This window comes from Mesorhizobium sp. M1329, assembly GCF_040318035.1.
Classification (GTDB): Bacteria; Pseudomonadota; Alphaproteobacteria; order Rhizobiales; family Rhizobiaceae; genus Mesorhizobium.
The window spans coordinates 1-57,101 of sequence record NZ_JAMYLN010000019.1 but is presented as its reverse complement, the minus strand read 5'-3'; the positions used below and the strand labels follow the sequence as shown (position 1 = coordinate 57,101).

The following is a 57,101-nucleotide window of genomic DNA, read 5'->3' as shown; positions in this document are numbered from 1 at the left end:
TCTGAGGTCGCCCGACGCGCTTGTCGGCGAACTGTCGGGCGGCCAGCGCCAAGGCGTGGCGATCGCCAGGGCCATGCACTTCAAGTCGAAAGTCATGATCCTCGACGAGCCGACCAATCATCTCTCGGTGAAGGAGACGCGAAAGGTGATCGGCTTCGTTCGCGCCCTCAAGGCCCAGAACATCACCAGCGTCTTCATCAGCCACAACATGCATCATGTTTTCGAATGCTGTGACCGGGTCGTGGCCATGGCGCGCGGAGAGATCGTTCTCGACAAGCGGATCGGCGAGACTTCGATCGAGGAAATCCACGAGGTTCTGTGACGTGGAGAAGCGATCACTCGCGAGCCAACTCTGCTGGTAGAGGTCAGTCTGCGCTACGGCTTTTCCGCAAGGATTGCCTCAGCGGTTTTCTCGTCGGTGATCAGCACATCGACGACTCCCAGACGCAACACCGCGCGCAGCACCGGAACCTTGTCGAGGCCGCCGGAGGGCAGGATCACAGTGTCGACGTCGCGCAGATGTTCGGGGGCGAGGCCGATGACGCGACTGTTTAGCGGGTGATCGACGAGATGTCCGTCGGCGCCGATCCAGTGGCCGCAAATATCGCCGACCGCTCCGGCTTCGCGGAGCGATCTGAGATCATCGTCTCCTACCAGTCCGATCCGAAAGATGGTGGCGTCCTTGTGCACCGCGCCCACCGAAACGAAAGCGGCGTCAACGTCGCGGGCATGAGTGAAGGCGTCTTCCAGAATAGACTGGCGCATAAGCAGGTCGCGCGTGGCTTCGGTGTCCGTGAACACCGGTGCCGCGATGTAGAAGCATTCCGCATCGAAAAGCGCCGCGAGCCGCGAAGCGATCTCGTAGATGTTGATCGCCGATCCACGCGTGAGCCCGCCAAGCAGGGAAACGACCGACATCCCTCTGACCGGGCGTACGGTCACTGAGCGCAGACTAAGCTGGAGCGTCCGTCCCCATCCCACGCCCACCGATATCCCATCACGGATTCTATGCGACAGGGCTTCACCGGCAGCGGCTGCAATGACCTGTGGCACCAGGGCAGGATCGGGCGGTGTCGGAACCACGATTGGGTCGGAGACACCATAGGCGTCCCGCAGCCGGTGCTCCAGCTCGATGCAGTTCGCCACCTTGGAATTGATGCGAATCTGGACGATCCCCCGCTGGCGGGCATGCGCCAGCATCCGGTTGACGCGAAGGCGTGTCAGGCCAAGAGACTTGGCGATTTGCGCTTGCGTCAGGTCACCGACATAAGCAAGCCAGGCGGCGCGCACGAGCAGCCCTTCCTCGCGATCGGCCGTGACGGAACTCGTTACGGCTTGGCGGCCGTCGCGCTTCTTTCGTGCGGGTTTCTCCATCAGATCATCCTGTCCACTCCGCGGCAGCGGGTCCAGAGCGGGCTCGGTGGAGCCTTGCGCTCATCGATATGAGGCATCAATCGAGTTTCCCGGCTCCGCTAGCCTCGATGATAGCGGTCGAAGGACAAAACCAGCGGAGCATCATGGCAAATTGCGTCGATGATGGCTCTCGTCAGCGGCAGGCGATCGTGCGGAAGTACACCCCCGGCCATCATATTCTTCAAAGTCGGACCAAGGTCCAGCGCCAGTTGCGCGCCCTCGACCGTGTCCGAACTCATATGTTCGCGCTTCGCCACGGAATAGGGCAGGCCGCGGCCGAGCAGGCGCCCCATGCGACCATTACGGCCCGCCTGGCAGGTCACATAAAGATCGCCGGAGCCGGCCAGCCCCAGCACCGTTTCGATTTTTCCACCCAGAGCTTCGACCAGAATCGCCATCTCGGCGAGGGACTGCGAGAATAACGACGAGGCAAGATTGTGCATGAGCGCGCCGTTGGGCGCCTTGCCGTCGCGCTCGAGCAGCCCAACCGGAGCCCCAACGGCGAGCGTGTAGAAATTCTTGAAAGCAGCGCAGATCTCGACGCCGACGAGATCGGATGACGATCGCGCATGATAGAAGGGCGCGCGCAGAATGCGGGACGCCGCGGCCACCTGGTCGGGATCATGCCCGGCCACGATCACAGAGGTGTCGCGCTGTGCGGCCAGTTCGCCGGCAATGCACGGTCCGCCGACGGCCATCACCGGGACAGACAAGCCAGTGCGTTGCTCGATCTCGCGGGCAAGCAGATGTGGCAGGATTTCGATGCCTTCGTCGCTTGCCGCAAGTCCTTTCGTAATCATCAGGATCGGCACGGGCGACTTGATGCTTTCTGCAATGCGCTCGATCGCCCAGGGAATGCCGGCCGACGAGACGCCGAGTACAAGCAGATCGGGTCCATCGTTCATCGCCGCCCCGAATTCGGTCCAGGAACAGGCGGTCACCGCGTCAGGCAGAGTGATGTTGAGGCGAGGGTGACGACCTGTATCGGCCACAGAGCCGACGATCTCCTCGTCGAGATGGGTGCCGACAAGAGTGATGTGGTTACCGGCATGAGCGGCCGGAAGCGTCATGGCAGAGCCCATGACGCCGGCGCCGAGGATGATGATCCGCGCCATTCAGCTTTTTCCCTTGTCCAGCCGCTCGCCGCTATCTTCGTCGAACAGGTGGATTCGCTCAGGCGTCGGCTCCAGATGGATCACAGCTCCAGGAGAGGGCTCCATGCGGTCATGTAGCACCGAGCAGATCGGGGTGTTGCCCATGCTGGCAAAGATGTGGATTTCGGGGCCGGTCGGCTCGACAACCGTAATCCTTGCCGGGATGCCGCGCCCGTCTGCCACTGGTCGAAGATGTTCGGGGCGAATGCCGTAGATCACCTTTTGGCCGGGCCGGACCGCAGCTCCTGGCGGGAGCGGGAGGGATAGCTCGTCGGTCCGCACCACCCAGGCATCGCGCTCGGAAGCCACCTCGCCATGGAACATGTTCATTGCGGGCGAGCCGATGAAAGAGGCGACAAACAGGTTTGACGGGCGATCGTAGACATCGAGCGGGCGCCCGATCTGCTCGATATGGCCGTCGCGCATGATGACGATGACATCGGCCATGGTCATTGCCTCGATCTGGTCATGCGTGACATAGACAGTGGTGGTCTTCAGCCGCTGATGGAGCTCCTTGATTTCGGTGCGCATCTGCACGCGCAGCTTGGCGTCGAGATTGGACAGCGGCTCGTCGAACAGGAACACAGTTGGGTCCCGCACGATGGCGCGGCCCATGGCAACGCGCTGCCGCTGGCCGCCCGAAAGCTGGCGCGGATACCGTTCCAGATAGGGTGTCAGGTTGAGGATCGAGGCCGCCCACCCGACCTTCTGTTTGATTTCTTCGGTTGGGCGCTTCTTCAACTGCATGGAAAAGGCCATGTTGTCGAAGACGGTCATGTGCGCATAAAGCGCGTAATTCTGGAAGACCATCGCGATGTTGCGGTCTTTGGGATGGAGCGTGTTGACGACCCTGTCGCCTATGGCGATCTCACCGGACGTGATCGGCTCGAGACCGGCTATCATGCGCAACAGCGTGGACTTGCCGCAGCCTGACGGCCCCAACAGAACGACGAACTGGCCATCCTCGATCGAGAGATCGAGTCCATCGATAATCGAGAGGGCGCCATAGTCCTTCTTTATGTTACTGATGGTGACAGACGCCATTAATTACTACCCTTCGATTGCCCTTGCCTGTGGATTCCACTTTCGCCGTGCTAGCCATTGGCGATCGGATGCGGTCTCACCATTCGTTCTCCAGAAACTCTTCTAGCAACCCCGCATCGGCGGCCAGATTGACAAAGGACCATCGGCCGCGGATTTCCCGCGAATAGCGGATGGCATCGTGCCAAAGCGCGCGTGGCAGGCCCAGGTCCGCGCCGGTGACCGGCCCCCCGGCAGCCTTGAGCGCCGCCTCCATGCGGGCGACCGGCATAGCCATCGGCCGAACCTCCTGGCGCAGGGCCGGCCAGATTTCCGCAAGCCTGCGGTTGAAGCTTTCCGTCTGGCTGGCGTCGAGTGCCGTCTTCCTCATCTCGGCAATGCAAAGTGGTCCGAGCTGCGCCCCATAGCGGGCCAGCATCGCCGCCTCGTCGATGACGGTCGGCTTTGCCTGCGGCGGTTCATCCATGTCGAGCAGCCGCGCTTGCAGACGCGCCATGACCAGCGAGGCAACCCCGACCTGCTGGCCGTGCGTGGTGCCGGGATGATGGTCTTGCGCGAACATGTCGACCCAATGGGAAATCTGGTGCTCTCCCATCGACCCGGGATGGGAAACGCCGGCAAAGCACACACCCATCGAGCACAGCGTCAAGACGCGCTGGAGATGCCCGACGGCGGTGATGTCATGCCTGGCAAGGCCAGGCGCGTGGGCCAGCATCGGCCCCTCGTCGCCCGCCTGCAGCAGGTAAGGCACCTCGGAATAGTAGGTGTCGAACAGCCGATGTGAAGTCCACCAGTCGATCTGGGCCGTGGAGCGGCAGAGGCTATCGCCAAGGCCGGCGGCGCTGAGCCAGGCGGGTGCTGCGGCCGACACGCCAAGGTCCAGGAATATGCCCCGCGGAGCATGCGAGGGCAGCGAGATCTTGAGCCCGGAGGCCAAGGTCACCGATGCTGTCGAGGCGCCGTAGCCATTCATTGAGGCGGCCGTACCGAAGACGGCATAGGGCCGCTCATCGAGGAAGGTTGCATGCTTGCAACTGTCATTGAGGACACCGGATCCGACGGCCACGACACCGTCGGCATGACGCGTCCTCTGCCTGACCATCTGGATCGTTGCCTCATCGCAGTCGAGGCCGTCAGGCAACACGATTTCGTCGATGCCGGCGATGGCACGCAGCGCCCTCGCGACGCGCCCGCCCATTACATCGACGGTGTTGACATCGGAGACCACGGCGATGCGGCCGCCTAGCTTCAGCGGCGCAACGAGATCCGCCTCGCGGCCCGCCGTCGTCTCCAGCAATTCGATTGTCTGGAACGGCAGGACCGCAGCTGCGCCTGTCTTGGGATCTGTCCAGCGTCCTGCGACGACGTCCTCGATCAACGCGTTCCAGTTGGTCGCTTTAGCCATGATCGGCCTGCATGAAGGCCGCGAGGCGCTGGTTCCAGGCTGAAAGCGTAGGCCAAAGATCGGCATGGATCGCACGAAGCTCGGCGTAGAGCGCGGCCCGTTTCGTGTCCGGTTCGAAGGCTCTGGCCGGCTCGCTGGCCATTGCCAGCGACGCTTCGGCGATGGCGGAAAACCAGCCCACGCCCTTTGCCGCCGCCATCGCCGCGCCAAGCGAGGAGGCTTCCACCGTCGTCGAACGTTTTACGGGACGATCGAGCGCATCCGCCAGAATCTGCATCCACAGGTCGGACTTCGCTCCTCCGCCGATCGCTATGAACTGGTCGATAGTCTGGGCGGCAGCCGCAGCGGCCCGCTGACTTGTCGCGGCCTGATGCAGCGCTATGCCTTCCAGCACGGCGCGATAGATGTCGCCGCGGCGGCTCGAGCCCGAAAGCCCGGCAATCACACCACGGGCCGCACTATCCCAGTGTGGGTCCATGACACCCTGCCAGTAGGGCAGGAGCATTATGCCGCCTGCGCCGATCGGGCTGGCAGCGGCTTCGGCCTCGAGCGCCTCCAGGGCATCATTTGCGCCATGCAGATCGACGCCAAGCATTTCGCGCGCCATCCAGTCGACAAGAAAAGTGCCGGCGCGAAGGCACGTCTCGTAGATATAGCCGTCATCGGCGACCGCCGTCTCGGTGCGGAAGGCCTGGTCGTGGACGTAGGCCGTGCCGAAGCTGCCGGAGACGACCGCCGTGCCGAGGTTGATGTAGGCGCATCGCGGCTGCAACACACCAGCGCCCGTGCCGGCGCATTGACCATCGCCGCCGCCTGCGACGATCGGCGTGCCCTCGCGCAGGCCCGTCGAAATGGCCGCTTCCGAAGTCAGTTGACCCAGAACGGTGCCGGGCCGCGCCAGGTCCGGCATCATGCGCCGGGGGACGCCTGCCGCGTTCAGTATTTCGTTCGACCAGTCCATGGCTCGCATATCGAGTATGCCCATCGGGTCGGCGGATGCGGTGGATGTCACCCACCGGCCGCTCAAGCGAAAGACCAGATAGCCATGGACTTCGGCCATCCGCTCCACGCGGGCAAAAATCTCGGGCTCTTCCTCGCGAAACCAGATCATGCGGTAAAGGCAAGGAATGACGTCCAGCGGCTTGCCGGATATTGCGTGGACGCGTGCCGCGCCGAAACTCTCGCCGAAGCGCCGTGCTTTCCCCCGGGCGCGCTCATCGAGCCAGAGCGTTGCAGGCCCGACCGCCTGGCCCTGCTCGTCGAAAAGGCCGAAGCTCTCGCGTTGGTTGGCAATCGCAAGGGCGGCAATGCGTGCCGGCGAAACTGTTGCCGCGACAGCACGAAGCGCCGTGACCGTCGAGGCCCACCATTCGGCCGGATCCTGCTCGAAATAGCCCGAACGCGGATTGGACATTGCAAGCGGTGCACGACCTTCGGCCACGGCCAGACCATTGCGGTCCCAGGCGATCGCCTTGGTTGCCGAGGTCGAGGAATCAATGCCGATGACGAGATCAGGAACCATTGCCGCCACGTTGCCAACGGGCGAGGGCGGTCGAAACCGCCTTCGCCCAAATCACCGATTACCCGCTAAAGACCGGCATCCTTGACTTTGCCGTCGACAATGCCGGCAATGGCATCCAGGCATGCCTTGGCGTCGCCGCCATAGTCTTGGCCCGTAAGCAATTTGCCGAGCTCAACCGGAATGTCGTTGTTCGACAGATCCGCCCAGATCGGCATGTCCGGCTCCGATCCCATCTGATTGTCGATCGTGTATTTGATCGCGTCGAAATGACGTGTCGTTCCGGGGCCGACAACGGCCTTCGCCTTGACCCGAGGATCTGTAAAAGAGGAATTGCGCATCGGCGAGGCGCCGCCGCCGAGCGTCGATACCCGCGCCATCACATCCTTCGAGCAGACCCACTGCATGAACAGCCATGCTGCTTCCTTGTTCTTGGAATATTGCGACAGCGAGATCGTCGAGCCACCCTGGTGACCGACGGCCGGGATTTCGTTGAAGCCGCAATCTGCGGCGGCGCGACGGCCAGGAACTTCCTTGGGCGCGGGCAGGGCCTCGAACAGGCCCTTGACCTTGGAATCATTGGCGTCGAAGCCGGGGAAATCTTCGCCCCAGGTGATTGCCATGGCGGCCTGACCCTGTGTCAGTGCCTGTCCCTGGCCGTCCCAGGTCCAAGTCGTCGCGGAGGGCGGCGAGTTCTTGACCAGCTCCTGATAGAATTTGAGCCCGGCCACCCCGCGCTCGTCATTGCCGACAAACTTCTTGTCTTTGTTGAAGATGGAACCGCCATGGCCCCACAATGCGAAGGTCCAGTCGCATTCCAGCGAATAATGGCCTGACTTCGCCTGGCATGCTGTGCCGAAGATGCCGTTGCTTTTTTCTGCCTCTGTGAGCGCCTGCACGGCCTTGAGATAGGCGTCGAGGTCTGTCGGCAGCGCAATGTTGTGTTTGTCGAAAAGATCCTTGCGGTACATCAGGATGAAGATCGGAATATCGAATGGAATTCCGCACTGTTTGCCGTTGTACATGGCGATGCCGTCGACTAGCGGCTTGGAGAAATCGTCCCAGTCGAAGTTGGGCATCGCCAGTTCTTTGTTCTGGTCGTAATACTCGCGCGGATCGACGACATCCTGTGCAAATGTCGCCATCCAGGACTGATCGAGATAGTAGACGTCGTACGTACCAAGCTGGCCCTGTACGTCTTGCGTCGCCTTGGCGAGAACCTGCTCCAGCGGCACGATCTCGACTTCCACCTCAATGCCGGTTGCCTTGGTGAATTCACCCGCGACAAGCTGGTTGGCCACGATCGTTGGCGGCGTCGCTTCCGAAGTGTAGCGGATTTTGGTGCCGGCATAAGGCTTGCCGACGTCGGCCAGCCACTTCAGCATATCGGCGTCCTGGGCGCGGGCTTCCTCAACCCCGAGCCCCAGCATCCCCCGATTGGTACGGCCGCCTCCTAGCATGGCCGACCCGAAGGCCGAAAAGCCGACACCGGCGAGCGCCATCTTCCTCATGAAGTCGCGTTTGGTTATTCGGCGCGCCGTAAAGTCGTTGCAGGTATCGGCGACGAATGTCTTCTTGTCGTGTTCACTGAAGCTCATGATCGTTCCTCCATTGCGTTTTTGTCGTCGTTCTTCTCGTCTGTGCCTCACTCCTTCAGGGATCCGAGGGTGAGGCCGCGGACCAGATGCCGTTGAACCAGCAGGATAAAGATGAAGCTGGGTATGATCGCGGACGTGCCGAGCGCTGTGATGTAGCCCCACTCGGTCGCGGTCGAGGTGACAAAGGTCGAGATCTTCACCGGCACCGTGCGGATCGACGTTGTCAGGAACAGTGAGAGCAGGAACTCGGTCCACGAAAAGATGAAACACAGCACGGCAGTCGCAGCGATGCCGCCCTTGACCATGGGAAGGACGACGCGTCGGAACGTCTGCCAACGCGTCGCGCCGTCAATCAGCGCCGCCTCATCAACCTCGCGCGGAACATCGTCGAAGAACGACTTCAAAAGCAAAACCGCCAGCGGCAGGTTGATCAAGCTGTGAACGAGAATGAGCCCCGTATAGGTATCGCGCAACCCGAGATCGCGGAACATGAAAACGATTGGAATGACGATCGCGATTGGCGGCATGAAGCGCTGCGAGAGTATCCAGAACAGGAAGGACTGCTGGCCGCTGAACTGCATTCGCGACAGGCAATAGGCGGCCAGGGTGGCCAGCAGCAGCGTCAGCGCCGTCGATCCGACGGCTATGATGGCGCTGTCGAGCAACGACTGGCGGGAATCGTAGGAGCTGGCGCCACCCTTGATGACCCCGGCCGCCTCGCCGCCCTGTTCCATGCCGATGTCGACGCGCGAAACGCCAAGCAGCGTCACGCGGTAATTGTCCGGCGTTGGCGTGAAACCGGTGTAAACCGGTCCGCTGCGGTCGAAAATCGCCGAATAGGGTTTGATGGACGACAGCGCCCACCACGCGATCGGGAACATGAAGATCGCCACCACCAGGACGGCGAGCACGTCACGGGCGATCGCTTGGGCGCGCGACGACTCCATCAGAACCTCACCTTGAACAGCCTGACGAACAGGTTCGACACGACGATCAAGACGACGAGCACGATCAGCGACAGGGTCGCGGCATAGGGAAAATCTCCGGTGAAGTAGATTCGACCCGCGTAGAATGAAAGTGTCTCGGTGGCCGTGCCCGGCCCGCCGGCGGTGATGATGTAAACGTAGTCGTAGATGCGAAAGAGATCGACGCCGCGGATCAGCACCGCGACCGCTATCACCTTGCGCAGCATCGGCAATGTGAGCCGCAAGAACGTCTGGATGCCGTTGGCGCCGTCGATTGCGGCGGCTTCGAAAGGTTCCTTCGGCAGCGCCCTGAGCCCTGCCAGGATGATGAGCACCATGAACGGCGTCCATTGCCATATGTCTGCCAGCAGGATCGCCGCCAATGCGGTTCCGGGCTGCGTCAGGATCGGCTGTGCCGGCGAGATCAGGTCGAGGGCATAGAGGTAGAACGACAGGACGCCGAAAGAGCCGTCCTGCATCAGCAGGAACATCATTCCGGTCACCGCAGGCGGCACCACCAGCGGCAGTGTCATCAGCGCCCGCAGCACACCGTAACCTTTGCGATCGGTGTCAAGCAGAAGGGCAACGAGGATGCCGAGCGCAAGCTGAACCGCAAGCGCGACGAAGGTGTAGATCAGCGTGGTTTCCAGCGAATGCCACATACGTGCATCCGAGAAGGCCCGCGTCCATTGGTGGAGCCCGGCGAAGTCAAGCTGCCGGGAGACGACATTGCGTTTGTGAAACGACAGCCAGACCGAATAGGCGAGGGGGTAGATCCCGAAAACGAGAAGCATAACCGTGATCGGCGCGAGCCAGGGGAATGGATGCTCGGCCGTCATGAACCGGGGCAGGGCCCATCTGGGCGTTTCGCGGGTCACGGTCACCGTGCTCACGCGCAAATCTCCGCTCGGTCACAGAGACGCATCGGCCTTCTCCCTATCGGCCAGATTGTGCCAACTTGAACTTTTGTAAGTTTGTTGTGCCTTTTGTTAAGAACGTGTCGGACGGCCGCCGATTTGTCAAGTGTCGGTTCCGTCAGGCTCAGGGGATTTGCTCGTGGTCCCAGAGGATGCCGTGATCGCCGGGTACGGGGTTGTTTTTGGAGGGAGGGCCGCCGGCAAATGCCGTGTACCAGCATCAAAAGCGCTCGGGGCCGCCAACTTTGGCACCCCAAGGAAGCTACGGAACGCATTGAGGAGATCGGGAGGACAGCCCGGGGGCTTTGGAACTCGCCTTAATCCGGCAATCGGATCTGAAGCTTTACGTCCGCCGGCCGTGCTTCGACTGCGCGGTCGAAGGCGGTGATGGAATCTTCGAAGGGGAAGGTCGCCGAAATGAGTGGCTTTAGGTCGACCCGGCCCGACCCCATCATCGCGATTGCCCGCTCATATTGGTGGGCATAGCGGAACACCGTTTCGATGCGGACTTCCTTGGTCGAGGCGGTGGCGACATCGAATGCGATCGGCGCCACCGGCAGGCCGACCACCACCACCACGCCACCGGGCCGCGGCAGATCGAGCAGGGTCTCCCATGCCTTGGACGAGCCCGAGCATTCAAACACGACGTCGGCGCCCCAGCCATCGGTCAGGCGCTTTACCTCCGCCGCCAGGTTCTTGTCGCGGACGTTGACCGGGATCACGCCTTGATAGCCGCCGGCAATGTCGAGCTTGGGTTGGGCGAGATCTGCAACAACGGCGCGGGCGCAGCCGCCGGCGAGCGCCGCGATCGCCACCATCGTGCCGATCGGCCCTGCGCCAATCACCACCGCCGTGTCGCCCGGCGCGATCTTTGCTTTGGCAGCCGCCTGCATTCCGACAGCGAAGGGCTCCACCATGGCGCCTTCGGCGAAGCTGACATTGTCGGGCAGTTTGAAAGTGTAGTTGGCGGGGTGGACGACATAGGGCGTCAGCACACCGTGGATCGGCGGCGTTGCCCAGAACCTGACCGCCGGATCGATGTTGTAGAGGCCGAGCCGGCTCGCCCGCGAATTGGGATCGGGGATACCCGGCTCCATGCAGACGCGGTCGCCGACCTTTAGATGCTCGACGCCTTCCCCTGTTTCGACGACGGTGCCGGCGGCTTCGTGGCCCAAGACCATCGGCGCTTCGACCACGAACGGGCCGATGCGGCCATGCGTGTAGTAATGCACGTCAGAGCCGCAGACGCCCACCGTATGGATCTTGATGCGAACTTCGCCCGGGCCCACGGTCTGTGGCAGATCGATGTCACGCAGCTTGAGTTCGTGCTGGCGTTCAAGGACAAGGGCGCGAACGTTCGTCATCGACGTAGTCTCCTTTAATGCCGATTGTTCGAGGCCTCCTCAACCTTACCTGCATTCGGCACGCTCATCATAGCCGCTTATCCGCGGCTTCAAAATCCAGTTCAGAAACGGGTGTTGCCTGATTCCAACTAGCGGTACCAACTTCCCGGCCAAGGGCCTTGAAGGCCGACCATGCCGCTGCCGAATTAGGGTGTGATCATCGGGGTGCTCTGGGGTCGGTAGTAGCCGGCGGCAGTTCGAACAGACTCTTACCATTGTCTTGGCCTCGAGGATCTCCTGTCAGATTGCAGCCAGCCACCCCTCGATGCTCAGGCAGGCAGACTCTTTGACAGCCCGCTTCTTCTGTCTCTGTTGTGGTTTACGCTCGGCCAGCAAGAGTGTTCAATGCGTAACGTGTGTATCGTCGTTCGCCGGTTCTAATCAGTGCACCCTTGGCAACGAGGTCCTGCAAATCTCTTGTCGCTGTCGCGCGGGATGCCTGAGTGATGGCGATGTAATTCTCGGCGCTGAGACCGCCCTTGAAACCATCTATACCTTCGCGGAACATCCGGGTGATGACCTTTTCCTGGCGCTCATTGAAGTGACCGCGGTAGCGTTCGTAAAACTTGGCCTTGGCGATCGAGAATTCGACACGGGCAAGCGTTACGCGTTGCGCTTCAAGGATCGTGTTAGCGAAATAGAGTAGCCAAGCCGTAATCGCTTTGTTTTTGTTGCTGGCCTCCAGATTGCCGTAGTAGGGCTTGCGGTGGCGTTCAATCGTGTACGCCAAAGCGATGAGACTGGGCTCACCCAGGCTTTGCGCCAGTGCCTTTTCGCAGAGGGCACGCCCTATGCGCCCGTTGCCATCCTCGAACGGGTGAATGCTCTCGAAATAAAGGTGCGCGATTCCGGCACGCGTCAACGCCGGAATCGGTATCTTGCCTTTGGGCGCAGTTTCGTTGAACCAAGCCACGTAGGCGTCCATTTCGGTCTTCACCCGGGCCGACGGTGGCGCTTCGAAATGGAGTTTGGGCTTATCCAGCCGATTGGAAACGATTTGCATGGCATCGGCGTGCAGGCGGTAGCTGCCGATGGTCCCGATGCGCCGCTCACCCGACATCACCATCTTGTGCCAGGCGTAGAGGGTGGGATGCGAGAGTGCATCGGAAAAATGCAAATAAACATCGGCCATCATTTCAGCGATACCGCGCTCGGCCGGCGGAATGTGCCTGGTCTCGCTCCCCCAGCCAAGTTGCTGGCGTAAGGATGATTGCAGACTCTCGCGGTTGAGGTATTCCCCTTCAATCGCGGATGTCTTCAAGGCTTCTTCGCTGATAAGGTCGATGCGAATCTGGTCGCGATCGTCGGCACCGACATGACGAAAGACGCCCCGCAACTCGCCCGACCGCAACAGGAACTCGCTTTCCAGCGGTTCCAATACCTTCTTATCGTAGGTAAAATGCGGCCAGTCAGTCTGCTCCCAATTCCATACCATGAGTTATAGAGCGCCTTTCTATAACTCATGATGCCATGAAAAATGAGCTATAGCAATCCTCGCTATGCCTCAGAGTCCTGTCGGATACGTCAACAATTTGCAGACATGTTCGGGGTTCGAGTCGGCGGTGCGCTGCATGGCAAGGCCCACTATTGAGGAGGCGTTCTTTTGCTATGGTCGAAAAGCGGCCTGACAACAAATCGAGATCGAGCATCACGAACTCGAAATTGCGATGGATGAGGTGTTGCGAACTGCGGCCCCCTCAGCCGATCGACTTCTTGAAGTTGGCGAGCGCCTTGTCCCAGTTCACCACGCTCCACCATTCCTTGAGGTAGTCGGCGCAGCGGTTCTGGTACTTGAGATAATAGGCGTGCTCCCAGACGTCGAGGCCAATCACTGGATGAGCCCCAAGCTCGAGCGGCGTGTCCTGGTTATGCTGACGATCTCAAGCTTCTTGTCCTTGTCCACGACAAGCCATACCCAGCCGGAGCCAAAGCGGTCAAGGCCAACCGCCATGAGCTTTTCGGTCAGGCCCGCATAGCTGCTGAAGGTGCTGCTTATGGCGGCATTGAGGTCGCCACCGGGCTGGTTGGGTCCCCCCGGCGTCATCAGCTCCCAGAAGTGAGTGTGATTCCAATGTCCCCCAAGATTGTTGCGCACGCCGCTGCGCACGCCTTCCGGGACCTTGCCCAAATCTGCCAGAATGGCCTCCATCGGCGTGCTGGCGAGCTCAGGCCAAAGTGGCACGAGTTGATTGCAGGCATTCACGTAAGCGGCGTGATGACGATCGTGATGGATCATCATCGTAGTCGCGTCGATGTGCGGCTCCAATGCGTTGTTCGAGTAGCCGAGCGGCGGAAGCTTGAAGGGTTCGGCCGCCTGCGCCCAGGCTGCGGCGCCTAACAAGCTTGTGTTGGCTGCGGCGGCCGATGCTCCGGCGAGAAACAACGCTTGTGCTGCATGCAATCGTTTCGACCCCAAGCATCGCTTCGCGAAATTCCCTTAGGCAGTCAGACATTGTTCAGTGTTGAACGAGATAGGTTTCAATCCTGCCGACACCTGCCAGTTCTACATTGCAGCGCGGTTCGAGCTTCCAGGAGGTACGCAGGGCCTGCTTGGTTGCCTCCGAAATCTGCATGCGGTCGGCCACGCCCTGAGACTCGAGCCGGCTTGCAATATTCACGGTCTCGCCCCAGACGTCGTAGACGAATCGATGCCGGCCGATCAGGCCCGCGATCACCGGTCCCGTGTGCACGCCAATGCGGATCCGAAAACTATCGTTGCCCCACGCTAAGGGCTTCAACGCGTCCAGCATGGATTTCCCCAGTGCCACGATCCTGTCGGCATGGTCATCTGCCGGTTCCGGAACACCGCCTGCAGCCATATAGGCGTCTCCGATGGTCTTGATTTTCTCCACGGAATGTTTCTCCGCCAAGACATCGAACGTGCTGAATAGCCCATCGAGGCGCTTGATCAGGTCCGCCGGCGGCAACCTTGCCGCTATGCTCGAGAAACCGACAATATCGGCAAAAAGGATGGTCACTTCATCGAATCGGTCGGCAATGAACTCTTCGCCCCGTTGCAGCCGTGCCACGATCTGACCGGGCAGGATCGCATGGAGGAGCGAGTCGGCCCGCCGCTTCTCCGCCTCGATCCGCTGAAGATACTGGTGCTCGCGGTCGAGCCAACGTTTCTTTTCCAAACTCGAGTTGATCCGGGCGCGCAGCAGGACCGGATTGAAAGGTTTAGGCAAGTAGTCGTCCGCCCCCGCCTCGATGCAGCGGACCACCGCGTCCACTTCGTCCAACCCCGATATCATGATGACAGGGATATGCCGCCATCGGCGCTCCGCTTTCAATCGCGAGAGCACCTCGATGCCGTTCATGTCCGGCATCAGGAGGTCAAGAAGAACCAGGTCGAACTCGTGTTCCGCCAGGTGAGCCAGCGCTGATGGACCGGACTCGGCAGTGACTACCTGATGACCGTCACGTTGCAAGCGGCGCGAGAGGAGACCGCGGTTGCTGCTGATGTCGTCGACGACAAGTATGCGCCCCCCGTGGCCTGGGCTTGCGTCGTGCTCTGCCTTGATCAGTGCCCGTTCGAGCCCTGCCGCATCGATCTCAGCCTGATCCGTGGTCCGCGGATCCTCGCTGTCGGGTGCGCGCGAGAGGCCGGCAATTGCATCGACATGCGCCAACAACTCGGCCGCCGCGGCGAGCATCACCGTGACATCCTCTTCCAGCGCGTATTCGCGCAATTCTTCGGCTTCTTCACGAATCATTTCGGAATAGCCGATGATCGCGTTGAGCGGCGTTCGCAAGTCGTGGCGCAGTTTCGCCTCGATCTCGACCCCTGCCCGGTTCTCATTATCGGCTTTGCCGTGGATCAGGCTGTCGATCAGGCCATTCAGTTCGCAAGCAGCGGCGCCGACCTTCTGTAGGTCGGGTGTCATGTGGACCAGACCGAGGTCCTGCACCTGTTCGGTCAGCAACTCCTGAAGTCCTGAGATTGCCCGCGCCGGTCCGGCGAGCTGCTGTGCCAGATGGACGGCGATCGCATGCCGTTGGAACTTGTTCTTGGCAGTCATATTTTCATACCGTCCGCCCGAGCCTCATCCATTCGCGGCGAGCAATTGTTCAATTTTCTGGACAAGTCGCGACAGTTCCACCGGCTTACTATCGTAGTCATCGCAGCCCGCCTCGAGCGCCATTTCGCGATCGCTGGCCATCGCGTGTGCAGAAAGCGCAATGATCGGGATCCCGGAGGTGGCCGGATCGGCCTTGATCCGCCGCGTCGCCTCCCACCCGTCCATGACCGGCAAGCTCATATCCATGAGGATGAGATCGGGCCTTTCCGAAACGGTGAGTTCCACCCCCGATTGTCCGTTTTCCGCAATGAGGACTTCGAACCCACGCCGCGACAACCGTCGCGAGAGCATGTCGCGGTTCAATTCGTTGTCTTCTACGAGAAGGATCCTCGTCATCTTTGGCTTCCTTCAACTATAGGGGCGCTTCCGCGATCGGCGTTGCCGGCACCCGTCGACTCAAGTGGGAAGATCTGGCGCTCGAGGGCCTCGACCAACTGGGACCGACTGTTTGCGCCCTTGGTCACAACCGAGACCGCCCTGTCGCGAAGCCATTTGAGTTCGTCCGCCGACAAATCCTTCGAAGTTACGACGACGACCGGAATGTTTTGCAGTTCGGGCACCTGCTGCATCTCGTTCAGCGTCTGGAACCCGTCCATTTCGGGCATCAGCAGGTCAAGCAGGACCAAACGCGGCAGCAATCGCTTCATCAGCTTGAGGCCCCGCAAGCCATCGCTTGCCTCGTGAACCCGCCAACCCTTCTTGATCAGGATACGCCGAAGGAAGTCGCGCGAGGCTTGATCGTCGTCAATAACAAGCACATCGCGGTTGCCGCCGCCGCAAGCCTCTATCGTTCGAATAAGCCTTCGGGTGTCGATCGGCTTGGTGAGGTATTCGACCGCACCGAGTGAGAGGCCGAGTTCGCGATCTGCAAGTATCGTCGCAAGGATTACCGGAATCTCGCAGAGCTCCTTATCGCCTTTCAGTGAGCGCAGCACTGACCAGCCGTCCTGATGCGGCATGATGATGTCGAGAATGATTGCGGCCGGGCGATGCGCTCGCGCTGCGGCTATGCCTTCCTCGCCGCTTGCTGCTTCGATCGATGCCAGTCCCGCCTCTGCCAAGGCCTTGGCGATGAGAGTTCGGGCGGCTGGCTCGTCATCTATGATCAGAACCGCCCGTTCCGACGGCCTCGACGACAGCGGCTCGGCGGGTTTCTGCTCGCCAGGTTCTTCGTTGCACTCGGCTGGAATCTCCATTGTGAAGGTCGAGCCTTTTCCGAACTCGCTCTTGACGGTTACAACGCCTCCGATCATGCGGCAGAAACTCCGGGTTATGCTGAGGCCCAATCCCGTCCCGCCATAGTTGCGAGTGGTGGAGGCGTCTGCCTGCGTAAAAGCGTCAAAGAGCCGTTCTTGCTGCTTTGGCGTCATCCCGATCCCGGTGTCGGATACTCTGAATATCAGCCAGTCGCCGTCCGATCTCCTCTCGCGTCGAATCGCCAGCGTTACGCGGCCCCCCTCGGTGAACTTGGCTGCGTTACTGAGCAGATTGAAGAGGTTCTGACGCAACTTCGTCTGGTCCGAATGCATCTTCCCGAGGTCGCCCGCGGGGTCCAGAACGAAACTGTTTCGGTTTTTCGCCATCAGTGGCGCGACTGTGGCCTGGACATCGCGCAACAAGTCGGCGACGTCGAAAGTCTCCAGGAAATTTGCCATCTTGTTTGCCTCGATCTTCGACAGATCGAGGATGTCGTTGATGAGCGCGAGGAGATGGCGACCGGCCCCGGCGATCTTTTCCAAATCTGGCACGAACTCGTTCATTTGCTGGCCGCTCGCCTCTTCGATCAGCATCTCGCTGTAGCCAATGATCGCATTCAGTGGAGTGCGTAGCTCGTGGCTCATGGACGCGAGAAAGCTGCTCTTGGCCTCATTTGCCGCTTCAGCATGACTCTTGGCCCGCTCGAGTTCGACCTCTCTCTGCTTCAGTTCCGTGATGTCGGTGTAAATGGCGACGGTCCCGCCGTCAGGGGTCTTTCGTTTGCTGACGCGGACCCAGCGTTCTCCGAAGCGACCCTCGTGGACGAAGCCTGCCGGATCCTTCTGGATGCGCAGCCTCTTCGCAATCCACTCCTCCGGCGACGCGCCCTCAAGGTCGACGTGTCCGCTCGCCAAGCGACTTTTCAGAATATCCTGAAGGCTTTTCCCAGGCAGAGTAGCTCGCTCATTGTCGGGAAAGATTTCGCAGTATTTGCTGTTGGCAAGAAGGACCTTGTCCTCCGAGTCGAACAGGACAAATCCGTCAGAAATCGCCTCGAGTGCCGCTCCGATCGTCCGTCTTTGCCGCTCCGCCTCATCCTCCAGTCTTTGCTTTTCAATTGCGCTCGCCCGGAAAAGCCGAAGCGTCCGCGCCATCGCGCCGAGCTCGTCCCCTCCCTCTGCCTGTATTTCGACGTCGTAACGTCCTTCCGTCAGATTTCCGATCACCCGGTTTAGCCGCCGCAACGGGCCGACGATCGAGCGAAGGACAAGGATGGTGAGAAGCGACCCGATCATCACCACGATGGCCACCAGAACAGCAGCAGTAGTCGCCGTTTTCTGGGTTTCCGTTACGACCTCGTTCCGGGCGGCTTCTGCCTCGGCGCTCGCTCGTTCAACGAGTTTGTTAAGCGCAGCATCCACATTTGCGCTGTGGGTGCGCGCTTGCGCGAGGAGAGTGTTGCCGATGATGCGGTTGTCTTGAGTATAGCTGTCTGCCGCCTCTAACGCTGTTTTGACATAGGCATCGATCTCAACGCGGATTTCCCTGACCGCATCCGGTGATGATTTTGAAAGGCGGTCCAGGTGTGCCAGGAGTCGCTCGCGCGCCTGCTCGGCATTACGCTGCGAATTCATCAACAAGCTAACCGACAGGTCGGTCAGCCAGTATCGCAATTCGCCGAATGTTACGTGCGCCGCAGCCGCAGTGGACGCGGCGTCGAAAAATGCCTTGGTCTCCGCGGTTCGATCTGCACTGCGATAAAGTGCCTGTGTGAGAAAAATGGAGGATACGATGAGGCTGATAAGGCCGGCCGCTGTCAGCGCAGCTATGCGGGCCGAAATCGGTAGATTCGCAAAGCGACGTGTAAGCGGCCTCGCCGGCGCCGAAACCGCTTTCACTCGGTGCGGTGATTGTTCCAAAGCGCTCATTTGAACAAGACGATGCTGATCGCGCCTCCCAGATCGCCCGCTTTGCCGCCCTCCTTTGGATATCCTGTCACGTCGATCTCGCCCTTCGGCTCGCCGTGACAGGAAAGGCACGAGCCAGTATAGTATTCGGGCAGCAGCATTCGAAATGCCCGGCGTCCATCCACCGCTGTGACTTCCGTATAGGCTTCTCCCTTCGCTCTCTGCTGATCTAGCAAGACGCTTTTGATGATCTGTGCTTCCCAGGCGTCCGGAAGCGATTTGCGGTTGCGCACGAGTTGCTCTGGCGCAGTCACCCGCACCCGAGCTTCGTTGCCGGCCTTGGCGGCGAACTTGTCATTCATCAGACGCGCAAACACGGCTGGCACGAACCCTTTGAAAGCGGTTCCCGCGCGGTTGATGTTATCTTGCTGTTCGTTCACCACCTCTCGCATCGCCTCAATCTGGGCCTCAAGCAGACGACGGTCGCGCTCAGTCAATTCGCCGGAAAGCGGGTCGTGACCGGTGTGTTTTGAGTAAGCGGCGATGGCCTCTCTCGCAATGCGCTCACCGTCGAGGTGCTTGTCGCCAAGAGCAGGGTCATTGATGAGCGTCTGATAGTTCGAGATGATGCTTCGCCCCGCCCGGAGCAATTCCGCGAGTCGCGTTGCCGTCACGACATCCTCGGTAACTCCCGCTCCGATGGCCGACGACATGACAAGCGCGCCGCCGACAAGAACAGCGGCAATGAAAGTCCGCGTCAACGCTGACATGGCGGACATTTCCGTTTCCCTTCAAGGAAGGTCTTTTGGGTCTATTAGCATAACACGATAAAAGGCCGGGACCCAGCGACAAACTTCGAAGCTCAGGAAGGAGGGACGAAATACTCGGCGGCCGTTCGAAGCGTCACTGGCTTGTAAACCATCTCCGCCCAACGTTACCACCCCATCGCCAACCCACAGCTTCGACGACTTCAGCCACTGGGGTGCTGCAAGCATGGCGACCACGGGCATGGCGCCGAACGGGCGCCTCATGCGTCAACCAGGTTCCTCCCACCTAAGATTGTGACAATGAGGTCTTATTCAACGCTGTTGGCTATCGCCGAAGACCAGCGAATGAAGAGCCCGGTGTCGAGGCCAAGCCAGATCATTGCGGCGCCTAGCCCCACAGCTGGGCCAGAATACAGAATTCTATTCCAGGCGTTGCGCTGACAGCGCTACAATTGGCCATTTTCGAGAGGTTAGAAACGGCCCCTCATCATTGCGCCATTTGACAATCACCTAGAACTGCCGCTGATCTCGTTTTTCGGCATATTGAGCATCGAAACGATTGCGCAAACGTTTCGATTGCGATATCGTTTCGCTCAATCCGCCAATCAGAACAAGAGCGGACGGAAACGCAGTTAGGGAGGAGCGCTTGCGAGCACCCCATTTGAGCCGCCATGCCGACAATGGCTGAAGTGGCGCGCCGCGCGGGCGTGTCGGTTTCGACCGTGTCGCATGTAGTCAACCGTACCCGTTTTGTATCGCCCGAGAAGGCGAAGCTCATCAACGACGTGATTGCCTCGATGGGCTATCAGCCCAATGAGCTGGCGCGGTCTCTCAAAGCCTCGACGACCAACAGCGTCGGCCTGGCAATCTCGGCAATTTCCAATCCCTATTTCACCGACATCATCTGCGCAGTGGAGGCCGAGTGCGCGCGTCTCGGTCTTATGGTTTTCCTGTCCGACACCCAGGACGACCCGGATCGCGAACTTTCGGTGGTCCGTGCTTTCCATCAGCGGCGGGTCGACGGCGTCATTCTGGCGCCATCGGGCGCGCCGCAGCGGGCGATCGACTATCTTGCCGAGAAGAAGTTGCCCTGCGTCTTGATCGACCGCTTGGCCGACGAGCGCTTCGACCAGATCGGCGTCGAAAACCATTCGGCAATGCGAGCCCTTATCGATCACGTCGCCTCCTTCGGCCACAAGCGGATCGGCTTCGTCGCTGGCCAGCCGGGCTTGGCGACGACCCGTGAACGCGTCGAGGCGTTCCGGTCGGCCCTGGCCGCCAACGGACTTGACTGCCTGCCGGACTATTTGTCGGTCGGGAACGTCGACACCGCGTCCGCGACAGCATCTACCCGCGTCATACTGTCTTTGCCGTCGCCACCCACGGCCTTGGTCACCGGCAACAACATGACGACGATCGGGGCAGTCCGCGCGATCCGCGAAATGGGCCTGGCGATACCGGGCGATCTTTCGCTTGCCGGCTTCGACGACTTCGAATGGGCCGATTGTTTCGAGCCGCGGCTGACGCTGGTGGCGCAGCCTTGCGCCGAGATCGGCCGGCAGGCGGCCGCTTTGCTCAGCGCTCGCATCGCATCCTCCGCGACGGAGCCGCGCACCGTCCGACTCCAGGCCACGCTTCATGCCCGCCAATCCTGTGCGAGGCCGACATGAACGCGCCGCTGCTTTCGGTCACCGGCGCGGTCAAGCGCTTCGGTGGTGTCCAGGCTCTGCGCGGCGTCGATTTCGACCTCAGGGCCGGTGAAATCCACGCCCTTCTCGGTGAGAACGGGGCCGGCAAATCGACGTTGATGAACCTGCTGTCGGGCGTCTACGCGGCGGACGAAGGCACGATTGAGATCGACGGCAAGCCAGTGCGCTTCAGCAATCCACGCGAAGCGCAGGGCGCCGGCATAGCCACTATCTTCCAGGAGCTCGATCTCGTACCGACGCTCGATGTGGCGTCGAACCTCTTCCTAGGCCGCGAGTTAATGCGCCCGGGCGGCTTGCTCGATGTGGCCGCGATGCGCCGTGAGGCCCGCAGACGGCTGGAAGCGATCGAACTCGCCATTGACCCGGCACGACTGGTCGCCGATCTCTCGATCGGCCAGCGCCAGGTGGTGGCGATCGTCAAGGCGCTGTCCTACGCATCGCGCGTACTGATCATGGACGAGCCGACGGCGGCCCTGACGGTGGGTGAGGTCGAAAGGCTGTTCGACATCATGCGCAAGCTCGCCGCCAGCGGCATCGGCATCGTCTATATCTCGCATCGGCTGGAGGAAGTGCCCGAGATTGCAGACCGGGTAACGGTGATGCGCGACGGGCGCGTCGCCGGCGTCACCGAGCCGCACGCGCCGCAAGCCGAGTTGGTGCGGCTGCTGGTGGGGCGTCCGCTCGACGAGCTTTATCCCCAGCGCGCTAAAGCGGTCGGCCGGGCACTGCTCAGCTTGCGCGATGCAAGCTTCCGGCTGGTGCGCGACAGTGCCGGCTGGCAGGCCCCGACAGGGCTTTCGCTCGATGTGCATGAAGGGGAGATCGTCGGACTGGCCGGCATCATGGGGGCAGGGCGGACCGAACTTCTCAGCGCGCTTTATGGCACCGGCCTCTCCGGCCACTGGGAGGGCGATGTCGCCCTCGATGGCCGTCAGGTGAAGCTCAATTCAATCAGGGCGGCGCGAGCGGCCGGCATCGCCTTCGTCACGGACGACCGTCGCGGCAGCGGACTAATGCTGAGGATGGCGGTCGGCCTCAACCTGGTCATGTCGGTGATCCGCCGCCTCTCGCCGGCCGGACTGATGTCGCCGGGCCGGCAGGCGGAGGCGGTGAAACAATCCTTCGGTCAGTTCGACATCCGGCCAAAGAACCCCGACATCGCCGTCGGCGCGCTTTCAGGTGGCAACCAGCAGAAGGTGGTACTGGCCAAGGAAATCTTAGGCAATCCGCGTCTTCTGCTGCTCGACGAGCCGACGCGCGGCGTCGATGTCGGTGCCAAAGGCGAGATCTATGCGCGGCTGAGGCAACTGGCCGCTCAAGGGTTGGGCATTCTGGTCGCCTCCAGCGAAATGCCTGAGCTGATCGGCCTATGCGATCGCATCGTAGTACTGCGCCAGGGGCGCAACGTAGCGGAATTCATCGGCGGCGTCGACGAGCACACGGTGCTGGCCGCAGCAAACGGCAAGGAGACCTGATGTCTGACGAGACGACTTCGGCTGCAGGCGTGCCGTTGGCGGCAGCACCGGTGCATCGCGATCCGCTCGCTTTGGTCGTGCGCTTCCAGAGCTTGATCGGCCTGGTGCTGGTCGCGATGGGCGGCGTCATCTTCTCGCCGAGGCGCCATGGCGAGATCCTGTTCCTTGCGCCCGACAACATGGCCAACATAGTGCGTGCGGTGTCTGAAACAGGCATCATTGCCATCGGCATGACCTTCGTCATCATCACCGCCGGCATCGACCTTTCAGTGGGCGCCGTGCTCGGTCTCTCCAGCGTGGTTACCGCAACGATGATGATCTCCGGCGGCTTCGGGCTTATCCCGACCGTCCTTGCTGTGCTGGCAATGGGCACCGTCTTCGGCATGATCCAGGGCATGATTTCCAGCCGCTTTCGCCTCGAGCCGTTCATTGTCACGCTCGCCGGCCTGCAGGCGGCGCGGGGGCTCGCGCTGGTCGTATCGGGCAACCAGTACATCAACATTTCCTATGGCGATGGTCCCGGCCTGGCGCCACCTGTTTTCGCGGTGCTGGGCGAGCGTCTGTTCAACAACACCGTGCCGGTGGCGACCATTGTCTTCATCGTCTTCGCCGCCATTGCCACCTTGGTATTGAACACCACGCGCTTCGGCCGCTATGTCTTTGCCGTCGGCGGCAACGAGCGGGCCGCGCGCATTTCCGGCGTGCCGGTCTCGATGGTCAAGATCTCGGTTTACGCTATCACCGGCTTTGCCGCCGCCCTTGCCGGCATCGTGCACGCCGGTCAATTCAACTTCGGCAGCGCCAATGACGGTATGGGCTATGAGCTCACCGCAATCGCGGCCGTGGTCATCGGCGGCACCAGCCTGTTCGGCGGCGCCGGCTCGATGGTCGGCACCGTCGCCGGCACCATCATGCTCGGCGCGCTCGCCAACATCCTTCAGCTTAACAACATTACCCCCGCCATGCAGCTGCTCGCGACGGCCGCGATCATCGTCCTGGCGGCCGTGCTTCAATCTCTCGTGCGCCGCCGCGAGGGTTTGGGCAGATAGCAGGCAGACGGCGGGCAGATGGAAGGCGTTAGAAACCAAGGTGTGGCCGCAGCGGCCCTAAAAAGGAGGAGAGAGAGCATGAGAACCACAGAACGAGGATCGTGGCGTGCCTGGCGGCTTGGACTGCTCGCCGGCACGTGCCTGTGCATGGCGGGCACCGCAGAGGCCGCTGACCCAATGGTCAAGGCCTGCGCCAAGGACGGCCAGTTCATCATCGGCTTTTCGCAGGCAAACAACGCCGAGCCCTACCGCCAGCATGTCAATGACGAACTGAGCGCGGCGGTCAAGGAAGTGTCGCAGTTCACGCTGCAGATCGCCGATGGCGCCGGCAACGTCAACACGCAGACATCGCAGGTCGACAACTTCATCACTCAAAAAGTCGATCTGCTCTTGATCTCGCCCTTCGAGGCAGCGCCCCTGACCCCGGCGGTGAAGCGCGCCATGGATGCCGGCATTCCCGTGATCGAGCTCGACCGCAAGACGGTAGGCGACCCAGGTAAAGACTACACCGCCTTCATCGGCGGCGACAATTACAAGATCGCGCTCGAAGCGGGCAAGTACACCGCAAAGACGCTGCTCCCCGAAGGGGGCGAGGCAGCGGTGCTTGAAGGCCTGCCAAGTTCGACGCCGGCAGTGGAGCGGCTCAACGGATTCAAGGATGGTGTGAAGGAAAATGGCAAGATCCAGGTGGTGGCCGAGCAGGCCGCCGACTGGGTGCCCGACAAAGCTCAGACCGCTTTTTCTGCCATGCTGCAAGCGCACCCCGACATCAAGGTGCTCTACGCCTCGAACGACATGATGGCAGCCGGCGCGCTGCTTGCAGCCAAGGGCGCGGGCAAGCAGGTCAAGATTATCGGCACCGACGGCCTGCCGGGCCCGGCCGGCGGCATCGAGGCCGTGGCCAAGGGCGACTGGGCGGCAACCTTCACCTACCCGACCGGCGCCAAGGAGGCGATCGAGATGTCGAAGAAGATTCTGCTTGATTGTGCTTCGTCGGTTGAGCCGACGGTGACGGTGGCTACGACCGCGATTACGCCAGAGAATGCCAAGCAGATGATGGGGAAATGAGTTCAGGGCAAAATTAATAGGACAAGGCCCCGCGCGGGGCCTTGTTGCGTATTGGGAGACGCCACGCGGGCACGCACCGTGCAGGGGAGAATCTTCTGTCACGCTTGCGGACATGGGCAGCGCGTGGGCCACGGCTCTCAGCGACGGAGAGAGACCTGCATCCTGGCCCATATATGACCGAATGCGGCCTGAAGGCATCGCTGGAATTCTGGTGCCGAGTTTTGCTCCGGGCGCGGAGACGGAAGACCGCAATCTGGTGCTACGGGACTGGGCCCCGATCTTCCGCACAAAGTGAACGTGTTCGATCCGAGCGGTCGGCTGCCGAAAGACCAACTGTCCTGGCGATGAAACAGGCCCGGAGGCTCCGGGGCTGTCCGAATGACAGAAAATCAGTCTGCTGGCCCTCAGGATGAAAGCGTTCGCGTGAACCTGAGCGGCGGAACGACGGCAGAGGAGGGGGGTGCCTCCTTAGAGGCCGGAGGCTCTGGTCACGTTGATGCGGAAGCGATGTCTGCGGCGCCGATGGAGGCGGGCAATCTCGGAGGAGGTATGGCAGAACTGTTTTTGCACATAGCGTTCGTCGACCTCGGCCGACGAGGCGAGGCCAGCACGCAGCGACTGGCCGGCGAATTTGACATGCGGGCCATTGTCGAGAAGCAGCGGACAAGACGCAGTAATGACGATGATCGAATTTTCTCTTCAAAGGCTGGGTTGTCGAACAGGACAATGGGACTGGCAGCCCGCCAGCGCGAGTTCCTGCTGGCGGCTGTCCGAGCGTCAGCGAGGGCCCGGCTCCCACGCCCTGCATTGCCAGCGACCGATCGGGAGACCTGCTGCTCCGCAGACTCGACTTCATATAAGCTGGCACTAATTATTGCCCCTTGGGTGAAAAAACCTTGGAGGCGACATGCTGAAACCATCAGGGAAGAACAATGCTCGGGGAAGCCGACTTCTATCTCTTTTTCGCAGCTATGGTGATCGTATCACGGTGCGGCGAGTCACACGCAAACTTCGTTCATACCGAGATTGGCTCAGAGCCTTTGCCCTGACGGTCCTCCCGACGAGCAAGGCTCATCACTGCAATGCCTGCGATCGCGATATAGCGGCTTTTTACCGTTTCGGAGCGTACACTCTTGTCTGCCCGCTTTGTCATGCGGTGGATCGCGAGCGGTTTTTGATTTGTGCTCTAGACCGTAGGCTTATCAAGTTGCCGGCGGGGCAGCTTCAAATTCTCCAGATTGCGCCTAGCGAGAAAGGTCTTTCAAAGAGACTCTCTCAAGCAGGCAACCTAATCAAAGGCGATTTCGAGCCGGGACGGTACGGGCCGGATACCGTGAAAATTGACCTGATGGACATGCGACGCACCAGCGATCTCGATATCGTCGTATTAAGTCATGTCATGGAACACGTGCCTGATGATCGGCATGTGTTTCGGCAACTTTGGTCATCTCTTAAGCCCCGAGGGCAGGTCTGGATCCAGGTACCGCTTATTTATCGCCAAACGATCGAAGCGACGCCATCTATGTCACTGAGGGAGCGCGACGAGCGCTTTGGTGGATCGGATCACGTGCGAGCCTACGGACCGGATATCAAGGAGCGTATCGAGGACGCCGGCTTTGCTGTCACCCGAATAAATTCAGATCGTATACCCGCCGCGGATCGCGAACGGCTTGGGCTTCTCTCCGATACTCTCTTTGTCGCAGAACGGCCCGAGTAACCCAATTTGGAATGAAAGCATTGTTGCAGCGCCGGGATCGGCTGAATTCAGCGCGAAGGCAGCTCGGTCGAAGAAGTGCGGCCCGGCCACGTGGGTTAGAACGCTCCCGGCGTCTCGCGCATGGCCATGGCCTTCTTGCGTCTGTAATCGGCGGGGTTTGCGATGCTAAACCGGTCGATCACACACAGCCGCAACCCGATAGCGCTTTCACGGCGATGCGCCTCCTTCACTGGTCCGATAATCACGGCGCACTCGGGGCCAATCGCCTGATCGACAGCCCATACGCGGCGCTAAGACGATAAGGCAATCCGACTCGGCACCGATCACGGCTGCACCTGCTCCTGTGCCGGCCCGCTCAAATGCGATCAGCCCGCTGGCCGACAAGGCGAACCTGCGCTGCGATACGTGAATCTGGTTGGCATCGATCCACGGAATGAATGCTTGACCTCAAGTTAACTTGAGCTTGTACCATTCGGCCATACGGTTTGAAGGAGCATCGGCAATGCTGACCAACATCGATCTTCAGGGACTTCGTGTAGCAGTCACGGGAGGCACCTCCGGCCTAGGACTGGCGCTTGTGCGGCAGCTTGCCAAAGACGGAGCCTCGGTCGCCTTCGTTGCACGCACTGCCGCGGACGTCGAACGCATCGCTGACGAGACGGGCGCACATGGCATTGTCGGCGACGTCGGCAAAAAGGACGACATCTACCCGATCGCGTTGCAGGCCACAGCGAGCCTGGGCGGGCTCGACGTTCTGATCAACAATGCCTCGAGCCTCGGGCCCGTTCCACTGGCGCTCCTTGCCGATACCGAGTGCGAGGAGCTGGAAAAAGCGCTCGCGGTCAACCTCGTCGGCGCGTTCCGGCTGACGAAAGCACTGTTCGGTGCACTTGCCGCGTCCGCGCGCGAGGGCCGTGGCGCGCTGGTGGTCAACATCTCCAGCGACGCGGCGGTGAACGCCTATCCCGGCTGGGGTGCGTATGGCGCGAGCAAGGCCGCTCTTGCTCACCTGACCGCGATTTGGGACGAGGAGGGGAAGGCCGACGGCATCCGGCTCCTCGCGCTAGACCCTGGCGATATGGACACCCCACTGCACGCGCTGGCGCTTCCTGACGCCGATCCGTCGACATTGAAGCGTCCCGACTTGGCTGCTGCCGAGATCATCGAACAGATGCTCGACACGTTGCCGGCCGGCGCAACACTTCTCGCCGAGGCACGTGGATGATTGCCGCCGACCGTCCGGATCGGCGCGCCGCCCGGCTGCTCGTTGTCGAGGCGGACGGGGCGACGCGCGACCTGCCGCGCACTGAACTCGCGACACTGTTCGATGGCGGCGATCTGGTCGTAGCCAATGACGCCGCGACCTTGCCTGCCAGCTTCCACGGCACGCATATTCGAAGCGACGAGGCGATCGAGATCCGCCTGGCAGGCTGGCTGACATTTCCCGACCCAACCGACTTCCTGGCGATTGCCTTCGGCGCGGGCGATCACCGCACGCGCACCGAAAATCGGCTGTCTCCGCCCCCGCTGTCACCAGGCGATCGCCTCCGGCTCGGTCGGCTTGAAGCCGTTATAGAGCGCCTTCTCGACCATCCTCGCCTTCTCGAGTTGCGCTTCCCAGGCAACCGCGCAGCGGTGCTTGCAGGACTGGCGCAGCACGGCCGGCCGATCCAATATGCTCATGTTCGCGAACCGTTGGCACTTTGGAATGTTTGGACGAAGATTGCCGCCGGGCCGGTGGCGTTCGAGGCGCCATCGGCAGGCTTCGCACTCGACTGGCGCACGCTCCAGGCCTGGCGTCGGCGCGACGTGGGCTTCGCAACACTCACGCATGCCGCGGGCGTGTCTTCCACCGGGGACCCCGCGCTCGACTTGCGCCTCCCTTTCGACGAGCCGTACCGCATCCCCGGACGCACGACGGCGCAGGTCGCGCGGGCGAAGCTCCGCGGAAGCCGCATCATCGCAATCGGCACGAGCGTGGTGCGCGCGCTTGAGGCAGCTGCCAACCCCGACGGCAATGTGCGTGCCGGAAATGGCGTTGCGAGGGGGCGCATCGCGCTGGGCACGCCACTTCGCGTAGTCGATGCGATTCTAACAGGCGTCCACCAGCCCGGCGAAAGCCATTTCGAGCTCCTGCGCGCCTTTGCCGACGATGCTCTGCTCGCCAAGGCTTCCGCATCCTTCGCCGAGCACCGATATCGCACGCATGAATTCGGCGATTCCATGCTGCTCAGTCGCCCAACGGTTAGATCGATCGCGCGAACAGAAGCGACTGAAGTGAAAGGAAGCCTCAACTCTAGGCGATCCGATGATCTTGGTTTCCAGGGCTTTCGAAAACGACGTTTTGATTAAGTAATTCATCTAAAACAACTATTTTGACACTGGTAACTTCGACTCTAGGGTCCGGAGTTCGAATTTCGTCGCCGGGAGGTCACGCGCGAGCTGCGACATCCACTCGACGTTGGGAAGTCAACAAATTTTGCCGAACGACGGTGGCGAGAGCGAATCTACGTGCCTGACGGCTTCCTCAGAGGCAAGACGAACCGCCGGGTGCTCAGCATCGAGGAGATCAACGAGGCGATAGCGGAGGCGGGCGCCGCGGCCGGATCGGGCAAGGAATGAGGATTACGGCCGACACCAATGTGCTGCTGCGCGCCTATGTCGCCGACGATGAGAGGCAGGCGGCCATTGCCGTCGACCTGCTGGCCAAAGCGGACATCGTGGCCGTGAGCTTGCAGGCCTTGTGCGAATTCGTTTGGGTTCTGGCCCGGCAATACCAGACAGAGCCCGAAAATATTGCCGCGGCGATCCGGGCGTTGCTGAACACCGCGAATGTTGTCGTCAACCGGCCGGCCGTTGAGGCAGGGCTGTCAGTCCTCGATGCCGGCGGCGATTTCGCGGACGGCGTGCTCGCTTTTGACGGCGGCTGGCTTGGCGGGGAGACTTTCGTCTCGTTTGACCGGAAGGCCGTCAAACTGCTTTCGGCGCAGGGACAATCCGTACAGCTTCTTTTCTAAGTCTCTCCGCGGTGGTCTTTCACCCTGAGCTGTCGTGTCTGGGCTGTTGCGAGCAAATCGTTAGAAATTCCCCAACTACGAGGCCGACTTGGTCGCGCAGATCGCGTAGCGATGCTGCGTCGAGCGTTCCAGCGCCCTGAGGAAGTTTATGTGCCGTGCCTGCGCGCGATGAATCGCGCCGAACCGGGTGTCGACCACAGGTATCTCGAAGCCAGCCTCCACGAGAAGCGCGCAGACCTCGTCCGCTTTGGCGCCGTGCGAAAAGTGCAGCCGCGACAGGATGCTGCGATGGCGGTCCGCCATCGCCTGATCCAGTCCGTGGACCGGCCCGCCTGTCAGGCCAATGGCCCTTTCCAGGACTTGTCGCAGATGGGTTACCCAGGTCCCACTGACGAAATCACCATCAATGATCAGCAGCCGTCCGCCAGGCTTGAGCAGCGAGAACCATTCGGCGAATGCCGCTCGCGGATCCACCAACGTCCAGATGAGATGACGGGTGACGAGGACGTCGTAGCTTTCTCCTTTTTCAAGGGTGCGCTCGGCGTCGCCGATCAGAAACCGGATGCCGGTTTCGCTCTGCGTCGCCTTTGCACGCGCGCGGGCAAGCATGGCCTCTGACCAATCGAGCCCGGTCACGGCATAACCCAGGTCGTGCATGAGATGGGATACGACGCCGGTGCCGCAAGCGAGGTCGAGCGCGCGACGCCCATCCCCAGGCCCCAAGTGCTTGAGCATCAGCCTGTGCCAGGCCAGGCGTTCCCGCTGTGAGAAGATTTCATGCCCCACCGAAAGGTCGAATGTTCCGGCGCGCGCCGACCAATAGTCGCGTATCTCGTCCCGCAGCGAATAATTGGGCTCGCCCGCCATTCCAGACCCCTTCTCGTCGCACCAGTCTGGAATGGCTCTAAAAGATATTTCTTGAGACTGAAGTCATCTTTTAAGCCACCTCTGGTTAATCCACTTCAAGAGAGGGCGCGATGAATTTCGGAAGGATCCGAGCAGGGACGATGGCGGCAGCTATCGCCGCCCTGTCGATGACGCTGGCCGCCAGGGCCGAAATGGTTGCAGTGACTGACATCACGGGCCGCCAGGTCGAGGTGAACGTCCCGGTTGAGAAGGTAATCCTGGGTGAGGGCCGGCAGGTCTATCTCGTCGCGGCACTCGACACCGAGGATCCGTTCAAGCGCATCGCTGGCTGGCGCGAGGATTTCAGCCAGGCGGATCCGGACAATTACGCCGCCTATCTGGAAAAATTCCCCAGGATGGGGGAGATCCCGACTTTTGGCGGCTTCAAGGACGGTACTTTCGACGTCGAGCAGGCCGTCTCGCTCAGGCCCGACGTCATCCTGATGAATATCGAATCGAAGCAGGCTACGGAAGACGGCAAGTATATCGAGAAGCTCGCCGCCGCCGGCATTCCGTTGGTCTATGTCGATTTCCGCGAGCGCCCCTTCACCAACACCGAACCCAGCATGCGCCTGTTTGGCAAGCTGTTCGGCAAGGAGGAGCGCGCTGAGGAATTCATCACCTGGCGCGCCGCCGAGATCGCGCTCGTTACCGACGTCATCGAGCGGGCCAAGCCGGAACGGCCCAAGGTCTTCATCGAACGCGCCGGCGGCTATTCCGACGACTGCTGCATGAGCTTCGGCGACGACAATTTCGGCAAATTCGTCGAGATGGCAGGCGGCGACAACATCGCCAAGGGCATCATCCCCGGCACGTTCGGCACACTCAATCCCGAACAGATCATCGCATCCGACCCGGATCAGATCATCGTCACCGGCGGATGGTGGGACGCCTATGTGCCGGGCGGTGCCTGGGTCGGCGTCGGGCCCGGCCGTGATCAGGCAGAGGCGCTGCGCAAGCTGAAGGCGCTGACCGAGCGGCCGGCGCTGACCGGCGTGAAGGCCGTCGAGGATGGCGCGGTGCATGCCATCTGGCATCAGTTCTACAACAGCCCCTATCAGTTCGTGGCTATCCAGCAGATGGCCAAGTGGCTGCATCCGGATCTCTTCGCCGATCTCGATCCCGAGGCGACCTTCAGAGAGTTGCACGAGAAATTCTTGCCCGTAGCATACCGGCCCGGCCACTGGGTTTCGCTGACCGATGTCGATTGAATCGACGGCCGTCAGCACCGCGCTCGACAGCACCGATGGACGAGGGCGTTACCGCGCTCTCGTCTGGCGGCGGCAGTTGATCCTTGCCGGCCTCGGCGCTGCCCTGCTCTTCAGCCTGTGCGTCGACCTTGCGGTCGGTCCCGCCCGCTACGGACTTGGCGAGGTCATGCGGGCGCTTGTGTTTCCCGACACGGTGCCGCAGCAGGTGCGCGTGGTGCTCTGGGACATCCGCATGCCGGTCGCCCTGATGGCCATTGTCGTCGGGGCAGCGCTCGCCGTGGCCGGCGCGCAGTTGCAGACCATCCTCAACAACCCGCTGGCGAGCCCCTTCACGCCCGGCATATCCGCCGCCGCGAGCTTCGGCGCCGCGCTTGCACTTGCCTTCGGGGTGAGGCTTGTCCCCGCCGCAGTCGAATATGTGGTGCCGATCAACGCCTTCGTGATGGCGATGCTGGGGCCCTTGCTCATTCACGTACTAAGCGTAAAGCGCGGCGTCAGCGCGGAGACCATCGTGCTGCTCGGCATCGCTCTGGTTTTCACCTTCAACGCGCTGCTGGCGCTGGTCCAGTTTTTCGCCTCGGCGGAAGCGCTGGCGGCGGTCGTCTTCTGGACAATGGGCAGCCTCAGCAAGGCCACCTGGCCGAAGCTTGCAGTCACCACATTCATTCTCCTGGCAGTCTTACCCATTTTCGCCCGGCGCGTTTGGGCGCTGACGGCGTTGAGGCTCGGTGAGGACAAGGCGGCCAGCTTCGGCGTCAAGGTCGGTCGCCTGCGGCTCGAGACGCTCATTCTGGTGAGCCTCCTCGCCGCCATTCCCGTCGCCTTCGTCGGCACCATAGGTTTTATCGGTCTGGTAGGTCCGCACATCGCGCGCATGGTCATCGGCGAGGACCAACGCTTCTTCCTGCCCGCCTCGGCCCTTGCGGGCGCGCTCATCCTGTCGGCCAGCTCGGTCGTCAGTAAGTCGCTTATCCCGGGGACGGTCTTCCCGATCGGCATCGTCAGCTCGCTGATCGGCATCCCGTTCTTCATCTCGCTCATCCTGTCCAGCACGAGGCGCTCATGGTGACGATCCGGCTCGAGGCGCTCGGCGCGCGCTACGGCACGAGCCTGCGGCTTCGCGATGTGACGACGAATGCGTTCGAGGGCGGAGACATCGTGGCCGTGATCGGTCCGAATGCCGCCGGGAAGTCGACGCTCTTCAGGCGCATTGCCGGCCTCCTGGACGGACCGGGAGCAATGCATGTCGAGGGGGCCATTCGCGGGAAGAGCGGCATCTGCTACATGCCACAGGAAACGTCCGCCAACGCGGTGCTCACCGTCTACGAGTCAGTGTTGCTCGCCCGTAAGCAGGGTATGGGCTGCTCGGTGGGCGATGATGATTTGGCTCGCATTGACGAGACGCTGGCGGCGCTCGGCATCGCCGACATCGCTTTCCGCAACATTGGCGAGCTTTCCGGCGGCCAGCGGCAACTCGCCAGCCTGGCACAAACGCTGGTGCGCGAGCCGGAGATCCTGCTGATGGACGAACCGACATCAGCACTCGATCTGTCGCGGCAGGTGGAAGTGCTTGGCCTCATGCGGGGACTTGCTCAGGCGCGAGGCATGGTCGTGCTGATCGCCCTGCACGACCTCAATCACGCCCTTCGCTTCAGCGATCAGACAATGGTCATCGCGGACGGCCGGCTGGTCGCATGCGGGTCATCGCCAGACGTCATCACATCCGATCTGCTGCGCGACATCTATCACCTCAACGCCCGCATCGAGCCGTGCTCGCGCGGCATCGGCCATGTCATCGTGGATGGCGTGGCGGATGGGCGTCGGACGGTCATTATGTCGGCAGCGGAAACTGAATCCTGGATTAGGAGCAGATTCGAAGCGGCAGCCGTTCCGGCCGCGTGACGGCAACCGCATCATGCCGGTTGATCGACGCGCGCACTGATCACCTGATCCTCTGACTGCTGGTTGAAGGCGACAGCGTGCTTGCATTCAGCTCAAGGCGTGGCCGGCCAATCCATAGACCCAAGGCTCATTGTCTTCCCGGTTCAGGAAGCGGCGCCCTTTGGACATTGTCGTAACGGTCTCGGCAATGCCGAGACCGCACTGCTGGAGAAACGCGGCAAACACACCATCCTTCTCGCGGGTGTCGACGCGGGTGAATCGTCCTGCCAGTTCCTTCAGATGCACGGCTGTGAGGTGGACCGCGTCGAGATCGTTGCGCGCGACCATGGGGCCGATCACATGGCCACGTCCGAACTCGCGACACATGGAATAGCCGACGATCTCGCCGCCGCGGCTCAAAGTGCAGATTGAGGCATCCGCTGCGAGCAACGCGAGCAGCCTCTCGCGGTTTGTCCCAAACGCGGGCGTATCCTGCGCCGTGATCTCCTTCAGACTGTCGCTCGATAGCGCCTGCAATTGACCGTCCAGAGCCGGCATTGTTGGGAGCGTCTGTGGGACCTCCCCCTGGTGCATGTATACGATCGCCTCGGTCGTGAAGCCGAGTGAGACATAAAGAGGATAGGCAGCGTGGGTAGCATTGAGTGCCAAGTTGCGATCGCCGCACTGCTCGAGCACCAAGTCCATGAGCCATCGGCCGCCTCCTTGCGCTTGCGTGCGGGGCGTTGTGATCACTACGCCGATGGTGGCGAAATCGTCTCCGTGGGGAAACCACATCGCGCTGCCGAAAACGCGTCCAATACCATCAACGGCAACAATGCCGCGTCCGGCACGGCGCAGAAAGTCCCAATCCTTCGGCCGGTGAGGCCAGCGGACTGAGATCGACAGCGCGTGCAGTAGCTTGACGTCGACATCATCAATGTCCCGCGCGACCAGTTCGAAGGATTTCAGGCGTACTGATCTCTGCATCTCAATCGATCCGCTCCTTCAACGAATGCGCAAGGCACGCGGTGTTGATCCTGTCATCGATCGCCATGTCGCGACATACCCCTTTTGCCGCAGCATTATACGGGAAAGCCAGCAGGTTTAGCTGGTTCGAGGTGCTTTTTCGCAATCTTCGGCCAAAGCACGACGCAATTCGGCAGGGAACACTGCTGCCTGCGGATAGGCTGGTTGCACCCGGTGATAGTGTGCAAGCAGAGCGGACCGCCATGAACGTGGAAGAAATCCTCGCGACGCTGATTGCATTTCCCTCTGTTGTGGGCACGCCAAACGGCGCGATCGCCGATTGGATCCGCGACTACTGTCAGGCAGCCGGAGCCGAGGTGACAGTTCTCCCCGGTCCCGAGGGCGACCGGTCCAACCTCTTCGTGACGATCGGCCCGCGCCAGGGTCGGGGCTACATCATCTCCGGACATATGGATGTCGTGCCGGCCGGCGAGCCGGAATGGAGCTCGGACCCGTTTGTCCTGCGCCGCGAGGGCGGCAGGCTTTACGGCCGCGGCACCACCGACATGAAGGGCTTCCTCGCCTGCGCACTGGCCGTGCTCCCAGGACTTGCGGCGATGAACCTGCGGCAGCCAGTTCATCTCGCATTCTCCTACGACGAAGAGGCGGGGTGCCGCGGTGTGCCGCATCTCTTGGCAGCGTTGCCGAGCTTATGCGAGAGGCCGCTTGGCGCGATTGTCGGCGAGCCGAGCCGGATGCAGCCCGTGCGCGCGCACAAGGGGAAGGCCGCCGCGCGGCTCGAGGTGATCGGGCGACCAGGCCATTCGTCACGCCCCGATCTCGGACTCAATGCCGTGCACGCCATGGCCGGCGTCATCACATATGCCGTGGCCTACGGCCAATCGCTCGCGGACGGGCCGCGCGATCAAAATTTCGAGCCCCCATACTCGTCCTTGCAGGTGGGCGTCATCGCCGGTGGACAGGCGGTCAACATCATCGCTGGTCACTGCACAGCCGACATCGAGGCGCGTGCCGTGCCCGGCGTTTCTCCAGCCTCCCTGCTTGAGCCGGTCAAGGCCCGGCTCTTCGCCCTGCGAGACAGCGGCTTCGATGTGGCGTGGCACGAGTTGAGCACCTATCCCGCCCTTGCGCCCGCGAACGGGAGCGCGCTGGCGGCCGTTCTGACGGAGCTGACGGGGCAGGAGCCGCTCACGGCCGTCAGTTTCGGCACGGAGGCCGGGCTTTATCAGCAGGCCGGCATCGATGCGGTCGTTTGCGGCCCAGGCGACATCGGCCGTGCCCATCGTCCCGACGAATATATCGAGATCGGTGAACTCGCCGCTTGCCGGAAGATGATCGAGGGGCTCGGCGCGCGTCTTGCGGGCTGAAGAAAGGGGCGGTCACCATGGCGTTTCTTTTCAATTCCGATGCGGCGCGTGCTGCGGTCTTCCGCGAGATCTTCGCGCGCCAGATCCCGGATCTGGAATTCTTCCATTCCGGGGACGAGATGGAGCCGGAGAAGGTGCGCTATCTCATCACCTGGACGGTGCCGGATGAGATCTCGCGCTACCGCAATCTGGAAGTGCTGTTTTCCATCGGAGCGGGCGTCGACCAGTTCAAGCAGGACGTGGTGCCAAGCCATGTGAAGCTTGTGCGCATGGTCGAGGACGGCATCATACGCATGATGCAGGAATACGTCGCGCTCGGCGTATTGGCGCTCCACCGGGAGATGCCCGCCTATCTCGAGCAGCAGAAAAGGTGCCTTTGGCAACCGATTGCCGCTCGACAGGCGGCCGAACGCCGGGTTGGCTTCCTCGGTCTTGGCATGCTGGCCCGCGCGGCTATCGAGCGCTTGAAGCCGTTCCAGTTTCCGCTTGCCGGGTGGAGCCGCAGCGAAAAGCGGATAGAGGACGTCGCCTGTTTTCACGGCACGGACCAACTCGCGGGCTTTCTGAAGCAAACGGATATTCTTGTCTGCCTGCTCCCGCTCACAGAACAAACGCACGGCATCCTCGATGCAGAGTTCTTCGACTTGCTGCCCGTCGGGGCGACGCTAGTGCATGTCGGCAGGGGTCCGCAATTGGACCAGGCCGCGCTGATCAACGCGCTCGATACCGGTCACCTATCTGCAGCGATGCTTGATGTCACTGATCCAGAACCGCTCCCGGAAGTCCATCCGCTGTGGTCGCATCCGAAGGTGATGATAACGCCGCACATCGCCTCGGTGACGCAACCGCATACGGCGGCACAATCCGTCGTTGACAACATCCGGCGCCACCGCGCCGGAGAAGAACTGATCGGCCTCGTCGATCGGACACTCGGTTATTAACCAGGAAACATCGCATGTCACTTCTGATCACGATCGACACAGTTCCAGACTTCGCGCCGAAGGAGGCACTACCGGCTCCGGAGCGGCTCATTTCCGGCAATCCATCCTTCAAGACCTGGGCGCAGGATGCCTCGAAGGGAGAAAAGGTGCTCACCGGCGTCTGGGAGGCGACGCCCGGCGAGACGCATTCGATCAAGGGCACGATCTACGAGTTCTGCCACATCGTTTCGGGTCTCGTCGAAATCGAGGAGAAGGGCGGTGAGACCAAGACCTACCGTGCCGGCGACAGTTTCGTGATGAAGCCCGGTTTCGTCGGCGTCTGGCGCACGATCGAGACCGTGCGCAAGATCTACGTCTGCGTTTACGACTGAGTTCAGTACTCAAGGTCCGGCCGAATAGCGCGCGCGGCGTTTCAAAACAATCGGCTTTCCAGGTTTCGCCTGACGCGATTCGACGCCGTCAGACGGCTCATCCTCGACGGAAAATGCGGCGGCCGGTCCACTATTGTTCCGATGACGCTAGTGCAAATGAGGGACCTCCATCAATGAAAACCTACAAGATAGCGCTCATCCCCGGCGATGGCATCGGCAAGGACGTGACGCAGGCGGCATGGCAGGTGCTGCAGGCGGCGGCAAGACGGGGCGGTTTCGCCCTTGATCACACAAGATTCCCATGGTCGTGCGCCTACTACCTGGAGACCGGTGCAATGATGCCGTCAGACGGCATCGAGACACTTCGCAAATTCGATGCGATCTATCTCGGCGCTGTGGGCTGGTCCGCGGAAGTGCCCGACTCAGTATCGCTTCACGGACTGCTCCTGCCGATCCGGAAAGGATTCACGCAGTACGCCAACATACGACCGCACCGGCTGTTGCCGGGCGTTCAGGGGCCCCTCCGCTCCGATGGTTTCGACATCCTGTGCATCCGCGAGAATACGGAAGGCGAATACTCCGGCGCCGGTGGGCGCGTTCATTCCGGCACGGCCGATGAGGTGGCGGTTGAGACTGCGATCTTCACGCGTACAGGTGTCGAACGGATCATCCGTTTCGGTTTCGAACAGGCGCAGGCGCGCCGCAGGAAGCTCGCATCTGTCACCAAATCCAACGCGCAGAAACACTCCATGGTTTTCTGGGATGAGGTCACGCGCGAGGTGGCGAAAGACTATGCCGATGTGGAGGTCTCGCACTACCACATCGACGCCATTGCCGCCCGTATGGTCCTCGCGCCTGAAAGCCTCGACGTAATCGTCGCATCGAACCTTTTCGGCGACATCCTCACCGATATTGGAGCGGCCATTCAGGGCGGGCTGGGTTACGCCGCCTCCGCCAATATCAATCCCGATCGCAGCTCGCCTTCCATGTTCGAGCCAGTCCATGGTTCGGCGCCCGACATCGCGTATCTCGGCGTCGCCAATCCGATCGCCGCGATCTGGTCCGGTGCGATGATGCTCGAGCATCTGGGCGAGGGGCAGGCTGCGGCACAAGTGATGTCGGCAATCGAGTCCGCAACCGCGCGGGGGATTGGCACGATCGCAGGCAAGGACAGGACTGAAACGATCACGCAGGCCGTGCTGGCAGGATTGACCTGAAAGAGCAGAGGAAAAGACCATGAATGCGATGACGAAGATTGGCATGTTCAACGACTTCGACCTTTTCCGCCAGCAGGCGCTGATTGGCGGTGCCTGGCGGGATGCGGAAACCAAGGGCGTGGTCGATGTCATTGACCCTGCTAGCCAAAGTGTTCTCGGCACCGTTCCCGCAATGGGCGAGAACGAGACGAGAGCGGCAATCGCTGCCGCGGCTGAGGCCTTCAAAAGCTGGAGGAAAAGGACGCATGCCGCGCGTGCAGGACTTCTGGAGCGCTGGCACGACCTCATCCGTCAGCACGAACAGGATCTCGCGCTCCTGCTGACGCTGGAACAAGGCAAGCCGCTTGCCGAGGCGGTGGCGGAAATCCGCTACGGCGCATCTTTTGTGAAATGGTTTGCGGAGGAGGCGCGCCGGATCGGTGGCTCGACCATTCCGTCACCCACGGCCGATCGCCGCATTCTGGTGCTGAAAGAACCCGTCGGCGTCTGCGCCATCATCACGCCGTGGAATTTCCCCAACGCAATGATCGCACGCAAAGTGGCACCGGCGCTGGCCGCAGGTTGTACGGTTGTCATCAAGCCGTCGGAATTTACACCATTCTCGGCGCTGGCGCTCGGCGTTCTGGCGGAACGGGCAGGTATCCCTGCCGGCGTGATCAACATTGTGACCGGCATGCCCATCGAAATCGGCAACGAATTGATGGCCAACCAGACGGTGCGCAAGATCTCGTTCACCGGTTCGACCCGCGTCGGTGCGCTGCTCATGCGCGGCGCGGCCGATAGCATCAAGCGGCTGAGCCTGGAGCTTGGCGGCAACGCGCCCTTTATCGTCTTTGACGACGCCGATCTGGATAAGGCAGTTGAAGGGGTGATCGCGTCCAAGTTCCGCAATGGTGGTCAAACCTGCGTCTGCGCGAACCGGATTCTCGTGCACGAAGGCGTTTACGACGCTTTCGCCGAAAAGCTGAGCCGGCGCGTGGCGCGGATGAAGGTTGGCGCAGGGACCGACGAGGGCACTGAGATCGGCCCGATGATAAACGCCGCCGCGATCGACAAGATCGAGCGTCACATCGCGGATGCACAGGCGAAAGGTGCACAGATCATCGCCCAAAGCGAGACGGTGCCGGAGGGCAAGCAATATGCACGGCCCGTCGTGCTGGGAGAGGCTACTACCGGGATGCTCCTGGCATCCGAAGAGACGTTCGGTCCGGTGGCGCCGCTTTTTCGCTTCGAGACGGAGGAAGAGGCCATCGCCATCGCGAATGGTACGCCGTTCGGCCTTGCCGCCTACTTCTACACCGACAACCTCAAGCGCTCATGGCGTGTTGCCGAGGCGCTGGAGTTCGGTATGGTCGGGCTCAACACAGGCATGATCTCGACCGAAGTTGCGCCTTTCGGCGGTGTCAAGCAGTCGGGAGTGGGGCGCGAAGGATCGCAGCTCGGCATCGAGGAATATCTCGAGGTCAAGGCGCTTCATGTTGGCGGGCTTGACTAGTTATCTTGCAGGCAGGTGGAAACACTTGCAGCGTTGGAACAATAAAGAAAGGGGCGGTGAAAACCGTCCCTTTCTCTATTGCGACCAGTGGCTATTAAGGTTTGGGAGCGCCTCGCTCTGGCGCGACTGCGCCTACAAACGTTCAGGCGAATTCCCGAACTGGCTCCAGTCCGACGGCGCCGGCCAGACCGCCGATATCCTTGATTTCGGTATATTCGTAGAAGGGGTTTGCAGGCTCGTGGCCGCGGTTCACCCAGACCTTGCTCTTGATACCGAGATCATAGGCGGTCATGAGATCATAGCGGAATGAGGACGACACGTGCGTGATGTCCTCCGGGCCGCAGCCGAGCTTCTCGAACATATATTCGAAGCCCTTCATCAAAGGCTTGTAGGCGCCGGTCTCCTCGGCCGTGATGACCATGTGGAACGGCGCGCCGAGTTTCTCCACGTTCGACATGATCAGGCTCTTCATGGAGTTCGACAGGATCACCAGCGGAATCTCCTTGGCGACCTTGGCCAGGCCCGCCGGGACATCCGGGTGCGGACCCCATGTCGGCACTTCCGCATAGATGCGCTGGGCATCCTCGGGCCGGAATGCGACGCCGTTGCGCTTGCAGGCACGTTCCACGGAATTGTGTACGACCTCGCTGTAGGGCTTCCAGGCGCCAAGAACCTCGTCGAGGCGATAGGCCGAGAAATCCTTGATGAACTGCGCCATCACAGCTGGGGAGAGCTGCGCGCCGTATACGCGTCTCGCCGCGCCGGCCATGTCGAAGTTGGATAGTGTACCGTAGCAGTCGAAGGTGATGTATTTCGGTCTGAACTGGGTCATAAGCGTCGATCCTTCCAATCCTGTCGGCACTGCGTGCCTTTAACAGCAAGGATCATAATGAGGACCGGAGAAGACTAGTCGCCGCATTCGATGCGCCCTGAAGCAGATTGTTTTGTATTGGGTGAGAGCTTTGGCAGAGAGTTGCGCCTGAGTTCGTTTCGGGCTTCGCGGGAGCGCGATCCTTCAGCCGTGCGTCGGCATAAAATGCGGCGCCGGCGGCAAAGGAAAGTCAAAACGCCTATCGCTCAGGTTCTGGTCGGGAAAAACTGCTGTCCGCGGCAGCCTATCTTGGGCCTAGAGAAATCAGGCCCGGAATCAACCATCACCGCGCAGCAGACCACGCTGGAAACGAGCTGAAGGACGAAACCACACCACGCCGGACTCATGCTCTCGTCAGTCAGGCACCGCGCTGAATCGGAGGAAGAAATGCTGGCAAATTCACTGATCGAACTCGATCGCGCACATCTGGTTCACCCGTTTTCATCCTATCGGAGCCACGAGGACGCGGGCGTGCGGGTGCTCAAATCCGCCAAAGGCGCAACCGTGACCGATGCAAGCGGGAAAACCCTGCTGGACGGATTCGCCGGTCTATGGTGTGTAAACATCGGATACGGCCAGGAAAGCGTCGTTGAAGCAGCCGCAAAGCAGCTAAGAGATCTTCCCTATGCGACGGGATATTTCGGGCTGGGATCCGAGCCTGCCATTCGCCTTGCTGCCAGGCTTGCCGAACTGGCGCCCGGCGATTTGAACCACGTCTATTTCACGCTTGGCGGCTCCGACGCAGTCGACAGTACGATCCGCTTCATTCGCTATTACTACCATGCCAAGGGTACGCCGCAAAAGGACCAGTTCATCTCGGTCGAGTATGGCTACCATGGATCCTCGACGGCAGGGTCAGGTCTGACAGCGATCCCGGCCTTCCACGCGGGTTTCGGCGTGCCTTACGACTGGCAGCACAAAATTCCTTCGCACTACGCCTATCGCAATCCGGTCGGTTCCGACCCGCAGGCGATCATCGATGCATCGGTCGCGGCCCTGCGGGCCAAAATCGCGGAACTCGGCGCGGGCCGCGTTGCGGCCTTCTACGCCGAACCAATCCAGGGTTCGGGCGGTGTCCTCGTTCCACCGACAGGTTGGCTGAAGGCTCTGCACGCCGTGTGCAAGGAACACGACATTCTGTTCGTTGCCGACGAAGTTATCACTGCCTTTGGCCGTACCGGCCCCCTCTTCGCGTGTGAGGATGACGAGGTCGTGCCAGATTTCATAACCACAGCGAAGGGACTGACCTCGGGCTACGTGCCGATGGGCGCCGTCTTCATGTCGGACCACGTGTACAATACGATCGCGGACGGAGCCGGCAAAGCGGCGGTCGGCCATGGCTATACTTATTCGGCCCATCCCGTGAGCGCGGCAGTCGGGCTTGAATGCCTGCGTCTCTATGAAGATGGCTTGCTCGAGAATGGGCGGAAAGTGGGGAAGCGCCTGATGCAAGGCCTTTGCTCGCTCGCCGACCACCCGCTGGCTGGCGACATCCGCGGTCGCGGTATGCTGGCAGCAATCGAGTTGGTCACCGACAAGGAGCGCAAAACGCCGCTGCCGGCGGCGGCTGATCCGGGGCGCCGCATCTTCGAGCGCGCGTGGGCGAACGGCCTTGTCATCCGTGCCTTCAACAGCGGCATCCTCGGCTATGCGCCGCCGCTCTGCTGCACAGACGACGATATTGATGGAATCCTCGAACGCACGCGGATGACGCTGGACCAAACCCTCCAAGATAAGGATGTGCGGGCAGCGATGAAGGGATGATCAGCGGGCGCATCGCATCGACCAGGGCCTTTTGGGACTATCTTGGCGATCGGCTCGGCGTCACCGAGACTTCACGTCCAATACTTGCCAAACCTCGTCAGCGGCGGCTTCGCATCCCACTCGTCGACTTTGCCTCTGTTATCCATGGCGCAGCAAAGATGATGGTCAGGCGATTTGTTTCCACGAATCGTCGACCTCGCATCTGCCATCCTGAAGCTCAGCGAGTTCGATCGTGACTCGTTGCACGGCGAGTTCGGGTCTCTTCGGCCTGGAGCCCGCCATTGAGACAATTCCCGCCCGCTCAAGGGCCGCCAGGGAGCGGGATACGTTCGGCTGCGGACGCGCCGCCAACCTGCACAGTTCCGTGATGCTTTGCGGTCGATACCGATGGATCAGCGCCACCAGCCGACAATTCTCAGGGGTCAACGCCCGCAGAATCTCTTCCGGCGCACACGACTGGGCCATTGGTTCACGGACCACCAGATGCCCCGCCTCCTGAGCCGTCGCCGCCATCACTGTCGTGCGTGTTTTCCTCAGTAAGAGTGCTTTCCAAGTAAACAACAGCCTCGACGAAAGACGGAAATGCTTCTTTTACCCTGTCGAGGTTTTCGAGCACCTTGTCTGTTTTCAGGTCAAAACCGTATCGATGCCGCACCAGGTGACGGAATCCCTTTAACTCACTCAGGGACTGATAAAGCTCGGGGTCGAGCACAGCCGGGCGGATGCCTGCAATTTCCGCCGACATCTGATCGAGCACGTCCTGGTGCATCGTAGGCCCTTGGGGAACGAGGCCGTCTATGTCGTTGGACAGGCTGAGCAAGATGTCCTCGATGCCGTTGTAGACATTGTGGACTCCCAGCGAAACAGCTGCGACCGCTCCCCATTCGCCGAGTGACATCTCACTCCCATGAGCCGACAAAAATTCCTCGATTTGCTGCAGTTCCTTCGCAGCGCGGTCGATTTTTGGCGACAGTTTTGCGAATGCCGGATGCTTAAACGCTGTCATTGAGCAATTCCTGCACTCGTTCGGACGAAACGTCTGAAGCAAAGATCAGGTCATAAGGAATGTTCGTTCCCCGAAGCTGGTCTGCGACCAAGCGCTCTACCAGGGCCCGGCGCGCAGGATCAGTGCTTCCGTGAACCAGCAGATCTACGTCCGAATGGACGCGGAAACGGTTTTTCCGGAGGGATCCGACAACAGAGATATCGACGCCGCGGGCTTTGGCGTTCCGGAGAATACGCGATACACAGGCTTGCGCGGTCTTCCGGCGATCGTCAGCTCTTCGGTGGATCAAAGTGTCAATCTTGTTCATCTTTTCGCCTGTTGCCTTTGGTCCAACTGTGACCCGAGGCTAGATTGTCGCACTCCGCAAGCGGTGCGTGCTGCCTGCCTATATATCATCGAATGATATATATTCAAGCCATTTGACGAGGACAAGGCGAAAACAGGCGTTCGCCGGAAGTGTCCAGATGCAGTCGAAGTTTTAGGCTAGGCGCCGTTCAGACGAGTGGCAATGACGGCCTCGCCCGAAGCGTGACGTCGTCATTCGACAAATGCCGCGCGCGACAAGATGGAGCGTGGCACGAGCGCACGCCGCTTGTGGATCGAACCGGAGCAGCCTTCTCATCTGTCGAAAATGATGTCGAGAGGCAAATGGGATTTCACGATCGGTGACTTCAGCACGACGAAGCTGAAATATTTGTCGATCCCGATATCCAATTCGATCATGCGCTCCATGATCGTCTGGTACTCGCTGATGCCCGCTGTGACAAACTTCACTAGATAGTCGTAGCCGCCTGAAACCAGATGGCATTCGATGACAGAATCGACTTTCTGAATTGCGGTGAGAAATCTCGCGAAATCGTTCTGTTGATGGTGCTTGAGCGTGACTTCGGTGAAGATCGTCAGAGTCTGTCCGAGCTTGGACACATCTATCTGGGCGGAATAGCCGGTGATGAAGCCTTCCGCCTGAAGCTTCTTCACGCGCATCAGGCAAGGGCTCGGCGAAAGGTTCACCAGGTCGGCAAGCTCGACATTGGTGACCCGCCCGTTCTTTTGCAGTTGGGATAAGATCTTGATGTCGATCTTGTCGAGCTTCATTGGAAACCTGTCACACGTTCGAACCGCGGATCGCCCGGCAGACAGCGTCCGTCACCTCCTGCGTGGTTGCTGTCCCTCCTACGTCCGGCGTCAGCACGCCTTCACTCGTCACCGTTTCCACAGCGCTCATCAGCCGGGCGGCCGCTGCGCTCTCGCCCAGGTGTTCGAGCATCTGGGCAGAGGTCCAGAAGGTGGCGACCGGGTTGGCAATACCTTTGCCGGCGATGTCGAATGCCGAGCCGTGAATTGGCTCGAACATCGAGGGATAGCGCCGCTCGGGATCAATGTTGGCCGTTGGTGCAACGCCGAGACTGCCCGCGAGCGCGCCGGCAAGGTCGGACAATATGTCGGCGTGAAGATTGGTGGCGACGATCGTATCGAGGCTCCGAGGTTTCAACGTCATACGCACTGCCATAGCATCGACTAGCATCTTGTCCCACGCCACGTCGGGGAATTCCTGCGCCACCTCGGCTGCGATTTCGTCCCACATTACCATGCCGTGACGCTGCGCGTTGGATTTCGTAACAACGGTCAGGAGCTTTCGCGGCCGTGACTGCGCCAGCCGGAATGCATAGCGCATGATGCGGGTGACTCCGACGCGCGTGAAGATCGCGACTTCGGTTCCGACCTCCTCGGGGAGGCCGCGATGGGCGCGGCCGCCGTGGCCCGAATACTCGCCCTCGGAATTCTCCCGCACGATCACCCAATCCAGATCGCCAGGGCCAACGCCCGCCAGCGGCGAAACAATCCCGGGCAATATCCTGGTCGGCCGCACGTTCGCGTATTGATCAAAGCCTTGGCAAATCGGCAGGCGGAGTCCCCAGAGCGTGATGTCGTCGGGCAGATCGGGAGCGCCCACCGCGCCAAAGAAGATGGCGTCGAAGCGCTTCAGTTGCGCCACTCCATCTTCGGGCATCATCCGACCATGGGCCTTGTAATAGTCTGAGCCCCAGTCGAAGTGCTCGACGCGCAGCTTGAAGTCGCCGCAGCGCTGCTGCAGCGCCTCAAGTGCCTGGAGACCTGCGGCAATCACCTCCGGGCCGATCCCGTCGGCAGGAATGGCGGCAATCTCATATTCGCGCATCGTCACTTCCTTGTTTTTGGTGCTGGCCGCCTCGTGGCCTCAATCTCGTGTGCGATCGAGATTGTACCTTGGCAAGACGGTCTTCTCAGAATTCAGCGACCTTGCCCCACGCAGCGGTCTTCAGACGCTCGGGCCTATAGGGACGCGGATCGACAATAGGCTCGCTGCCTGTGACGATGTCGGCGATCATATGCCCCGCGCCGGGGCCAATCCCGAAGCCGTGACCACTGAATCCCGCCGCCAGGATGAAGCCCGGAATCCCCTCCACTTCGCCGACAGCGGGAATGCCGTCGGGCGTGCTGTCGATATAACCCGCCCAGACATCGGAGATCGCGACGCGTTGGAGTTCGGGGATCAATTCGCAGGCTCTTCGATATGTAAGCCGAATCTGCCCCATGTCGGGCTTTGGGTCGAGAATCCGGTTCCGTTCCATTGGCGTGATGTCGTCGAGGGCCCATTTGCGCAGGCTTTCATGGCCTTGACGCCAGCCCTCGAAGGCGCCCGGGGCGAGACTGCGCCAGCGGCGGGCGAACATAGGTACAAACTCTCGGCTGAACCTGAACTGCTGCGGCGTTGGATCGACACGCGCCCGCCCGCTGATCGCCAGCGCGTATCCACCGTTGCTGCGCCGCGTCAGAGAGACGCGCGCGGTATGCAGGGCATCCGGCAGACCGTTTGCGCCTGGCGCCACGGCTAGAATGGACTGACGCACGGCAGCTTGCGGGAAGCGCATGCCAAGCTGGTTGCAGAAGGAAGAAGCCCACGCGCCTCCGGCCATGACAACGGTTTTCGTCCGTATGGTGCCTGCTTCGGTCACCACAGCGCTCACCCGGCCGGCGCTCAACTCCAGCCCGCGCGCCGCGCAATGCTGATGTACGGTTCCGCCCGCCGCCATGATGCCGCGCGCCGCAACCGGGACTGCCTTGGAAGGGTCCGCCGTTCCGTCAGTTGGCGAGAACACGCCACCTTTCCATTTGCGGCCCGTGGCTTTGCCCCGTTCGGTGGCTTCTTCTGCGCTCAGCACGTGCGTGGTGACCCCGACCGTTCTCGCAAAATCGCGCCACTTCGCCCAGCCTGCCAGCTCATTTTCGTCTTGTGAGAGATAGAGGAGCCCGCAGCGGCGAAAGCCGGTGTCTTGGCCGGTCTCCTGTGCCACCTTCTCCCAGAGGTCGAGACTCTTGGTCGCCATCGGCAGCTCGCGCGCATCGCGGTTCTGCTGGCGGCACCAGCCCCAGTTGCGGCTGGACTGCTCGGCCGCGATACGCCCCTTTTCGACCAGGGCGACCTTGAGGCCGCGGCGCGCCAGATAGTATGCGCTGAACACGCCCACCACGCCGCCGCCGATGACGACGACGTCCGCTTCGTGAGGGAGGGAAGGGCTGCAGTCGATGTGCATGAGCGGCGCGGACATGGATGGGACTCCGGTAATTTGAAGCATCCTAACCTGTAGCCTGGAGAGACAGGCTGCGGAGTTTGTGCCTGGACGGAATATCCTGCGTTTAGCAGCCCCCAGGACAGGCAATTATTGCGCGAAAAGCTCGCTGCGCGGGGCAAGCAGGAGTACACTTCATGCAGTCGCGTCATCTGCGGCATGCGCGGTACACGGCGCAGTCGTCGACCTTGATCGGCAGTGCCTTGGCCGACATCGTGATGGGCCGCACGGTCACCAATCCGCTCGGCGGCATGGCCTGCATATGGTGCCGATGTACACCGGAAATCTTTGGTCATATCCCTCATGGGCGCGTATTGCCGGATGAAGGATGTGGTTGCCTGATCCCGGTTTCCGCGCCGAAACGGGAACAGAGTGAAATGCCGAACTGGATGTTCTTTTCAGAAGTTCCTGCCGCCCGAGGGCCAAGTTTCGAAGACTCTGCGGAAACAGAACAGTCAAACTGGCTGGAAGAACGGAGCAACCCTTCCTTATGGCAGGCAGGCTTCAGAGGACATTCGATAGGCAAGGCTTGCCCCTTCGGAGAGTTCTCCAAGAAAAAAGGGAACAGAGTCCGGTAAACGGACCGGATTTCATAAGGGAACCGCCACGATGAGCAGAACCCGTCTCTCGCAGCCTCAGCGCGCGAAGCGCCGAGAAGCCCGGACTACGGCAGCTACGGTGAGGCGCTTCCGCTCAAAGGGCGATGATGCGGTCCGCAACAGGGTGGACGCGCTCGGTTGAAAGGGGAGGTGACCTCGATGGTCGCAAGCATCCAGGCTGTAGCCCCCCACGATGTGGCGCTTTCGGTGCGCGACCTCACGGTGAATTTGCCGCAAGGCATGGAACGGGCCCATGCTGTCAAGAACATTTCCTTCGATCTCAAACGCGGCCAGATACTCTGCATCATAGGCGAGTCCGGATCGGGCAAGTCGGTCACGGCGAACGCGATCATGGGGCTTCTGCCGACGGTGATCCGCCTCTCATCGGGTGTCATCCAGCTGGAGGGGATGAACATCATCGGCATGTCGCCAGACAAGCTGCGCAATCTGCGTGGACGGGTCGTGTCGATGATCTTTCAGGACCCGCTCTCGGCGCTCAATCCCCTGATGACGGTGGGCGCGCAGATTGACGAGGTCATGGCCGCGCATGGCTTCGGCACGCCACAAACCTGTCGCAATCGCGCCATCGAGCTGCTCACTGAAGTAGGCCTGCCAGATCCCGAACTCATGTATCACCAGTACCCTTTCCGGCTTTCGGGCGGGCAGCGGCAGCGCGTCATGATCGCCATGGCCTTGGCGCTCGAGCCGACGGTCCTGATTGCAGATGAACCAACGACCGCCCTCGACGTCACCACCCAGGCTCAGATCCTGCAACTGATCCGTGACATTCAGCGGCGCAAAGGCATGAGCGTGATGTTCATCACCCACGATTTCGGCGTGGTGGCCGAGATCGCCGACAGCGTCGTGGTGATGGAAAAGGGCCATGTCGTCGAACAGGGCAGCGCCGAGCAGGTGTTGAAGTCGCCCAAGCACCCTTATACCCAGCGCCTGATCGCGGCCGTACCACATTTGACCGGCGAAGATCGTTCTCGCCCGGAGGCTGCCAGCAAGGAGCCCATCCTCAAGGTTGAGGGTCTGGTGAAGACCTATCGCGGCGGCAGCGCGCTGTTCGGCGCGCAGCGGACTGTGACGGCGGTCAACGAGGTTTCGTTCGAACTGGCGCCTGGCCGCACGCTGGGGATCGTAGGCGAGAGCGGTTCGGGGAAATCCTCGCTGGGCCGGCTGCTGATCAAGCTGCTGGACAGTGACGGCGGCAGGATCTTGTTCGAGGGCTGTGACATAGCCAAGCTTTCCGAAGCGAAGTTCCGCCCGCTTCGACCGCGGATCCAGATGATCTTCCAGGATCCCTTCGCTTCTCTGAATCCACGCTCGACGGTCGGCCACATCATGACAGTAGGTCCGATGGCGCACGGGATGCCTTATGCTCAAGCGCGCGATGAAGCGCGTGCGCTTCTGGCCCATGTCGGTCTCGATGCCGGTGCTTTTGGCCGCTACCCGCACGAGTTCTCGGGTGGGCAACGCCAGCGCATCGGCATCGCTCGTGCGCTGATGTTCAAGCCGAAGCTGTTGATCGCCGACGAGGCTGTCTCCGCACTCGACGTGTCGATCCAGGCGCAGATCCTGCAGCTTCTGGACCAGATCCAGCGCGAGACCGGCGTGTCGATGGTCTTCATCACGCACGACCTGCGCGTCGCCAGCCAGATCTGCGACGAAATCGCTGTGATGCAGAAGGGCCGGATCGTCGAGCGCGGGCCGCCCTCGCAAATATTCCTGAACCCGCAAGCAGCCTACACGCGCCAACTGGTAGCGGCAATTCCAGGAGAGCGGCCGGGCAATGCCCGTCCAGTAGCAGCAAACGCATAACAAATAACAAGAGAGGAACTACCATGACCAAAAATTCATCGACTACGTCCAACTACTCGAGGCGCGAAGCGCTGCGACTGATGGCGCTAGGTGGGGCTGCAGGCCTCATCGCGCCCAATCTGTTGGGCAAGCCCGCCTTCGCCAAGACCCCTCCTGCAGGCCCGGCCGGTCGCGTCGTCGTCGGTCTTTCGCAAGAGCCGACCGTATTCAATCCGCTGATGGCGCATATCGAAGTCGATGACGCGGTCCATTTCTCGGTTTTCGATGCGTTGGTCCGGATGGATCCCCAAGGTGGCCTACATCCAAACCTCGCAGCCGAGGTGCCAAGCCAGAAGAACGGCGGCATTTCGGAGGACGGTCTCAACTGGCGCATCCGGTTGCGCGACAATGCCCGCTGGCACGACGGTGAGCCCTTCACGGCCGAGGACGTGAAATTCACCCTTGAGCTCATCACGAACCCGAAGTTTCGCGCTTGGCGCACGAGCGGCCATTCGCTCGTGCAGGACATCACAGTGGTTTCGCCCACCGAGATCACATGGCGGATGAAGGAGGCTTTTGCGCCCTACCTTTCATTCTTGGCCGAAACCTTCATCGTGCCTAAGCACATTCTGGGGAAAGAGGCCGATCCGAATACCGCCGCGTTCAACCAGGCGCCGGTCGGCACCGGCGCATTCAAATGGGGCCAGCGCGTCGCGGGCGATCACATCGAGCTCGTCGCCAATCCTGAGTACGCCGGCGAAGGTCCCTATGTCGAGCAGCTCATCTTCAAATACATCCCCGACATGACGGTGCTCTACACGCAGTTCAAGAGCGGCGACGTGGACCTGGTTGATCAGTCGTTCATCACCGCCGACCATTATACTGAAGCCCGCGAACTACCAGACCGCGTGGTGACACTGGAGACAGGGGCATCCCTGGAGTCGATCTACCTCAATTTGGGCCGCCCGCAGTTCAAGGATCTGGCAGTGCGCCAGGCGCTCTACGCCGCGTTGGACAGGAAAGCGATCGTCGACACGATCTATTACGGCGTGGGCACTCTCACCGAGACCTTCATGCCGAAGGAGTCCTACTACTACGACCCGGACCTGCCGGTTCAGGAGTTCAATCTGGACCGGGCGCGCCAAATCCTTGATGAGGCCGGCTGGGCGCCGGGGCCGGATGGAATCCGCGCCAAGGATGGGGTGCGACTGTCCTTCTCCAACTCGACAACTTCTGGCAACAACCTCCGCGAGCAGACGCAGCAGTTCCTGCAGCAGACGTTTGCCGAGATCGGCGTCGAGATGACGATCTCGAATTTGCCGGCTGCAGTTATGTGGGGCGAGTTCTGGCTGAAGTCGCAATTCGACACCGCCATGGTGGGCGTCACGTATCTGATTGCCGCGGACCCCGACGCCACAAACCGGCTCCATACGAAGGCGATCGCCGCTCAAGGCGGACACGGCTCGAACACCGGACAATATTCCAATCCTGAGGTCGATGCCCTGCTCGAAAAGGGTGCTCGCAGCTTCGATCCGGAAGAACGGCGCGGGATCTATAACCGGGTGCAGGAAGTGGTGCGCCACGATCTGCCCTTCCTGCCGCTGTTCGCCTACACAATCGTCCTCGGACGCAAGAAAGGGTTGGACGGCTTCGAGCCCAACGCCAACACCCGCACCGCGTCGTGGAATGCCGCGGCCTGGCAGTGGAAGGCCTGATCCACGCAGTTGCCGCCGCCCGGTTCCGTCGCGGCGGCGGCAACAGATCAGAATCATCAACCCACAATGGAGGACTCGAATGCGCGGCTTCCTGCTCAATCGCCTCTCTCAGAGCCTGGTGCTGCTTGTGATCGTTTCGATCATCGGCTTCGGCATTCTGAACCTCCTTCCCGGCGGCCCGCTGGCGCAATTTGGGCTTGATCCCGGAATGACCCAGCAGGATATCGAGCGTCTCAAGGGGCTGCTGGGCCTCGATCGGCCTATATGGATCCAATATGTGGACTGGGCATGGCGGCTGGTGCGGGGCGACTGGGGTCACTCGTTCCGTGATGGAGCGCCGGTGTTGGAGGTCATCGGCAGCCATCTCTTTGCCACGCTGCTGTTGATGGGTTCCTCAACCGTGATTGCAATTTCCATTGGCGCCTGGATCGGAATCCGCGGCGCCACGCGCCGCTATTCGCTGTTCGACTATCTCGCAACTGTCGGTGCCATGGTCGCGTTGTCGGTCCCCACCTTCTGGTTCGGGCTCGTCGGCATCTACGTCTTTTCCCTGAAGTTGGGCTGGCTGCCCGCGGGCAATATGTCCGAGATCGGCGACGCCTCGATCCTGGGCTACCTCCACCATCTGATCCTGCCAAGTATTGTGCTGTCGCTGGTCCATGTCGCGATCTGGAGCCGCTACATGCGGACGGCGACTCTCGACGCCATCAGCCAGGACTTCGTCAAGACGGCTCGGGCCAAGGGGTTGAGTGAACGCCGGATCCTGATGAAGCATGTCGTCGGCAACGCACTTTTGCCGATGATTACCTTGGCCGGGATGCAGCTTCCCAGCGTCCTCACTGGCGCGCTCGTGACCGAAACCGTCTTTACCTGGCCAGGAATGGGACGGTTGTTCCTCGATAGCCTTGGTTACAGCGACTATCCGGTTGTGATGGGGCTGCTGATGTTCTCCGCCATCCTCGTTCTGCTTGGAAACCTGATCGCCGATATTGTCGTCGCTATTGTCGATCCGCGCATTCGTCTGGCTTGAGCGCGCAACTTCCCCGACAGGAGACAGCCGATATGACCGCTCTCACCGCAAATGCAGCTCCGAGCCGATGGAGAAACAACCGCGCGGCACGTCGTTTCATGCGCCATCGCTTGGCGCTGCTCGGGTTGGCGATGATCATCTTCCTGAGTCTTGCTTGCGTCCTCGGCCCCCATCTCCTGCCTTATAACTCACTGTATATCGATCTGCGGGCCCGCTTTGCCCCCCCGCTGACGGGCTACCACTTTCTAGGCACCGATCCGCTTGGCCGCGACGTGGCGGCAAGGCTTTTGATGGCGGGACGAATCTCGCTGCTGGTCGGTTTCTTCGCCATGGTTCTGTCGACGCTCATCGGCACCCTGGTCGGCGTGATTGCCGGCTATCGCGGCGGCTGGGTCGGGGCCACGCTGATGCGCACGGTCGACGGATTCCTGTCGTTCCCATCGATCTTTCTGCTGCTGGCGCTGGCTGCCGCACTGAAGCCCAGTCCCGTGATGATCACCGTCATTATCGCCCTCACCAGTTGGATGGAGGTTGCCCGGATCGTCGAAGCGGAAGTCCGCTCGTTACGCGAACGCGAGTTCGTCCTGGCCGGGCGAATGCTGGGATTGAGCGGCACCCACATCATGTTCCGCGAGATACTGCCCAACGCCATGGGGCCGATTATCGTCGCTTCCACCTTGACGGTCGCGCGCGCCATTCTCATGGAAGCCTACATCAGTTTCCTCGGCTACGGGATCCAGCCGCCACTTCCCAGCTGGGGCAACATGCTCAATGGCGCCCAACAATATCTGGGCAGCGCGCCTTGGCTGGCAATCATTCCCGGAGCTGCAATCACCATTGCGGTAACCAGTTTCAATTTCATCGGTGACGGGCTGCGTGATGCGCTCGACGTCCGAGACGACCACATCTGAAGTTTCATCGACCGCAGATCTTTACCCCTGCAATGCAGCGAGAAGTCAGCCACGTGCAAGAGCCTCATATCGCCGACAAGAACACACCCTACTGGTGGGAAGCAGCGCCCGTCATGCCGCTGCCGCGCCAGCCAGTCGCAAAGGAGCTTGACGTGGCAATTGTCGGCGCCGGTTATGCCGGGCTTTCGGCCGGGCTGGTGCTGGCGCGCGAAGGACGCTCGGTCGCAGCCTTTGATGCGATGAATCCGGGCGAGGGTGCTTCCACCCGCAACGGCGGGATTACGAGCGGAAGCATCCGGCCGGACTATGCCACGATCACCCGGCGCTTCGGGGAAGAGAAGGCCATGGCGATCGAGGCCGAGGGCAAGGTCGCACGCGAATTCCTCTACGACTTCATCAAGACCGAAGGGCTCGACTGCGACTTCCGACTGGTTGGCCAATTCAAAGGCGCTTTCGGATATGAACAGTATGAGAAGATGGCGCGCGGCGCCGAGACGCTGGCGAAGAAACTGGGGATTGAGTCCTACGCGGTTCCGCGTGCCGAGCAGCGAAATTATATCGGCACCGACTTCTACCGCGGCGGGACCGTTCGGATGGACATTGGCGGGCTGCACCCCGCAAAATTCCATGCTGAGCTCCTGCGGGTGGCGCTCGCATCCGGGTTGACGGTCCATTCGCATACAGTGGTCAAGTCGATCGAGAGGAACGGTTCGGGGTTCCGCGTCGCGACTTCGGCAGGGACGGTGGATGCACGGCAGGTTCTGGTCTGTACCAACGGCTATACCGACGGCGCCGCTCCCTTCCTACGCCGCCGCCTGGTTCCGGTCCGCAGCCGGATCATCGTCACCGAGGAACTTGCGCCCGATATCATGGCGCGACTGATGCCGAAGCTGATGACGATCACCGAGAACCGGCAACTCGGTTTCTATTATCGTCCCTCGCCTGACGGAAAACGCATTCTGCTGGGAGGCCGTGACAGCTCTCGCGTCGGCGATCCGGCGGCGCCAAAGCTTCTCCTACGCAAGGGACTGGTGAACCTTTTCCCGGAGTTGGAGAACGTGCGCCTTTCGCATTGCTGGTTCGGCAACGTGGCGATGAACCGAGACATGCTGCCCCGCATCTTCGAGAAGGACGGTGTGGTCTATGCCTCCGGCTTCTGCGGTTCGGGCGTGGTCTGGGCGCCATGGATTGGCATGCGTGCGGCCCACAAACTGATGGGGCATGGCGAGCAGTCGCGCACGGCGTTCGATTTTCGACCGCCTTCGGCCGTCCCGCTCTATCGTGGCAATCCGTGGTTCATGCCGGCGATTATCCAGGGCTATCGGTTGCAGGACCGTCTCGCCTTCTGGCGCGCCAGCCGCTAGTCGCCGACATCGGGGCGATCCGTGGTTCGTGGGGGCAAGCCTTTGGCGTGCCCGCTGCTGACACGACTGAAAAATCGCGCGAGTTGCAGGACAGCTCCAGTGGTGTCGAAAAATCCGTCAGGACTGGGGCCTGTCGGTGCGAAGCTGATCAGCGGTGGGACGCCTTTGCGCGGATCAACGCGTCGGCCATATAGAGGTCCTGCAGGGAGATACCGGAACTGTCGAAGACCGTGATCTCATTGTCGAAGCGGCGTCCGGGCACACGCTTTTCAATGACGTCGCCGATTGGTGTTACCGCAAGCATGCCGGCGTCGATCTCGTCGCGCACGTGCTGGAATTCGCCGATCTGGACTGACTGGGAAAGCAGATCACAAAACAGACGTGCCTTGGGAAACAGTTCGCTCGGCAATTCGCGCTTACCTGGAGCATCCGACCCCATGCTGACGATATGGGTTCCGGGTCCCACCCAAGCGGCATCGAACAGCGGTTCGCGTGCGGGTGTCGCCGTGACCACGATGTCGGCCGCGCGCACGGCTTCTTCCGGCAAGGCGGCGCGCGCCTTCAGTCCCCTTTCGCCGATCTGATCGACAAAAGCGTCGCGCCGCGGCGAAGGCCGGGCCACGACCAGCACGGTTTCGATTGGGCGGATGCGTGCCAGCGCCATCACTTCGAAGCTCGCCTGGTTGCCGGCGCCGAATATCGCCAGAACCTTGGCTTGCTTGCGCGCAAGAAGATCAGCCGCAACCGCGTCGGCGGCGGCCGTCCTGTAGGCGTTGACCTTCCCGGCCTCGATCACGGCGCCGAGCCGACCTGTATGCTGATCGAGCAGCACGATGGTGGAGTTGTGGCGGGGAAGGCCACGTGCCGGATTGCCCGACCAGAAAGAGCCGATTTTCAGTCCGGTCAGGTCGTCCGACGAACCGGATTTGATTGAGAAGGTATTGGTCGCGTCCTGTGTGCGTCCGAGAACAGCGGGAAAGACCCAGCTCTGCTGCGATGCTGCTGCCACGAGGGCCTCGCGCGCCGCCTCGAAAGCAAGTTTATGCGTGACGAGGGCGGCTGACTCCTCTTCGCTGATGTAGATCATCCAAAATTCCTCTGGGCATCACCGATCGCGGACAACCACGAAGCGGCGATTCAAGGTGCCAGCTATTCCTCGCCCGATTTGCGCGATTTGGCATGCCGAGGAACTGCTCAAAACGAATTATCCCGCTGATTTGAAGGGGCAAAACAGCAGCGAAATCTGTCCGCCGGGCGCGACTCTAAGATCCGACTTCAATCCGACTCTGGATCAAGTGACAGCGTTGCACCTTATGGCCTTTGAGCATGACAGAGATATCGTCAGCGCCCCGACCGAGCTGATGAAATTCCAAACCCGCCATTTGCCGGGCGCGCTGAAGCTGTCGCAGGAGATGGCCTGGCCCTACCGCCAGGAGGATTGGGAATTTGCCCTGATGGTCGGCAACGGCCTGGTCCTCGAGCGGGCAGGACAGGTGATTGGCACGGCCATGTCCTGGAACTACGGACAGTCCTATGCCTCGGTCGGGATGATTATAGTTACTGGCTCCGCGCAAGGCGGTGGCAACGGCGCCCGGCTCTTTGATGGATTGCTTGAGGCGGCACACGGTCGCAACCTGCTGCTCAACTCAACCGAAGAGGGGCTGGCGCTTTACAAGCGACGCGGCTTCACTGCCTGGGGCACGGTGCTTCAGCACCAGGGCTCGCTGAACGTCGCCGTGACGCGCAGTGCTTGCGACGACATCCGTCAAGCGACAGTCTCTGACCTCGCGGCGATCCAGGCCTTCGACGAACGGGCCACGGGCATGCCCCGGCTGGCGATGGTGGCTGCGCTCGCCGATGTGGGCAACGCCTTGGTCATTGAGCGCAGGGGAGGGATTGCGGGCTACGCTATCGCGAGGAGGTTTGGCCGCGGCTATGTCGTCGGCCCTTGTGCAGCCGAGAGCGAGCAAGACGCGCGGCTTCTGATCCTGGCCCAGCTTTCGAAGCTTCACAATCAATTCGTTCGCATCGACGTCTATGCCGAGGATGGATTGGGCGACTGGCTTGAGAGCCTTGGCCTTCAGCGGTCCGGCAGTGCGACCGCCATGGTCAAAGGGCAACGGCCCGTCTCCGAGCGGGCCGCCCATATGTATGCGTTGGCAAACCAGTCGTTCACTTAGGAAACGAACTTATGAACACGAGGGCAGCAAACGTGGCGGTGAGCGAGCCGGCTCGGACGATCGACGCCTTAATCACTCCGGCGCTGCTTCTCGACCGTGGGCGGCTCGAGCGCAACATCCAGGGTCTGGCCGAGCGCGCCAGGAAGTTTGGCGTGGCACTGCGCCCGCATATGAAGACGGCCAAAAGCATCGACGTCGCCCGATGCGCGTTCCACCGCGAACCCGGTCCGATCACGGTCTCGACCATCGCCGAGGCGGAGTATTTTGCGGGCCATGGCTTTCGAGACATAACCTATGCGGTTGGTATCTCACCGGCTTCGGCCAGGCGCGCCATGGAGCTTTGTCGCCGCACCGGCGCTGATGTGAAGTTGTTGCTCGATTCCGTCCGCCAAGCCCAACCCCGTGGCGGACGCCCAGGACACCCCGCGGTGGAGCCAAAGGGTTTAAACGGAACTGGCTGCGGTAGCC

The 57,101-nt window shown here is 61.3% G+C and carries 49 protein-coding genes and 4 pseudogenes (1 of these 53 running past the window's edge); 27 read left to right on the top strand and 26 right to left on the bottom strand.

Annotation, left to right across the window (positions count from 1 at the left end; all coding sequences use genetic code 11):
• Nucleotides 1–322, top strand: the 3' end of a protein-coding gene (locus NKH21_RS19620) for an ATP-binding cassette domain-containing protein (RefSeq protein ID WP_023678772.1). It extends 410 nt beyond the left edge of the window; the window shows 322 of its 732 coding nt (coding positions 411–732); its start codon lies off the left edge, out of view; the stop codon is at nt 320–322.
• 53 nt (nt 323–375) lie between these two features.
• Here NKH21_RS19620 and NKH21_RS19615 read toward each other — a convergent pair whose 3' ends face one another.
• The 15 genes and pseudogenes from NKH21_RS19615 to NKH21_RS19545 form a co-directional block, all read right to left on the bottom strand.
• Nucleotides 376–1,374, bottom strand: a complete 999-nt coding sequence (locus tag NKH21_RS19615; RefSeq protein ID WP_352665754.1) for a sugar-binding transcriptional regulator — start codon at nt 1,372–1,374, stop codon at nt 376–378.
• A gap of 98 nt (nt 1,375–1,472) precedes the next feature.
• Complete coding sequence (locus NKH21_RS19610; RefSeq protein WP_352665753.1) at nt 1,473–2,528, bottom strand: hypothetical protein; 1,056 nt, start codon at nt 2,526–2,528, stop codon at nt 1,473–1,475.
• Complete coding sequence (locus tag NKH21_RS19605; RefSeq protein ID WP_352866985.1) at nt 2,529–3,611, bottom strand: ABC transporter ATP-binding protein; 1,083 nt, start codon at nt 3,609–3,611, stop codon at nt 2,529–2,531.
• A 76-nt stretch (nt 3,612–3,687) separates the two neighbouring features.
• Entirely contained in the window at nt 3,688–5,013 is a 1,326-nt protein-coding gene (locus tag NKH21_RS19600) for an iron-containing alcohol dehydrogenase (protein ID WP_352665751.1), read from the bottom strand.
• Nucleotides 5,006–6,535, bottom strand: a complete 1,530-nt coding sequence (locus tag NKH21_RS19595; protein WP_352665750.1) for a xylulokinase — start codon at nt 6,533–6,535, stop codon at nt 5,006–5,008. Before NKH21_RS19595 ends, NKH21_RS19600 begins: the two co-directional genes overlap by 8 nt.
• A gap of 65 nt (nt 6,536–6,600) precedes the next feature.
• Nucleotides 6,601–8,130 (bottom strand): ABC transporter substrate-binding protein, encoded by a 1,530-nt coding sequence (locus tag NKH21_RS19590; RefSeq protein WP_352665749.1) that lies wholly within the window; start codon nt 8,128–8,130, stop codon nt 6,601–6,603.
• 47 nt (nt 8,131–8,177) lie between these two features.
• Nucleotides 8,178–9,077: a carbohydrate ABC transporter permease gene (locus tag NKH21_RS19585; RefSeq protein ID WP_352665748.1), complete on the bottom strand. Its 900-nt coding sequence runs from the start codon at nt 9,075–9,077 to the stop codon at nt 8,178–8,180.
• Nucleotides 9,077–9,988 (bottom strand): carbohydrate ABC transporter permease, encoded by a 912-nt coding sequence (locus tag NKH21_RS19580; RefSeq protein WP_352665746.1) that lies wholly within the window; start codon nt 9,986–9,988, stop codon nt 9,077–9,079. The genes NKH21_RS19585 and NKH21_RS19580 overlap by 1 nt, the downstream gene beginning before the upstream one ends.
• A 341-nt stretch (nt 9,989–10,329) precedes the next feature.
• The gene (locus NKH21_RS19575; protein ID WP_352665745.1) at nt 10,330–11,376 is read right to left on the bottom strand and encodes an NAD(P)-dependent alcohol dehydrogenase; all 1,047 of its coding nucleotides are present in this window, start codon (nt 11,374–11,376) and stop codon (nt 10,330–10,332) included.
• A gap of 358 nt (nt 11,377–11,734) precedes the next feature.
• Nucleotides 11,735–12,850: a Fic family protein gene (locus tag NKH21_RS19570; protein ID WP_352665743.1), complete on the bottom strand. Its 1,116-nt coding sequence runs from the start codon at nt 12,848–12,850 to the stop codon at nt 11,735–11,737.
• Between the two features lie 262 nt (nt 12,851–13,112).
• Nucleotides 13,113–13,681: pseudogene (locus tag NKH21_RS19565) on the bottom strand (superoxide dismutase).
• A gap of 190 nt (nt 13,682–13,871) precedes the next feature.
• Nucleotides 13,872–15,437, bottom strand: a complete 1,566-nt coding sequence (locus NKH21_RS19560; protein ID WP_352665742.1) for an adenylate/guanylate cyclase domain-containing protein — start codon at nt 15,435–15,437, stop codon at nt 13,872–13,874.
• Between the two features lie 24 nt (nt 15,438–15,461).
• Nucleotides 15,462–15,833, bottom strand: coding sequence for a response regulator (locus NKH21_RS19555; protein ID WP_352665741.1), 372 nt, complete (start codon nt 15,831–15,833; stop codon nt 15,462–15,464).
• Nucleotides 15,830–18,622, bottom strand: a complete 2,793-nt coding sequence (locus tag NKH21_RS19550) for a response regulator (RefSeq protein ID WP_352665740.1) — start codon at nt 18,620–18,622, stop codon at nt 15,830–15,832. Before NKH21_RS19550 ends, NKH21_RS19555 begins: the two co-directional genes overlap by 4 nt.
• Nucleotides 18,619–19,380 (bottom strand): Tll0287-like domain-containing protein, encoded by a 762-nt coding sequence (locus tag NKH21_RS19545; RefSeq protein ID WP_352665739.1) that lies wholly within the window; start codon nt 19,378–19,380, stop codon nt 18,619–18,621. The genes NKH21_RS19550 and NKH21_RS19545 overlap by 4 nt, the downstream gene beginning before the upstream one ends.
• 659 nt (nt 19,381–20,039) lie before the next feature.
• Between NKH21_RS19545 and NKH21_RS19540 the strand changes: the two genes are divergently transcribed.
• The 5 genes and pseudogenes from NKH21_RS19540 to NKH21_RS19520 form a co-directional block, all read left to right on the top strand.
• Entirely contained in the window at nt 20,040–21,038 is a 999-nt protein-coding gene (locus NKH21_RS19540) for a LacI family DNA-binding transcriptional regulator (RefSeq protein WP_352866980.1), read from the top strand.
• Nucleotides 21,035–22,552 (top strand): sugar ABC transporter ATP-binding protein, encoded by a 1,518-nt coding sequence (locus NKH21_RS19535; RefSeq protein ID WP_352665737.1) that lies wholly within the window; start codon nt 21,035–21,037, stop codon nt 22,550–22,552. Before NKH21_RS19540 ends, NKH21_RS19535 begins: the two co-directional genes overlap by 4 nt.
• Complete coding sequence (locus tag NKH21_RS19530; protein ID WP_352665735.1) at nt 22,552–23,601, top strand: ABC transporter permease; 1,050 nt, start codon at nt 22,552–22,554, stop codon at nt 23,599–23,601. Before NKH21_RS19535 ends, NKH21_RS19530 begins: the two co-directional genes overlap by 1 nt.
• Before the next feature lie 78 nt (nt 23,602–23,679).
• Nucleotides 23,680–24,669, top strand: a complete 990-nt coding sequence (locus NKH21_RS19525) for a substrate-binding domain-containing protein (protein WP_352665734.1) — start codon at nt 23,680–23,682, stop codon at nt 24,667–24,669.
• 82 nt (nt 24,670–24,751) lie between these two features.
• Nucleotides 24,752–25,017 (top strand): annotated as a pseudogene (locus tag NKH21_RS19520) (RES domain-containing protein); the annotation flags it as partial.
• Nucleotides 25,018–25,137: 120 nt separating this feature from the next.
• Here NKH21_RS19520 and NKH21_RS19515 read toward each other — a convergent pair.
• Nucleotides 25,138–25,302 (bottom strand): annotated as a pseudogene (locus tag NKH21_RS19515) (integrase); the annotation flags it as partial.
• 274 nt (nt 25,303–25,576) lie between these two features.
• Here NKH21_RS19515 and NKH21_RS19510 point away from each other — a divergent pair.
• The 4 genes from NKH21_RS19510 (at nt 25,577) to NKH21_RS19495 (ending at nt 29,403) form a co-directional block, all read left to right on the top strand.
• The gene (locus NKH21_RS19510; RefSeq protein ID WP_352665733.1) at nt 25,577–26,386 is read left to right on the top strand and encodes a class I SAM-dependent methyltransferase; all 810 of its coding nucleotides are present in this window, start codon (nt 25,577–25,579) and stop codon (nt 26,384–26,386) included.
• Between the two features lie 502 nt (nt 26,387–26,888).
• The gene (locus NKH21_RS19505; RefSeq protein ID WP_352665732.1) at nt 26,889–27,611 is read left to right on the top strand and encodes an SDR family NAD(P)-dependent oxidoreductase; all 723 of its coding nucleotides are present in this window, start codon (nt 26,889–26,891) and stop codon (nt 27,609–27,611) included.
• Nucleotides 27,608–28,738, top strand: a complete 1,131-nt coding sequence (locus tag NKH21_RS19500; protein WP_352665731.1) for an S-adenosylmethionine:tRNA ribosyltransferase-isomerase — start codon at nt 27,608–27,610, stop codon at nt 28,736–28,738. Before NKH21_RS19505 ends, NKH21_RS19500 begins: the two co-directional genes overlap by 4 nt.
• 266 nt (nt 28,739–29,004) lie before the next feature.
• On the top strand, nt 29,005–29,403 hold the full coding sequence (locus NKH21_RS19495) for a type II toxin-antitoxin system VapC family toxin (RefSeq protein WP_352665730.1): 399 nt from the start codon (nt 29,005–29,007) through the stop codon (nt 29,401–29,403).
• A gap of 75 nt (nt 29,404–29,478) precedes the next feature.
• Here the strand turns inward: NKH21_RS19495 and NKH21_RS19490 are convergent, their stop codons facing one another.
• Complete coding sequence (locus NKH21_RS19490; protein ID WP_352665729.1) at nt 29,479–30,270, bottom strand: class I SAM-dependent methyltransferase; 792 nt, start codon at nt 30,268–30,270, stop codon at nt 29,479–29,481.
• Between the two features lie 140 nt (nt 30,271–30,410).
• On the opposite strand from NKH21_RS19490, the gene NKH21_RS19485 reads away from it, so the two are divergent.
• Genes NKH21_RS19485 through NKH21_RS19475 form a run of 3 tightly spaced genes read left to right on the top strand, consistent with a single transcriptional unit; the run spans nt 30,411 to nt 33,422 of the window.
• Nucleotides 30,411–31,520, top strand: coding sequence for an ABC transporter substrate-binding protein (locus tag NKH21_RS19485; protein WP_352665807.1), 1,110 nt, complete (start codon nt 30,411–30,413; stop codon nt 31,518–31,520).
• A complete protein-coding gene (locus NKH21_RS19480) occupies nt 31,510–32,589 on the top strand; it encodes a FecCD family ABC transporter permease (protein ID WP_352665728.1) in 1,080 nt (359 codons plus the stop codon). Before NKH21_RS19485 ends, NKH21_RS19480 begins: the two co-directional genes overlap by 11 nt.
• The gene (locus tag NKH21_RS19475) at nt 32,583–33,422 is read left to right on the top strand and encodes an ABC transporter ATP-binding protein (RefSeq protein WP_352665727.1); all 840 of its coding nucleotides are present in this window, start codon (nt 32,583–32,585) and stop codon (nt 33,420–33,422) included. Before NKH21_RS19480 ends, NKH21_RS19475 begins: the two co-directional genes overlap by 7 nt.
• A gap of 87 nt (nt 33,423–33,509) precedes the next feature.
• Here NKH21_RS19475 and NKH21_RS19470 read toward each other — a convergent pair whose 3' ends face one another.
• A complete protein-coding gene (locus NKH21_RS19470; protein WP_352665725.1) occupies nt 33,510–34,388 on the bottom strand; it encodes a GNAT family N-acetyltransferase in 879 nt (292 codons plus the stop codon).
• 242 nt (nt 34,389–34,630) lie between these two features.
• Between NKH21_RS19470 and argE the strand changes: the two genes are divergently transcribed.
• The 5 genes from argE (at nt 34,631) to NKH21_RS19445 (ending at nt 39,779) form a co-directional block, all read left to right on the top strand.
• Complete coding sequence (gene argE / locus NKH21_RS19465) at nt 34,631–35,755, top strand: acetylornithine deacetylase (protein WP_352665724.1); 1,125 nt, start codon at nt 34,631–34,633, stop codon at nt 35,753–35,755.
• Between the two features lie 17 nt (nt 35,756–35,772).
• On the top strand, nt 35,773–36,696 hold the full coding sequence (locus tag NKH21_RS19460) for a 2-hydroxyacid dehydrogenase (protein WP_352866974.1): 924 nt from the start codon (nt 35,773–35,775) through the stop codon (nt 36,694–36,696).
• Between the two features lie 14 nt (nt 36,697–36,710).
• On the top strand, nt 36,711–37,067 hold the full coding sequence (locus NKH21_RS19455; RefSeq protein ID WP_023678793.1) for a cupin domain-containing protein: 357 nt from the start codon (nt 36,711–36,713) through the stop codon (nt 37,065–37,067).
• A gap of 173 nt (nt 37,068–37,240) precedes the next feature.
• Nucleotides 37,241–38,284: a tartrate dehydrogenase gene (locus tag NKH21_RS19450; RefSeq protein WP_352866971.1), complete on the top strand. Its 1,044-nt coding sequence runs from the start codon at nt 37,241–37,243 to the stop codon at nt 38,282–38,284.
• A 19-nt stretch (nt 38,285–38,303) separates the two neighbouring features.
• A complete protein-coding gene (locus NKH21_RS19445; protein WP_352866968.1) occupies nt 38,304–39,779 on the top strand; it encodes an NAD-dependent succinate-semialdehyde dehydrogenase in 1,476 nt (491 codons plus the stop codon).
• Nucleotides 39,780–39,921: 142 nt separating this feature from the next.
• Here the strand turns inward: NKH21_RS19445 and NKH21_RS19440 are convergent, their stop codons facing one another.
• Complete coding sequence (locus tag NKH21_RS19440; RefSeq protein ID WP_352866966.1) at nt 39,922–40,611, bottom strand: haloacid dehalogenase type II; 690 nt, start codon at nt 40,609–40,611, stop codon at nt 39,922–39,924.
• A gap of 426 nt (nt 40,612–41,037) precedes the next feature.
• Between NKH21_RS19440 and NKH21_RS19435 the strand changes: the two genes are divergently transcribed.
• Nucleotides 41,038–42,414 carry an aspartate aminotransferase family protein gene (locus NKH21_RS19435; RefSeq protein ID WP_352866963.1) on the top strand — a complete coding sequence of 459 codons (1,377 nt, stop codon included), beginning with the start codon at nt 41,038–41,040 and terminating at the stop codon, nt 42,412–42,414.
• A gap of 165 nt (nt 42,415–42,579) precedes the next feature.
• Here NKH21_RS19435 and NKH21_RS19430 read toward each other — a convergent pair whose 3' ends face one another.
• The 6 genes from NKH21_RS19430 to NKH21_RS19405 all read right to left on the bottom strand — a co-directional run bounded on the left by NKH21_RS19430 (nt 42,580) and on the right by NKH21_RS19405 (nt 47,010).
• Nucleotides 42,580–42,879: an HVO_A0114 family putative DNA-binding protein gene (locus tag NKH21_RS19430; RefSeq protein ID WP_352867047.1), complete on the bottom strand. Its 300-nt coding sequence runs from the start codon at nt 42,877–42,879 to the stop codon at nt 42,580–42,582.
• A gap of 4 nt (nt 42,880–42,883) precedes the next feature.
• A complete protein-coding gene (locus NKH21_RS19425; RefSeq protein ID WP_352866961.1) occupies nt 42,884–43,420 on the bottom strand; it encodes a ribonuclease toxin HepT-like protein in 537 nt (178 codons plus the stop codon).
• Nucleotides 43,407–43,727 carry a nucleotidyltransferase domain-containing protein gene (locus NKH21_RS19420; protein WP_352665716.1) on the bottom strand — a complete coding sequence of 107 codons (321 nt, stop codon included), beginning with the start codon at nt 43,725–43,727 and terminating at the stop codon, nt 43,407–43,409. Before NKH21_RS19420 ends, NKH21_RS19425 begins: the two co-directional genes overlap by 14 nt.
• Before the next feature lie 311 nt (nt 43,728–44,038).
• A complete protein-coding gene (locus NKH21_RS19415; protein WP_352492386.1) occupies nt 44,039–44,515 on the bottom strand; it encodes an Lrp/AsnC family transcriptional regulator in 477 nt (158 codons plus the stop codon).
• Between the two features lie 10 nt (nt 44,516–44,525).
• Nucleotides 44,526–45,599 carry a tartrate dehydrogenase gene (locus NKH21_RS19410; protein WP_352665714.1) on the bottom strand — a complete coding sequence of 358 codons (1,074 nt, stop codon included), beginning with the start codon at nt 45,597–45,599 and terminating at the stop codon, nt 44,526–44,528.
• Nucleotides 45,600–45,684: 85 nt separating this feature from the next.
• Nucleotides 45,685–47,010 (bottom strand): NAD(P)/FAD-dependent oxidoreductase, encoded by a 1,326-nt coding sequence (locus tag NKH21_RS19405; RefSeq protein WP_352665713.1) that lies wholly within the window; start codon nt 47,008–47,010, stop codon nt 45,685–45,687.
• A 158-nt stretch (nt 47,011–47,168) separates the two neighbouring features.
• On the opposite strand from NKH21_RS19405, the gene NKH21_RS19400 reads away from it, so the two are divergent.
• The 6 genes from NKH21_RS19400 (at nt 47,169) to NKH21_RS19375 (ending at nt 54,453) form a co-directional block, all read left to right on the top strand.
• Entirely contained in the window at nt 47,169–47,609 is a 441-nt protein-coding gene (locus NKH21_RS19400) for a hypothetical protein (protein ID WP_352665712.1), read from the top strand.
• 180 nt (nt 47,610–47,789) lie between these two features.
• Entirely contained in the window at nt 47,790–49,454 is a 1,665-nt protein-coding gene (locus NKH21_RS19395; protein ID WP_352866957.1) for an ABC transporter ATP-binding protein, read from the top strand.
• A 23-nt stretch (nt 49,455–49,477) separates the two neighbouring features.
• Entirely contained in the window at nt 49,478–51,148 is a 1,671-nt protein-coding gene (locus NKH21_RS19390; protein WP_352565922.1) for a peptide ABC transporter substrate-binding protein, read from the top strand.
• A 79-nt stretch (nt 51,149–51,227) separates the two neighbouring features.
• Entirely contained in the window at nt 51,228–52,178 is a 951-nt protein-coding gene (locus NKH21_RS19385) for an ABC transporter permease (protein WP_352665710.1), read from the top strand.
• A gap of 32 nt (nt 52,179–52,210) precedes the next feature.
• A complete protein-coding gene (locus NKH21_RS19380) occupies nt 52,211–53,089 on the top strand; it encodes an ABC transporter permease (RefSeq protein ID WP_352665805.1) in 879 nt (292 codons plus the stop codon).
• A gap of 32 nt (nt 53,090–53,121) precedes the next feature.
• Nucleotides 53,122–54,453, top strand: a complete 1,332-nt coding sequence (locus NKH21_RS19375; protein WP_502903402.1) for an NAD(P)/FAD-dependent oxidoreductase — start codon at nt 53,122–53,124, stop codon at nt 54,451–54,453.
• 148 nt (nt 54,454–54,601) lie between these two features.
• On the opposite strand, the gene NKH21_RS19370 is transcribed toward NKH21_RS19375, so the two are convergent.
• On the bottom strand, nt 54,602–55,540 hold the full coding sequence (locus NKH21_RS19370) for an ornithine cyclodeaminase family protein (RefSeq protein WP_352665707.1): 939 nt from the start codon (nt 55,538–55,540) through the stop codon (nt 54,602–54,604).
• 55 nt (nt 55,541–55,595) lie between these two features.
• Here NKH21_RS19370 and NKH21_RS19365 point away from each other — a divergent pair, with 55 nt between their 5' ends.
• Both NKH21_RS19365 and NKH21_RS19360 read left to right on the top strand, forming a co-directional pair.
• Nucleotides 55,596–56,633, top strand: coding sequence for a GNAT family N-acetyltransferase (locus NKH21_RS19365; protein ID WP_352665706.1), 1,038 nt, complete (start codon nt 55,596–55,598; stop codon nt 56,631–56,633).
• 11 nt (nt 56,634–56,644) lie between these two features.
• A pseudogene (locus NKH21_RS19360) lies at nt 56,645–57,101 on the top strand (DSD1 family PLP-dependent enzyme); the annotation flags it as partial.

What these genes read in the sequence shown, in the direction of transcription:
- NKH21_RS19615 (WP_352665754.1), bottom strand. Translation starts at nt 1,374, where the DNA reads ATGGAGAAACCCGCACGAAAGAAGCGCGACGGCCGCCAAGCCGTAACG.
- NKH21_RS19610 (WP_352665753.1), bottom strand. Translation starts at nt 2,528, where the DNA reads ATGGCGCGGATCATCATCCTCGGCGCCGGCGTCATGGGCTCTGCCATG.
- NKH21_RS19605 (WP_352866985.1), bottom strand. Translation starts at nt 3,611, where the DNA reads ATGGCGTCTGTCACCATCAGTAACATAAAGAAGGACTATGGCGCCCTC.
- NKH21_RS19600 (WP_352665751.1), bottom strand. Translation starts at nt 5,013, where the DNA reads ATGGCTAAAGCGACCAACTGGAACGCGTTGATCGAGGACGTCGTCGCA.
- NKH21_RS19595 (WP_352665750.1), bottom strand. Translation starts at nt 6,535, where the DNA reads ATGGTTCCTGATCTCGTCATCGGCATTGATTCCTCGACCTCGGCAACC.
- NKH21_RS19590 (WP_352665749.1), bottom strand. Translation starts at nt 8,130, where the DNA reads ATGAGCTTCAGTGAACACGACAAGAAGACATTCGTCGCCGATACCTGC.
- NKH21_RS19585 (WP_352665748.1), bottom strand. Translation starts at nt 9,077, where the DNA reads ATGGAGTCGTCGCGCGCCCAAGCGATCGCCCGTGACGTGCTCGCCGTC.
- NKH21_RS19575 (WP_352665745.1), bottom strand. Translation starts at nt 11,376, where the DNA reads ATGACGAACGTTCGCGCCCTTGTCCTTGAACGCCAGCACGAACTCAAG.
- NKH21_RS19570 (WP_352665743.1), bottom strand. Translation starts at nt 12,850, where the DNA reads ATGGTATGGAATTGGGAGCAGACTGACTGGCCGCATTTTACCTACGAT.
- NKH21_RS19560 (WP_352665742.1), bottom strand. Translation starts at nt 15,437, where the DNA reads ATGACTGCCAAGAACAAGTTCCAACGGCATGCGATCGCCGTCCATCTG.
- NKH21_RS19555 (WP_352665741.1), bottom strand. Translation starts at nt 15,833, where the DNA reads ATGACGAGGATCCTTCTCGTAGAAGACAACGAATTGAACCGCGACATG.
- NKH21_RS19550 (WP_352665740.1), bottom strand. Translation starts at nt 18,622, where the DNA reads ATGAGCGCTTTGGAACAATCACCGCACCGAGTGAAAGCGGTTTCGGCG.
- NKH21_RS19545 (WP_352665739.1), bottom strand. Translation starts at nt 19,380, where the DNA reads ATGTCCGCCATGTCAGCGTTGACGCGGACTTTCATTGCCGCTGTTCTT.
- NKH21_RS19540 (WP_352866980.1), top strand. Translation starts at nt 20,040, where the DNA reads ATGCCGACAATGGCTGAAGTGGCGCGCCGCGCGGGCGTGTCGGTTTCG.
- NKH21_RS19535 (WP_352665737.1), top strand. Translation starts at nt 21,035, where the DNA reads ATGAACGCGCCGCTGCTTTCGGTCACCGGCGCGGTCAAGCGCTTCGGT.
- NKH21_RS19530 (WP_352665735.1), top strand. Translation starts at nt 22,552, where the DNA reads ATGTCTGACGAGACGACTTCGGCTGCAGGCGTGCCGTTGGCGGCAGCA.
- NKH21_RS19525 (WP_352665734.1), top strand. Translation starts at nt 23,680, where the DNA reads ATGAGAACCACAGAACGAGGATCGTGGCGTGCCTGGCGGCTTGGACTG.
- NKH21_RS19510 (WP_352665733.1), top strand. Translation starts at nt 25,577, where the DNA reads ATGCTGAAACCATCAGGGAAGAACAATGCTCGGGGAAGCCGACTTCTA.
- NKH21_RS19505 (WP_352665732.1), top strand. Translation starts at nt 26,889, where the DNA reads ATGCTGACCAACATCGATCTTCAGGGACTTCGTGTAGCAGTCACGGGA.
- NKH21_RS19500 (WP_352665731.1), top strand. Translation starts at nt 27,608, where the DNA reads ATGATTGCCGCCGACCGTCCGGATCGGCGCGCCGCCCGGCTGCTCGTT.
- NKH21_RS19495 (WP_352665730.1), top strand. Translation starts at nt 29,005, where the DNA reads ATGAGGATTACGGCCGACACCAATGTGCTGCTGCGCGCCTATGTCGCC.
- NKH21_RS19490 (WP_352665729.1), bottom strand. Translation starts at nt 30,270, where the DNA reads ATGGCGGGCGAGCCCAATTATTCGCTGCGGGACGAGATACGCGACTAT.
- NKH21_RS19485 (WP_352665807.1), top strand. Translation starts at nt 30,411, where the DNA reads ATGGCGGCAGCTATCGCCGCCCTGTCGATGACGCTGGCCGCCAGGGCC.
- NKH21_RS19480 (WP_352665728.1), top strand. Translation starts at nt 31,510, where the DNA reads ATGTCGATTGAATCGACGGCCGTCAGCACCGCGCTCGACAGCACCGAT.
- NKH21_RS19475 (WP_352665727.1), top strand. Translation starts at nt 32,583, where the DNA reads ATGGTGACGATCCGGCTCGAGGCGCTCGGCGCGCGCTACGGCACGAGC.
- NKH21_RS19470 (WP_352665725.1), bottom strand. Translation starts at nt 34,388, where the DNA reads ATGCAGAGATCAGTACGCCTGAAATCCTTCGAACTGGTCGCGCGGGAC.
- argE (WP_352665724.1), top strand. Translation starts at nt 34,631, where the DNA reads ATGAACGTGGAAGAAATCCTCGCGACGCTGATTGCATTTCCCTCTGTT.
- NKH21_RS19460 (WP_352866974.1), top strand. Translation starts at nt 35,773, where the DNA reads ATGGCGTTTCTTTTCAATTCCGATGCGGCGCGTGCTGCGGTCTTCCGC.
- NKH21_RS19455 (WP_023678793.1), top strand. Translation starts at nt 36,711, where the DNA reads ATGTCACTTCTGATCACGATCGACACAGTTCCAGACTTCGCGCCGAAG.
- NKH21_RS19450 (WP_352866971.1), top strand. Translation starts at nt 37,241, where the DNA reads ATGAAAACCTACAAGATAGCGCTCATCCCCGGCGATGGCATCGGCAAG.
- NKH21_RS19445 (WP_352866968.1), top strand. Translation starts at nt 38,304, where the DNA reads ATGAATGCGATGACGAAGATTGGCATGTTCAACGACTTCGACCTTTTC.
- NKH21_RS19440 (WP_352866966.1), bottom strand. Translation starts at nt 40,611, where the DNA reads ATGACCCAGTTCAGACCGAAATACATCACCTTCGACTGCTACGGTACA.
- NKH21_RS19435 (WP_352866963.1), top strand. Translation starts at nt 41,038, where the DNA reads ATGCTGGCAAATTCACTGATCGAACTCGATCGCGCACATCTGGTTCAC.
- NKH21_RS19430 (WP_352867047.1), bottom strand. Translation starts at nt 42,879, where the DNA reads ATGGCCCAGTCGTGTGCGCCGGAAGAGATTCTGCGGGCGTTGACCCCT.
- NKH21_RS19425 (WP_352866961.1), bottom strand. Translation starts at nt 43,420, where the DNA reads ATGACAGCGTTTAAGCATCCGGCATTCGCAAAACTGTCGCCAAAAATC.
- NKH21_RS19420 (WP_352665716.1), bottom strand. Translation starts at nt 43,727, where the DNA reads ATGAACAAGATTGACACTTTGATCCACCGAAGAGCTGACGATCGCCGG.
- NKH21_RS19415 (WP_352492386.1), bottom strand. Translation starts at nt 44,515, where the DNA reads ATGAAGCTCGACAAGATCGACATCAAGATCTTATCCCAACTGCAAAAG.
- NKH21_RS19410 (WP_352665714.1), bottom strand. Translation starts at nt 45,599, where the DNA reads ATGCGCGAATATGAGATTGCCGCCATTCCTGCCGACGGGATCGGCCCG.
- NKH21_RS19405 (WP_352665713.1), bottom strand. Translation starts at nt 47,010, where the DNA reads ATGTCCGCGCCGCTCATGCACATCGACTGCAGCCCTTCCCTCCCTCAC.
- NKH21_RS19400 (WP_352665712.1), top strand. Translation starts at nt 47,169, where the DNA reads ATGCAGTCGCGTCATCTGCGGCATGCGCGGTACACGGCGCAGTCGTCG.
- NKH21_RS19395 (WP_352866957.1), top strand. Translation starts at nt 47,790, where the DNA reads ATGGTCGCAAGCATCCAGGCTGTAGCCCCCCACGATGTGGCGCTTTCG.
- NKH21_RS19390 (WP_352565922.1), top strand. Translation starts at nt 49,478, where the DNA reads ATGACCAAAAATTCATCGACTACGTCCAACTACTCGAGGCGCGAAGCG.
- NKH21_RS19385 (WP_352665710.1), top strand. Translation starts at nt 51,228, where the DNA reads ATGCGCGGCTTCCTGCTCAATCGCCTCTCTCAGAGCCTGGTGCTGCTT.
- NKH21_RS19380 (WP_352665805.1), top strand. Translation starts at nt 52,211, where the DNA reads ATGACCGCTCTCACCGCAAATGCAGCTCCGAGCCGATGGAGAAACAAC.
- NKH21_RS19375 (WP_502903402.1), top strand. Translation starts at nt 53,122, where the DNA reads ATGCAGCGAGAAGTCAGCCACGTGCAAGAGCCTCATATCGCCGACAAG.
- NKH21_RS19370 (WP_352665707.1), bottom strand. Translation starts at nt 55,540, where the DNA reads ATGATCTACATCAGCGAAGAGGAGTCAGCCGCCCTCGTCACGCATAAA.